The sequence below is a fragment of the Hydrogenophaga sp. ZJX-1 genome (assembly GCF_048590325.1).
Classification (GTDB): Bacteria; Pseudomonadota; Gammaproteobacteria; order Burkholderiales; family Burkholderiaceae_C; genus Hydrogenophaga.
Window position 1 is genome coordinate 339,961 of record NZ_JBMBRA010000003.1, and the last position, 54,824, is coordinate 394,784.

The 54,824-nt window shown below is 65.7% G+C and carries 55 protein-coding genes and 1 tRNA gene (1 of these 56 running past the window's edge); 28 read left to right on the top strand and 28 right to left on the bottom strand.

The window, feature by feature from the left end; genetic code table 11:
* Positions 1–83: 83 nt before the first annotated feature.
* Positions 84–617 (top strand): DUF2867 domain-containing protein, encoded by a 534-nt coding sequence (locus tag ACN5W5_RS10415; protein WP_420048462.1) that lies wholly within the window; start codon positions 84–86, stop codon positions 615–617.
* 151 nt (positions 618–768) lie between these two features.
* On the top strand, positions 769–1,971 hold the full coding sequence (locus ACN5W5_RS10420; RefSeq protein WP_420048463.1) for an ammonium transporter: 1,203 nt from the start codon (positions 769–771) through the stop codon (positions 1,969–1,971).
* A gap of 17 nt (positions 1,972–1,988) precedes the next feature.
* On the opposite strand, the gene ACN5W5_RS10425 is transcribed toward ACN5W5_RS10420, so the two are convergent.
* Positions 1,989–3,179 carry a hypothetical protein gene (locus ACN5W5_RS10425; protein ID WP_420048464.1) on the bottom strand — a complete coding sequence of 397 codons (1,191 nt, stop codon included), beginning with the start codon at positions 3,177–3,179 and terminating at the stop codon, positions 1,989–1,991.
* A 167-nt stretch (positions 3,180–3,346) separates the two neighbouring features.
* Complete coding sequence (locus tag ACN5W5_RS10430) at positions 3,347–4,537, bottom strand: hypothetical protein (RefSeq protein ID WP_420048465.1); 1,191 nt, start codon at positions 4,535–4,537, stop codon at positions 3,347–3,349.
* A gap of 211 nt (positions 4,538–4,748) precedes the next feature.
* Here ACN5W5_RS10430 and ACN5W5_RS10435 point away from each other — a divergent pair, with 211 nt between their 5' ends.
* Positions 4,749–5,111 (top strand): GFA family protein, encoded by a 363-nt coding sequence (locus tag ACN5W5_RS10435; protein ID WP_291189462.1) that lies wholly within the window; start codon positions 4,749–4,751, stop codon positions 5,109–5,111.
* A gap of 121 nt (positions 5,112–5,232) precedes the next feature.
* Entirely contained in the window at positions 5,233–6,762 is a 1,530-nt protein-coding gene (locus ACN5W5_RS10440; protein WP_420048466.1) for an MFS transporter, read from the top strand.
* 14 nt (positions 6,763–6,776) lie between these two features.
* Here ACN5W5_RS10440 and ACN5W5_RS10445 read toward each other — a convergent pair whose 3' ends face one another.
* Positions 6,777–6,980 (bottom strand): YjfB family protein, encoded by a 204-nt coding sequence (locus tag ACN5W5_RS10445; RefSeq protein WP_420048467.1) that lies wholly within the window; start codon positions 6,978–6,980, stop codon positions 6,777–6,779.
* A gap of 175 nt (positions 6,981–7,155) precedes the next feature.
* Between ACN5W5_RS10445 and ACN5W5_RS10450 the strand changes: the two genes are divergently transcribed.
* From ACN5W5_RS10450 to ACN5W5_RS10460, 3 genes are all read left to right on the top strand, one after another.
* Complete coding sequence (locus tag ACN5W5_RS10450) at positions 7,156–7,713, top strand: GNAT family N-acetyltransferase (protein ID WP_420048468.1); 558 nt, start codon at positions 7,156–7,158, stop codon at positions 7,711–7,713.
* A gap of 73 nt (positions 7,714–7,786) precedes the next feature.
* On the top strand, positions 7,787–8,743 hold the full coding sequence (locus tag ACN5W5_RS10455; protein ID WP_420048469.1) for a hypothetical protein: 957 nt from the start codon (positions 7,787–7,789) through the stop codon (positions 8,741–8,743).
* Positions 8,744–8,766: 23 nt separating this feature from the next.
* Positions 8,767–9,381, top strand: coding sequence for a hypothetical protein (locus ACN5W5_RS10460; protein WP_420048470.1), 615 nt, complete (start codon positions 8,767–8,769; stop codon positions 9,379–9,381).
* A 133-nt stretch (positions 9,382–9,514) separates the two neighbouring features.
* Here ACN5W5_RS10460 and ACN5W5_RS10465 read toward each other — a convergent pair whose 3' ends face one another.
* Positions 9,515–10,156: a hydrolase gene (locus ACN5W5_RS10465; RefSeq protein WP_420048471.1), complete on the bottom strand. Its 642-nt coding sequence runs from the start codon at positions 10,154–10,156 to the stop codon at positions 9,515–9,517.
* Positions 10,157–10,182: 26 nt separating this feature from the next.
* The gene (locus ACN5W5_RS10470; protein ID WP_420048472.1) at positions 10,183–11,706 is read right to left on the bottom strand and encodes an AMP-binding protein; all 1,524 of its coding nucleotides are present in this window, start codon (positions 11,704–11,706) and stop codon (positions 10,183–10,185) included.
* 124 nt (positions 11,707–11,830) lie between these two features.
* On the opposite strand from ACN5W5_RS10470, the gene ACN5W5_RS10475 reads away from it, so the two are divergent.
* From ACN5W5_RS10475 to ACN5W5_RS10485, 3 genes are all read left to right on the top strand, one after another.
* Positions 11,831–14,056, top strand: a complete 2,226-nt coding sequence (locus ACN5W5_RS10475) for a carotenoid biosynthesis protein (protein WP_420048473.1) — start codon at positions 11,831–11,833, stop codon at positions 14,054–14,056.
* A 41-nt stretch (positions 14,057–14,097) separates the two neighbouring features.
* A complete protein-coding gene (locus ACN5W5_RS10480) occupies positions 14,098–15,864 on the top strand; it encodes a sensor domain-containing diguanylate cyclase (protein ID WP_420048474.1) in 1,767 nt (588 codons plus the stop codon).
* Between the two features lie 99 nt (positions 15,865–15,963).
* A complete protein-coding gene (locus ACN5W5_RS10485; protein WP_420048475.1) occupies positions 15,964–17,520 on the top strand; it encodes an AAA family ATPase in 1,557 nt (518 codons plus the stop codon).
* Between the two features lie 16 nt (positions 17,521–17,536).
* Here the strand turns inward: ACN5W5_RS10485 and ACN5W5_RS10490 are convergent, their stop codons facing one another.
* On the bottom strand, positions 17,537–18,841 hold the full coding sequence (locus ACN5W5_RS10490; protein ID WP_420048476.1) for a hypothetical protein: 1,305 nt from the start codon (positions 18,839–18,841) through the stop codon (positions 17,537–17,539).
* 203 nt (positions 18,842–19,044) lie between these two features.
* Here ACN5W5_RS10490 and ACN5W5_RS10495 point away from each other — a divergent pair, with 203 nt between their 5' ends.
* Positions 19,045–20,202 (top strand): alpha-hydroxy acid oxidase, encoded by a 1,158-nt coding sequence (locus ACN5W5_RS10495; RefSeq protein ID WP_420048477.1) that lies wholly within the window; start codon positions 19,045–19,047, stop codon positions 20,200–20,202.
* 125 nt (positions 20,203–20,327) lie between these two features.
* Here the strand turns inward: ACN5W5_RS10495 and ACN5W5_RS10500 are convergent, their stop codons facing one another.
* Positions 20,328–21,332, bottom strand: a complete 1,005-nt coding sequence (locus ACN5W5_RS10500; RefSeq protein ID WP_420048478.1) for a BLUF domain-containing protein — start codon at positions 21,330–21,332, stop codon at positions 20,328–20,330.
* Between the two features lie 117 nt (positions 21,333–21,449).
* On the opposite strand from ACN5W5_RS10500, the gene ACN5W5_RS10505 reads away from it, so the two are divergent.
* Both ACN5W5_RS10505 and ACN5W5_RS10510 read left to right on the top strand, forming a co-directional pair.
* Complete coding sequence (locus tag ACN5W5_RS10505) at positions 21,450–21,968, top strand: anti-sigma factor domain-containing protein (RefSeq protein ID WP_420048479.1); 519 nt, start codon at positions 21,450–21,452, stop codon at positions 21,966–21,968.
* Positions 21,969–21,976: 8 nt separating this feature from the next.
* A complete protein-coding gene (locus tag ACN5W5_RS10510; protein WP_177133546.1) occupies positions 21,977–22,207 on the top strand; it encodes a DUF3079 domain-containing protein in 231 nt (76 codons plus the stop codon).
* Between the two features lie 204 nt (positions 22,208–22,411).
* Here the strand turns inward: ACN5W5_RS10510 and ACN5W5_RS10515 are convergent, their stop codons facing one another.
* Positions 22,412–23,134 (bottom strand): SIMPL domain-containing protein, encoded by a 723-nt coding sequence (locus ACN5W5_RS10515; RefSeq protein WP_420048480.1) that lies wholly within the window; start codon positions 23,132–23,134, stop codon positions 22,412–22,414.
* 83 nt (positions 23,135–23,217) lie between these two features.
* Here ACN5W5_RS10515 and ACN5W5_RS10520 point away from each other — a divergent pair, with 83 nt between their 5' ends.
* Both ACN5W5_RS10520 and ACN5W5_RS10525 read left to right on the top strand, forming a co-directional pair.
* Positions 23,218–24,528, top strand: coding sequence for a Y-family DNA polymerase (locus ACN5W5_RS10520; RefSeq protein ID WP_420048481.1), 1,311 nt, complete (start codon positions 23,218–23,220; stop codon positions 24,526–24,528).
* Complete coding sequence (locus ACN5W5_RS10525; protein ID WP_420048482.1) at positions 24,491–25,336, top strand: enoyl-CoA hydratase-related protein; 846 nt, start codon at positions 24,491–24,493, stop codon at positions 25,334–25,336. Before ACN5W5_RS10520 ends, ACN5W5_RS10525 begins: the two co-directional genes overlap by 38 nt.
* 27 nt (positions 25,337–25,363) lie before the next feature.
* Here the strand turns inward: ACN5W5_RS10525 and ACN5W5_RS10530 are convergent, their stop codons facing one another.
* The 4 genes from ACN5W5_RS10530 to ACN5W5_RS10545 form a co-directional block, all read right to left on the bottom strand.
* On the bottom strand, positions 25,364–25,954 hold the full coding sequence (locus ACN5W5_RS10530) for a hypothetical protein (protein WP_420048483.1): 591 nt from the start codon (positions 25,952–25,954) through the stop codon (positions 25,364–25,366).
* 167 nt (positions 25,955–26,121) lie between these two features.
* Entirely contained in the window at positions 26,122–27,339 is a 1,218-nt protein-coding gene (locus ACN5W5_RS10535) for a 6-phosphofructokinase (RefSeq protein WP_420048484.1), read from the bottom strand.
* 79 nt (positions 27,340–27,418) lie between these two features.
* The gene (locus ACN5W5_RS10540) at positions 27,419–28,288 is read right to left on the bottom strand and encodes a hypothetical protein (protein WP_420048485.1); all 870 of its coding nucleotides are present in this window, start codon (positions 28,286–28,288) and stop codon (positions 27,419–27,421) included.
* Entirely contained in the window at positions 28,285–29,250 is a 966-nt protein-coding gene (locus tag ACN5W5_RS10545) for a hypothetical protein (protein WP_420048486.1), read from the bottom strand. The genes ACN5W5_RS10540 and ACN5W5_RS10545 overlap by 4 nt, the downstream gene beginning before the upstream one ends.
* A gap of 291 nt (positions 29,251–29,541) precedes the next feature.
* On the opposite strand from ACN5W5_RS10545, the gene ACN5W5_RS10550 reads away from it, so the two are divergent.
* Positions 29,542–30,603 (top strand): histone deacetylase family protein, encoded by a 1,062-nt coding sequence (locus tag ACN5W5_RS10550; protein WP_420048487.1) that lies wholly within the window; start codon positions 29,542–29,544, stop codon positions 30,601–30,603.
* A gap of 139 nt (positions 30,604–30,742) precedes the next feature.
* Here ACN5W5_RS10550 and ACN5W5_RS10555 read toward each other — a convergent pair whose 3' ends face one another.
* Complete coding sequence (locus tag ACN5W5_RS10555) at positions 30,743–31,294, bottom strand: DUF3455 domain-containing protein (protein ID WP_420048488.1); 552 nt, start codon at positions 31,292–31,294, stop codon at positions 30,743–30,745.
* A 95-nt stretch (positions 31,295–31,389) separates the two neighbouring features.
* Positions 31,390–31,989 carry a ferritin-like domain-containing protein gene (locus ACN5W5_RS10560; protein ID WP_420048489.1) on the bottom strand — a complete coding sequence of 200 codons (600 nt, stop codon included), beginning with the start codon at positions 31,987–31,989 and terminating at the stop codon, positions 31,390–31,392.
* A 263-nt stretch (positions 31,990–32,252) separates the two neighbouring features.
* Here ACN5W5_RS10560 and ACN5W5_RS10565 point away from each other — a divergent pair, with 263 nt between their 5' ends.
* From ACN5W5_RS10565 to ACN5W5_RS10585, 5 genes are all read left to right on the top strand, one after another.
* On the top strand, positions 32,253–33,206 hold the full coding sequence (locus ACN5W5_RS10565; protein ID WP_420048490.1) for a DUF3034 family protein: 954 nt from the start codon (positions 32,253–32,255) through the stop codon (positions 33,204–33,206).
* A 34-nt stretch (positions 33,207–33,240) separates the two neighbouring features.
* Positions 33,241–33,723: a group I truncated hemoglobin gene (locus tag ACN5W5_RS10570; protein WP_420048491.1), complete on the top strand. Its 483-nt coding sequence runs from the start codon at positions 33,241–33,243 to the stop codon at positions 33,721–33,723.
* Positions 33,720–34,379: a cupredoxin domain-containing protein gene (locus tag ACN5W5_RS10575; RefSeq protein WP_420048492.1), complete on the top strand. Its 660-nt coding sequence runs from the start codon at positions 33,720–33,722 to the stop codon at positions 34,377–34,379. Before ACN5W5_RS10570 ends, ACN5W5_RS10575 begins: the two co-directional genes overlap by 4 nt.
* 68 nt (positions 34,380–34,447) lie before the next feature.
* Positions 34,448–35,020, top strand: coding sequence for a sigma-70 family RNA polymerase sigma factor (locus ACN5W5_RS10580; RefSeq protein ID WP_420048739.1), 573 nt, complete (start codon positions 34,448–34,450; stop codon positions 35,018–35,020).
* A 142-nt stretch (positions 35,021–35,162) separates the two neighbouring features.
* Positions 35,163–35,942, top strand: a complete 780-nt coding sequence (locus tag ACN5W5_RS10585) for an anti-sigma factor (protein ID WP_420048493.1) — start codon at positions 35,163–35,165, stop codon at positions 35,940–35,942.
* A gap of 13 nt (positions 35,943–35,955) precedes the next feature.
* Here ACN5W5_RS10585 and queF read toward each other — a convergent pair whose 3' ends face one another.
* From queF to ACN5W5_RS10615, 6 genes are all read right to left on the bottom strand, one after another.
* Positions 35,956–36,801 carry an NADPH-dependent 7-cyano-7-deazaguanine reductase QueF gene (queF, locus tag ACN5W5_RS10590; protein ID WP_420048494.1) on the bottom strand — a complete coding sequence of 282 codons (846 nt, stop codon included), beginning with the start codon at positions 36,799–36,801 and terminating at the stop codon, positions 35,956–35,958.
* A gap of 11 nt (positions 36,802–36,812) precedes the next feature.
* Positions 36,813–37,709 carry a 2OG-Fe(II) oxygenase gene (locus ACN5W5_RS10595; protein WP_420048495.1) on the bottom strand — a complete coding sequence of 299 codons (897 nt, stop codon included), beginning with the start codon at positions 37,707–37,709 and terminating at the stop codon, positions 36,813–36,815.
* A gap of 3 nt (positions 37,710–37,712) precedes the next feature.
* A complete protein-coding gene (yaaA, locus tag ACN5W5_RS10600; protein WP_420048496.1) occupies positions 37,713–38,489 on the bottom strand; it encodes a peroxide stress protein YaaA in 777 nt (258 codons plus the stop codon).
* 75 nt (positions 38,490–38,564) lie between these two features.
* Positions 38,565–39,155, bottom strand: coding sequence for a DUF3501 family protein (locus tag ACN5W5_RS10605; protein ID WP_420048497.1), 591 nt, complete (start codon positions 39,153–39,155; stop codon positions 38,565–38,567).
* A gap of 10 nt (positions 39,156–39,165) precedes the next feature.
* Positions 39,166–40,515 (bottom strand): (Fe-S)-binding protein, encoded by a 1,350-nt coding sequence (locus tag ACN5W5_RS10610; RefSeq protein ID WP_420048498.1) that lies wholly within the window; start codon positions 40,513–40,515, stop codon positions 39,166–39,168.
* A gap of 179 nt (positions 40,516–40,694) precedes the next feature.
* Positions 40,695–41,117 (bottom strand): rubrerythrin family protein, encoded by a 423-nt coding sequence (locus ACN5W5_RS10615; RefSeq protein WP_177133584.1) that lies wholly within the window; start codon positions 41,115–41,117, stop codon positions 40,695–40,697.
* A gap of 317 nt (positions 41,118–41,434) precedes the next feature.
* Here ACN5W5_RS10615 and ACN5W5_RS10620 point away from each other — a divergent pair, with 317 nt between their 5' ends.
* The 3 genes from ACN5W5_RS10620 to ACN5W5_RS10630 all read left to right on the top strand — a co-directional run bounded on the left by ACN5W5_RS10620 (position 41,435) and on the right by ACN5W5_RS10630 (position 46,345).
* The gene (locus ACN5W5_RS10620; protein WP_420048499.1) at positions 41,435–43,171 is read left to right on the top strand and encodes an FAD-dependent oxidoreductase; all 1,737 of its coding nucleotides are present in this window, start codon (positions 41,435–41,437) and stop codon (positions 43,169–43,171) included.
* On the top strand, positions 43,168–43,368 hold the full coding sequence (locus ACN5W5_RS10625) for a DUF2783 domain-containing protein (RefSeq protein ID WP_420048500.1): 201 nt from the start codon (positions 43,168–43,170) through the stop codon (positions 43,366–43,368). Before ACN5W5_RS10620 ends, ACN5W5_RS10625 begins: the two co-directional genes overlap by 4 nt.
* A 70-nt stretch (positions 43,369–43,438) precedes the next feature.
* Entirely contained in the window at positions 43,439–46,345 is a 2,907-nt protein-coding gene (locus ACN5W5_RS10630) for a valine--tRNA ligase (RefSeq protein ID WP_420048501.1), read from the top strand.
* Positions 46,346–46,381: 36 nt separating this feature from the next.
* On the opposite strand, the gene ACN5W5_RS10635 is transcribed toward ACN5W5_RS10630, so the two are convergent.
* The 4 genes from ACN5W5_RS10635 to cysM all read right to left on the bottom strand — a co-directional run bounded on the left by ACN5W5_RS10635 (position 46,382) and on the right by cysM (position 49,264).
* Positions 46,382–47,425 carry an NAD(P)-dependent oxidoreductase gene (locus ACN5W5_RS10635; protein ID WP_420048502.1) on the bottom strand — a complete coding sequence of 348 codons (1,044 nt, stop codon included), beginning with the start codon at positions 47,423–47,425 and terminating at the stop codon, positions 46,382–46,384.
* A gap of 51 nt (positions 47,426–47,476) precedes the next feature.
* Positions 47,477–47,704: a sulfurtransferase TusA family protein gene (locus ACN5W5_RS10640; RefSeq protein ID WP_420048503.1), complete on the bottom strand. Its 228-nt coding sequence runs from the start codon at positions 47,702–47,704 to the stop codon at positions 47,477–47,479.
* Positions 47,705–47,796: 92 nt separating this feature from the next.
* Positions 47,797–48,357, bottom strand: a complete 561-nt coding sequence (locus tag ACN5W5_RS10645) for an NUDIX domain-containing protein (protein ID WP_420048504.1) — start codon at positions 48,355–48,357, stop codon at positions 47,797–47,799.
* 4 nt (positions 48,358–48,361) lie between these two features.
* Positions 48,362–49,264 (bottom strand): cysteine synthase CysM, encoded by a 903-nt coding sequence (cysM, locus tag ACN5W5_RS10650; RefSeq protein ID WP_420048505.1) that lies wholly within the window; start codon positions 49,262–49,264, stop codon positions 48,362–48,364.
* Positions 49,265–49,303: 39 nt separating this feature from the next.
* On the opposite strand from cysM, the gene ACN5W5_RS10655 reads away from it, so the two are divergent.
* A tRNA-Leu gene (locus ACN5W5_RS10655) sits at positions 49,304–49,388 on the top strand.
* Positions 49,389–49,438: 50 nt separating this feature from the next.
* On the opposite strand, the gene ACN5W5_RS10660 is transcribed toward ACN5W5_RS10655, so the two are convergent.
* Together ACN5W5_RS10660 and ACN5W5_RS10665 are read right to left on the bottom strand one after the other, a co-directional pair.
* On the bottom strand, positions 49,439–50,419 hold the full coding sequence (locus ACN5W5_RS10660) for a cupin domain-containing protein (protein ID WP_420048506.1): 981 nt from the start codon (positions 50,417–50,419) through the stop codon (positions 49,439–49,441).
* Positions 50,419–50,952 carry an OsmC family protein gene (locus ACN5W5_RS10665; protein ID WP_420048507.1) on the bottom strand — a complete coding sequence of 178 codons (534 nt, stop codon included), beginning with the start codon at positions 50,950–50,952 and terminating at the stop codon, positions 50,419–50,421. The genes ACN5W5_RS10660 and ACN5W5_RS10665 overlap by 1 nt, the downstream gene beginning before the upstream one ends.
* Positions 50,953–51,194: 242 nt before the next feature.
* On the opposite strand from ACN5W5_RS10665, the gene ACN5W5_RS10670 reads away from it, so the two are divergent.
* Positions 51,195–52,007 carry a class I SAM-dependent methyltransferase gene (locus ACN5W5_RS10670; protein WP_420048508.1) on the top strand — a complete coding sequence of 271 codons (813 nt, stop codon included), beginning with the start codon at positions 51,195–51,197 and terminating at the stop codon, positions 52,005–52,007.
* Between the two features lie 3 nt (positions 52,008–52,010).
* Complete coding sequence (locus ACN5W5_RS10675; protein ID WP_420048509.1) at positions 52,011–52,829, top strand: class I SAM-dependent methyltransferase; 819 nt, start codon at positions 52,011–52,013, stop codon at positions 52,827–52,829.
* Between the two features lie 52 nt (positions 52,830–52,881).
* Here ACN5W5_RS10675 and ACN5W5_RS10680 read toward each other — a convergent pair whose 3' ends face one another.
* Complete coding sequence (locus ACN5W5_RS10680) at positions 52,882–53,625, bottom strand: hypothetical protein (protein WP_420048510.1); 744 nt, start codon at positions 53,623–53,625, stop codon at positions 52,882–52,884.
* A gap of 122 nt (positions 53,626–53,747) precedes the next feature.
* Here ACN5W5_RS10680 and ACN5W5_RS10685 point away from each other — a divergent pair, with 122 nt between their 5' ends.
* Positions 53,748–54,722 carry a calcium/sodium antiporter gene (locus tag ACN5W5_RS10685; protein WP_420048511.1) on the top strand — a complete coding sequence of 325 codons (975 nt, stop codon included), beginning with the start codon at positions 53,748–53,750 and terminating at the stop codon, positions 54,720–54,722.
* Here the strand turns inward: ACN5W5_RS10685 and ACN5W5_RS10690 are convergent, their stop codons facing one another.
* Positions 54,723–54,824 carry the end of an SDR family oxidoreductase gene (locus ACN5W5_RS10690; protein ID WP_420048512.1) on the bottom strand. The gene runs 819 nt beyond the window's last position, so only the last 102 of its 921 coding nucleotides appear in the window; its start codon lies beyond the right edge, outside the window; its stop codon occupies positions 54,723–54,725.

Here is a 54,824-nt window from a genome sequence, read left to right on the forward strand (position 1 = left end):
GGGCATGCCGCCGCCGGCTACAGTCGGGCCAGCGACCGTACCCGGTCCGTCGACCGGGTAGTCCACCGCGCAGGGAACACCCGATGAACACCCCGACCGAAACCAGCCCACCCGTCGGCAGCCGCATCGCCGGCCGGCTGGAGGGCGCCGACTTCTTTGACGCCTGGGCCATCGACGCCACCGACCCCTCGCTCAGCGCCCTCCGCCAGTTCCTCAAGGCTGTGCAGTCCACGCCGCGCTGGGTCGACGCCTGCATGCGCCTGCGCAACCGCGCCGTGCAGCTGGTGGGCCTGAAGAACCTGGGCGATCTGTCGGGAGTCAACCCCGCCAAGCCCGACGCCGACTACCGGCCCGGCGACCGCGTGGGCATCTTCACCCTGTTCGAGAACTCGCCCGACGAGGTGCTGCTCGGCGACCGCGACAAGCACCTGGACGTTGTGATTTCGGTGCACTGCGCCCGCCCGACCGGCGAGCCGGTGCGCGTCACCGTCACCACCGTGGTGCACACCAAGAACCGGCTGGGCCGTCTCTACATGCTGCCGGTCAAGCCCATGCACCGGCTGATTTCGCCCAGCGTGCTGCGGGCCATCGGCGCGCCGGCCCGGGCGGTGCGCTGAGCCTCGGGCCATCAGCACCCTTCCGGTGCCCGACGCACCACCATGAAGTGATTGGTTTGATTTTTGCTTGTGAATGGTGCGATTCGCCATGCAGTCCCTGTTTTGGCGCTCAGAACGCACCACAACACGCATTTCTGCACGGAGACTTCATATGGACGCACTAAAACAGGGCGCTGACGCCCTGTTCATCCTGCTCGGCGGCATCATGGTCCTGGCCATGCACGCCGGGTTCGCCTTCCTCGAACTCGGCACGGTTCGCAAGAAGAACCAGGTCAACGCCCTGGTCAAGATCCTGGTGGACTTTTCGGTCTCCACGATCGCCTACTTTGTCGTTGGCTATGGCGTGGCCTACGGCGCCTCGTTCTTTGTTGGCGCTGAAACGCTGGCCCAGAAAAACGGTTACGAGCTGGTGAAGTTTTTCTTCCTGCTCACTTTCGCCGCCGCTATTCCCGCCATCATTTCCGGCGGCATCGCCGAACGCGCCAAGTTCTGGCCGCAGCTGATCGCAACGGCCGTCATCGTCGGCTTCGTCTACCCCTTCTTTGAAGGCATCGCCTGGAACGGCCACTTCGGCGTGCAGGCGTGGATCACCGAAACCACCGGCGCCGCCTTCCACGACTTCGCGGGCTCGGTTGTCGTTCACGCCGTGGGCGGCTGGATCGCACTGCCAGCGGTCATCTTCCTCGGTGCCCGCGCCAACCGCTACCGCAAAGACGGCGGCATGTCGGCCCACCCGCCGTCCAGCATCCCCTTCCTCGCGCTGGGCGCGTGGATTCTCTGCGTGGGCTGGTTCGGCTTCAACGTGATGAGCGCACAGACGCTGGACAAGATCTCCGGCCTGGTCGCGGTCAATTCGCTCATGGCCATGGTCGGCGGCACGCTGGCCGCGCTCTTGGCCGGCAAGAACGACCCCGGCTTCGTGCACAACGGCCCACTGGCTGGCCTGGTGGCCGTGTGCGCCGGCTCCGACCTCATGCACCCGCTGGGGGCGCTGGTGGTGGGCGCCGTGGCGGGTGCGCTCTTCGTGGGCATGTTCACGCTGACACAGAACCGCTGGAAGATCGACGACGTGCTGGGCGTCTGGCCACTGCACGGCCTGTGCGGCACCTGGGGCGGCCTGGCGGCCGGCATCTTCGGCCAACAGGCACTGGGCGGTCTGGGTGGCGTCAGCTTCAGCGCGCAACTCATCGGCACCGCCCTGGGCGTGAGTTGGGCGCTGCTCGGCGGCGCGGTGGTCTACGGGGTGCTCAAAGCCACCATGGGCCTGCGCCTGAGCCAGGAAGAGGAATACGATGGCGCCGACCTGACCATCCACCGCATCAGCGCGACACCGGACCGAGAGGTGAGCTGGTAAAGCGGATCGGCCGCCGCCTACGATCCGTCGCGCCCCTCGTCATGGCCGTGGAGCACATAGTGTCCAAAGGGATACAGGCCCGCCTGCCGGACATCGGGATACCGCTCAAGATACCGGTCTGCAGAAAACTTCCGGTAATCCAACTGCAGATCGCTGAAGCTGCGTATGCACTCCAGGTACAGCTGGAACAGCAGCTCGACAAGGCTGGCGTCTTCAGGCACATTGGCGCCGCGGCCGGTCAATTCCCCGCGAATCGTCGTCAGCATCTCGGGCGTCGTGCGCCCCAGCCAATCTCTCAGACCTGTGCAGTCCATGTCTTTCTCGGAATAGGGCGGCAACTGCAGGCTCTGCCCCAGGCGGGCCTCCATCCAGGCCAAGTCCCAGACATCAACCTCCCGGGCCACCAATCTGGCGGGTATTTCAAACCGGCCCGGAAAAAGACGCCTGTGAACATCCAGCAGTTCACGCCAGGCATTGCGCAACAGGCCACTCCCGGACGAGAACATCGGATGGCTGTTCAGGGCGTAGATACACATGACAGCGTCTGTCGACAAGGTCACATTCGCTTCCAGACGGTGAGCAGGCTCCTTCTTCAACCCGATCCACGATCCAAAATCAGCGACCACATCGCCATTCAGCAGCTTCTCACGGCGGTACAGCCGATAGGAAACGCAATCCGCCCCGAAGACGTCTTCGATATGGACAAAGTTGTTCCGGTACGAAAGAGGGTGCAGATGATCCCCGGTGTATCCCCACTTGATCCATTCCTGCGTGGCGGACTTGACATAGCCAAACGGATCCCTGACATAGGCGCAGACCTGAATGTCGCTGGCGTACTGGCGAAGCAGTGCACCCAGTTCCCGTGTGGAATCCGGATCGAAACCCGTGATGGTTTCCGCCGACAGAATCAGTACCTCGGCTTCCGAAGCTCTCAGGCAGGCTTCCAGTGCGTCCCGGCATTGCGCCTGGACCCGGTCAAAGTCGCTGGCTGCAACGCCAAACTTCAACAGTTTGCCTGCTCGTTTGTGGCCTCGGTCAAATGCGGTGTTGATCAGGAATGAGTGGTTGTATGCACGCTGGCGATCCGCCTCCACGGCAGGTGGCAACGGCGCATACTCGAAAACGCCATCCCGGTAGCCTGCCAGCGAGGCCTGAATGGCGGTTGATCCCGTCTTGTGCATCCCAACATGGAGGACGATTCTTTTCATGAGCAGGGTTTCCAGGGCGCCGACACTCTAAACAGCTGTCAGCGTCGACCTCGTATAGGCCTCCACCTGAACCAAGTATAGGCATACGACGGCGATGACCTGAACATCCACCGCATCAGCGCGACACCGGACCGGGAAGTGAGCTGGTAAAGCGGATCGGCCGCCGCCTACGATCCGTCGCGCCCCTCGTCATGGCCGTGGAGCACATAGTGTCCAAAGGGATACAGGCCCGCCTGCCGGACATCGGGATACCGCTCAAGATACCGGTCTGCAGAAAACTTCCGGTAGTCCAACTGCAGATCGCTGAAGCTGCGTATGCACTCCAGGTACAGCTGGAACAGCAGCTCGACAAGGCTGGCGTCTTCAGGCACATCGGCGCCGCGGCCGGTCAATTCCCCGCGAATCGTCGTCAGCATCTCGGGCGTCGTGCGCCCCAGCCAATCCTTCAGACCCGTGCAGTCCATGTCTTTCTCGGAATAGGGCGGCAACTGCAGGCTCTGCCCCAGGTGGGCCTCCATCCAGGCCAAGTCCCAGACATCGATCTCCCGGGCCACCAATCTGGCGGGTATTTCAAACCTACCCGGAAACAACTGCCCGAAAACACCGTGCAGTTCACGCCAGGCATTGTGCAAGAGACCATTCCCGGACGAGAACATCGGGTAATTGTTCAGGGCATAGATGCACCGGACCGCATCTGTCGACAAGGTCACATTCGCCTCCAGACGGTGCTCAGGCTCCTTCTTCAACCCGATCCACGATCCAAAATCAGCGATCACATCGCCATTCAGCAGCTTCTCACGGCGGTACAGCCGATAGGAAACGCACTCCGCCCCAAAGACTTCTTCGAGATGTTCAAAGTTGTCCCGGTATGAAAGAGGGTGCAGGTGATCGCCGGCATGGCCCAATTTGATCACTTCTTGAGTGATGGCCTTGACATAGTCAAACGGATCCCTGACATAGGCGTAGACCTGAATGTCGCTGGCGTACTGGCGAAGCAGTGCACCCAGTTCCCGTGTGGAATCCGGATCGAAACCCGTGATGGCTTCCGCCGACAGAATCAGTACCTCGGCTTCACTCGCCCTCAGGCAGGCTTCCAGTGCCTCCCGGCATTGCAACCGGACCCGGTCAAAGTCGTTGGCCACCACGCCGACCCGCTGCAACATGCCCACTCTTTTGTTGTATTGGTCAAACGCGGTGTTGATCAGGAATGAGTGGTTGTTTTCATGCTGGCGCTCCGTCTTCACCACAGGCGGCAGCGGCGCGTATTCGAAAACACCGTCCCGGTAGCCGGCCAGCGAGGTCTGAATGGCGGTTGATCCCGTCTTGTGCATCCCAACGTGGAGGACGATTCTTTTCATGAGCAGGGTTTCCAGAGAGTCCGAGGTTCGGTGAGCTCCTTTGTAGGCACCCACTGCGGCTGAACCGCACCGGGCATCGCGGAAGCGTGGCTAGTCTAAACGGCCGTCAGCGTCGGCTTTGGATGGGACCTCTGGCCCCGATGTCGAAAACGGGCTATGGTGATCGTCGTGTGGTTTGAGGACCGTCCCCGAACCAACCACACCCGCCACCATGACCACCACCGCATCCACCCACACCGGCAGCTGCCACTGTGGCCGCATCGCATTTGAAGTCCAGGGCGAAATCGACAGCGCGCTCGCCTGCAACTGCTCCATCTGCTCGCGCAAGGGCTCGCTGCTCTGGTTCGTGCCGCGCGCCAGCCTGGTCCTGAAGACGCCCGAGGACGCGGCCTCGACCTACCTGTTCAACAAACACGTGATCCGCCACCGCTTCTGCCCGGTCTGCGGCATACACCCCTACGGCGAAGGCACCGACCCCAAGGGCAACGCCATGGCGGCGATCAACCTGCGCTGCATCGACGGCATCGACCTCGCGGCCATCCCTGTGCACCATTTCGACGGCAAAAGCCTCTGAGCGCCAGGGCGCCAGGGCGCCAGGGCGCCAGGGCGCCAGCCGCCCGCCGTCCCTATCATTCGCACAGGCCAGCTGCCGCCGCCCTGGCCAGACCAGGCCAGTGGCTGAGGCCGCCGATCCCATGAGCCATTCCCCACCCACCCTGCCTGACGCCTCGACCGCTCCGCCCGCCAAGGCCACCCGCCGCGAGTGGTGGGGTCTGGCCATGATCGCCCTGCCCTGCCTGGTCTATGCCATGGACCTCACGGTGCTCAACCTGGCCGTGCCCGCGCTCAGCCGGGCGCTGGTGCCCAGTGCCTCGCAGTTGTTGTGGATCATCGACATCTACGGCTTTTTCGTCGCCGGCTTCCTGATCACCATGGGCACGCTGGGCGACCGCATCGGGCGCCGCCGCCTGCTGCTGATCGGCGCGGCCTTCTTCGCCGTGGCCTCCGTGCTGGCCGCGTTCGCGCGCACGCCCACCGAGCTGATCGTGCTGCGCGCGCTGCTGGGCATTGCCGGCGCGACGCTGGCGCCGTCCACGCTCTCGCTGATCCGCAACATGTTTCACGACGAGACGCAGCGCCAGTTCGCCATCGGCGTGTGGATCACCGCGTTCTCGGTCGGCAGCGCCATCGGCCCGCTGGTGGGCGGCTGGTTGCTGGAGCACTTCTGGTGGGGCTCGGTGTTCCTGCCCGCCGTGCCGGTGATGGCCCTGCTGCTGGTGCTCGGGCCGCGCCTGCTGCCCGAGTACCGCGACGAGAACGCCGGCCGCATCGACGCGCCGAGCGTGCTGCTGTCGCTGTCCGCCGTGCTCAGCCTCATCTACGCCGTCAAGGCCATGGCCGAACACGGACCGAGCGGGGAGCGGCTGGCGCTGCTGCTCGCGGGGCTGGCCATCGGCGTGGTGTTCGTGCGGCGCCAGTCGCGGATCGACTACCCTCTGCTCGAACTGCGGCTGTTCGCCATCCCCACCTTCCGCACCGCCATCATGGCCTACGGGCTGTCGTGCCTGGCCATGTTCGGCATCTACATCTTCATCGCCCAGCACCTGCAGATGGTGCTGGCGCTCTCGCCGCTGCAGGCCGGCTGGGCCACGGTGCCGTGGGCGGGCGGCTTCGTGTTCGGCTCCATGGTGCTGGCGCCCTGGCTGGCGCGGCGCTTCGGGCCCGGGCCGGTGATGGTGTGGTGCCTCGCGGCAGCGGCGGCCGGCATGCTGCTGATGGTGTGGGCCGACGGCCCCTGGGCGCTGTGGGTGCTGGTGGCCGGCATGGTCGTGGTCAGCCTGGGCATGGCGCCGGTGTTCGCCATCGGCACCGAGCAGATCATCACCTCGGCGCCGCCCGAACGCGCGGGCGCCGCCTCGGCCATCGCCGAAACCAGCTCGGAGTTCTGCGGCGCGCTGGGCATCGCGCTGTTTGGCAGCGCGGGCACGCTGATCTACCGCCAGCAACTCACGCAGGCCGGCGGCCAGTGCCTGCCCCCGGAAGCCATGGCCACCCTGGGCGGCGCCCTCGCGGTCGCCGAACGCCTGCCCGCCGACGCGGCGCAAGCGCTGACCCTCATGGCCCGCGCCGCCTTCACCGACGCGCTGCAGTTCACCGCGCTCACAGGCAGCGCGCTCATGCTGCTGGCCAGCGTGCTGGCGGCGCGCATGTTGCGGCGACCGTAGCCGCGGCGCTGGCCTCAAACCAGCGTATTGACCTGCGTCCCCACCGCTCCGCCACTCGCCAGCGGCAGATCGCCCGCCACGGCATTCAACAGCGCCGCGGACGCCGACTCCTGCATGTCCATGGCTTTTTTCATCACGAGGATTTGCGCTTCCCGCGTGGTCTGGCCCTGGCGCGTCTGAAGCACGCGGTCCATGAGCAAAGCGGGAGAAACGTCCATGTCCATGCGGAATCCTTGAGAGGTGTTCGGTGTTTATCGGCCCCCTGCACAGACAACTTGATCCGTCCCGCCGCCCGCCCCGTTCGTGTCGCTTGCCACTCTGGTAACAAACCGTACACAATGGCCGCAGAGCCACAGGCCACTCACAAAAACGCCACCCGGGGAGGGAAGCCACATGAACGACGCCCGGCCGCGCCCGTTCCACATCCGCACCGACCGCGAACTCACGCACCCGCAGGTGATCGCCCTGCTGGAAGAGCACCTCGCCGGCATGCGCGCCGAGTCACCGCCCGAGTGTGTGTTCGCGCTGGACCTCGACGGCCTGCGCCGGCCGGAGATCACGTTCCTGACCGCCTGGCGCCGCGCGCCTTCTGGTTCACCCGGCGACGCTGAAGGCGAACTGCTCGCCATGGGCGCCATCAAGGAACTGGCGCCCACCACCGCCACGGAAGGCGGGCACGGCGAACTCAAATCCATGCGCACCAGCGCGCGCCACCTTCGGCAAGGGGCCGCCCAAGCCATCCTCACCGAGCTGCTCGCCCTCGCGCGCCAGCGCGGCTATGCGCGGGTGAGCCTGGAAACCGGCAGCACGCCGGCGTTTGAACCGGCGATGGCGATGTACCGGCGGTTCGGGTTTGTGGAATGCGGGCCGTTTGCGGATTACAGGGAAGACCCGTTCAGTCGGTTTATGACGATGACACAGGACGGAGCACAAGGAAATTATCGTCAATAGTCTTGATCGAAGAGCAAAAGCAAGACTCAGCCAAATCCATCACCAGCCGAGAGCATATCTTTAGAGGAAATTTATGAAAATTGATAGTCGATCCGTTCACTTTTTTGAACTAAATGTACACACGCTTCCCATGGACAATGAAATACCTGTAGCACCGCAGATATCGATGGAGCTATTGCTTTCGAAGCTACTACCAACCATCAAGCAAGGCGTCGAAATTAAATGTGGAAAGACACCCATAGAAGTTACGCGCATTTCGTTCGACGGAAGTAAAAATGAGATCGTATTACTGCTAAATAAACCAGACCCTGAAAGATCTGACGTTGCATATAGAAAAAGAACCACGAAAACCAGACGACTCGGAAATAAAGCTGCCGATGAGGATGTCGAAGTGTCATCTCATGTTTTGATAAAGATGACACCAAATTTAACTACTGCAAAAATGCTTCTAACAACTGGAGCCAGCATACCGCCAGCAAAAATCGTCTCACTATTTAACACAAGCTACAAAGCTGCCAAATTTCTGCCTTCAATACAAAAAATGAGAGTGCTGCCCCTTGTAACAAATCTCCTAAATGAGGATAGCAGCGCAAGAACTTATGAAGTAAACCACCGGTTTTCATTTAATGCAATGCCGAACGGCTTGCTTGTTGACATCATAAAGTCTGGAAAAATAGTGGGACTCAATCTTATTGACCTAGGAAATCAAGCTTTCGACAGCACTGTTCGATGCAATGTTGATAGAATGGCCATGCACATCGATCTACGATCTGCTACTGTCGACATCCCTTTAATACAAAGAATTGTAAAAGTTGCAAAAGGGAAACGAAAGTTTGATGCCAGCAAAATCCGAGTTGAATATTTGGACAATGGAACTTCAAGCGGTGAGGTTCGGGATAAGACTTTTGATGCATCTCAATTAGAAAAAGCGTTTACCAGATCCGAAACTATTGCCCTAGACAATCCTCATTACGACCATCAAACTGAAATATCCCAAGATATAGTTTCAAAAATGCGCGATCTAATATAGCGCACTGAAACCAAGGAGATTCGATGCTAAAACTACTGCTTCGACCTTTTTCCTACCTATCAATAAAGCATGAAGATCCAATATTCACTTGGATCAACTGGTACATACCTGGCTTCTTCGCAGTTCTTTCCGGGTTTATTTGGTGCATTCCAATTGCAGTGGTTTATTTCGGACTCCCCACACCCCATGACGCTGATGTGTGGGGCATCAATGGCCTCGTAGGAAAAATCCAAGGATTGATCCAAAATCTTCCTGGATTTTATACAGCTGCACTTGCAATCGTTGCAACTTTTGGTGGGCGCGATATGCTTAAAGCAATGCCCGGGAAACCTCCAAAAATGAAATTCCTTGTTGAGGGGGTTTTGACAAAGGAACTAGAGTTAAGCAGGCGGCTGTTCTTGAGCTCCATGTTTGCCTATCTCACTGCCCTCAGCTTTTTGCTGACATTATTTTCAGCAATAGCCGTCACTTTGGCTCCTGTAGTGAAGTCGATGACGCCTCCATTTTTTGTTTCGTTTCTTGATTTGATATTCATTGGCTTCTATGTGTTATTCTTATCGCAAATGTTAACTGTGACTGGTTGGGGTCTTTACTATCTTGGTGAAAAAATTCATTTAAGTGGAGGGCCAGACGTTTAAGTTACAAAATTATGTGAGCGGGCAGCTTGGTCTTCGAGGCCACGACTTTCATTACCCGCAATGAGAGGTCTTAGCACTAACTAGCAACGAGGTCAGGTCTTGCCCTTTGCCCCGTACTCAGCAAAGCAATCAGTCAAACCTCGGCCACACCCACCACGTAGTTCTTCCCGTAGGCCTTCGCGCATTTGGGGCAGGTGGTGTAGAAAAACCAGATCGATTTCGGCTCGACACCGCGGGCGCGAACCAGTTCAGCCATGTCCTCGTGCCAATGACGGGCTTCTTGATACGGGCCTTCAAAGACCTTGGTGACGAAATCGCCCGAGAGCGTGGTCATCTCTTCTTCGGGTACCGCCTTCGACACCGCGAACAAGTGCTCTCCGGCGAACGAGGAGGTGTCGCGCGAGAGCACGATGGTGTTCGACGCGTCCACAGCGCCCGCGTCTTCCATGTGCTTCTGCACGCGCGAGAACACCCTGCCCATGTCAACGGGCATGTGCATCAGGCTGTGCGTCTTGGCGCGCACGAACGGTTTGTCGCGAAAGTGAAATTCCTGCGCATCCCAGCCGTCGGGATTGAACTTGAAGCAGCAGCCGGTGGTGTTGACCGACATGTCGTAGTGAGGGATTGCGTTGGTCTGCACAGTGGATCCTCCTGTTTGAAAAGCCGGATGTCTTTCAATCAAGGCCAGCGTATCTATCGGTGGCACCGGCGCGGCATGTGGCGCACGCACCGCCCTCCTTATAGACCGCAAGACGCCAGCACGATTGAGCTTCATCAAGGGACCCGCGCGCGCTTGCCAATCTACAGCCGCTCGCGCAGCACCGTTTTCAACACCTTGCCGTAGTTGTTCTTGGGCAGCGCGTCCACGATCTCATAGCGCTTGGGCCGTTTGAACCGCGCAATCTGGTCGAGGCAGAAGGCGTCGAGCGCTTTTGAATCCAGCGCCGCCCCTGCCAGCGGCACCACAAAGGCCACCACGATCTCGCCCCACTCGGGGTCGGGGGCGCCGACCACGGCCACTTCGGCCACGCCGGGGGCGGTGAGCAGCACCTCCTCCACCTCGCGCGGGTAGATGTTGCTGCCGCCGCTGATGATGAGGTCCTTGCTGCGGTCCTTGAGGGTCAGGAAGCCGTCGGCGTCGAGCGCGCCCATGTCGCCGGTCCAGAGCCAGCCGTCGCGAATGGCGGTGGCGGTGGCTTCGGGGTTGCGCCAGTAGCCGGCCATGACGCTGTCGCCCTGGATCAGCACCTCGCCCACCTCGCCCGGCGGCAGCGGCTCGCCGTCTGGCCCGGCGACGCGGATGCGCACGGGGGTCTGCGCCACGCCCACGGAGGCGAGGCGTTCGGCGTGGCGCGGGTGGCCGGCGTCGGCCAGGTGGGCGCGGCTGAGCGCGCTGCCGACCATGGGACTTTCGCCCTGGCCGTAGATCTGCACGAAGCGCGGGCCCATCACCCGCAGGGCGCGCTGGATGTCGGCCGCGTACATGGGCGCGCCGCCGTAGACGATGGTCTTGAAACTCTGGCCGCACTGTTCGGGCGACAGGCCGGCCGTTTCTGCCTCGTCCACGATGCGTTTGACGATGGTCGGCGCGGCGAACAGCGAGAGCGGGCCGAGCTGCCGGCCGAGCGCGAACAGCTCGGCGGCGTCGAAGCCGCCCGAGGCGGGCACCACGTGGCGGGCGCCGGCCATGAGGTGCGGGATGGCGTAGATGCCGGCGCCGTGCGACATGGGCGCGGCGTAGGCGATGGCGTCGCCTTGATCGACCGGGTCCACGTCGTTGAAGTAGGTGAGCCCCATGGTCATGAGGTTGCGGTGCGTGATCATCACGCCCTTGGGGCGGCCGGTGGTGCCGCTGGTGTAGAACAGCCAGGCGGTGTCGGTGGGGGCGCGTTCTTCGATGGCGGGCAGGCCGGCGCCGGCTTCCAGCCAGGCGGTGCAGGCCGCGGATTCGGCGTCCATCACGCCGTCCAGCCCCGAGAGCGCGGCCGGGTCGGGCGCCACGTCCGACGTGACGAACGCCCAGCGCGCGGCCGAGTTCTCCACGATCCACTGCACTTCTTTCAGGTGCAGCTTGGCGTTGACCGGCACCACCACCAGCCCGGCCCACCAGGCGCCGAACATCAGCTCCAGGTAGCGCGGATGGTTGCGCATGAAGAGCACGACGCGGTCGCCGGGCGCCAGGCCGGCAGCCAGAAGGTGAGCACCCACTCTTGCCGAACGCAGAGCCCACTCGCGGTAGGTGGCCGCGCAATGGGTGCCGCTGAAGATGGCGGGGCGTTGCGGGTGTTCCAGGGCCTTGCGCTGCAGCAGGTGGGCGAGGTTCATGGTTTGTCTCCAGTGGTGACTTGTTGCCGCCACGATAACGCGGAGCGGGCTATCTAGAATGCAGGCCTGCAGGGGGCTGTGACCGATGTTCTGGGAGGTTCCTGTGGCCCATCTGCGTTCGCGCTTGTTCCAAATCCTGTTGCCCGGCCTGCTGTCTGCGGGCCTCATTTTCACCACCGCGCTGAACTACCCGCTGCTCACACTCGGCCTGGTGGTCGTCTCGGTGGCCATGTTCTGGGCCGCGCTGTGGTCCGCCGCCGTGCTGCTGGGCGGCCGCGGTGCCCGGGTGCTGGCCGTGCTGGCGCTGGGGCTGGGCTGGTTCGCCGAGCAGATGGGTTCGTCCCGTGGCTGGTTCTTCGGCCGCTACACCTACACCGACGTGCTGGGCCCCCGGCTGGGCGATGTGCCGCTGGCGATTCCGCTGATGTGGCTGGCCCTGTGCCTGGTGGGTTATGTGCTGGCCAGCCTCATGCTGTGGCGCACGCCGGTCCACGCGGCGCCCACGCTCAAGAGCGGCGCGCTCACCGCCTGGCTGGCCGCGATGATCGTGACCACCTTCGATCTGGGGGCCGACCCGTACTTCGTGTACGTGCTCAAGGCCTGGATCATGGAGAAGCCCGACGGCGGCTGGTTTGGTGAAACGCTGCAGGGTTTCGCGGGCTGGATGCTGGTGTCTTTTGTGATCGTCGCTGCGTTCCAGGCGCTCGCCGCACCCCGCCGTGTGCCGGCCATCGGGCGCCAGACCCGGCTCGCGGCCTGGGTGCCGATCGGGCTGTACGCCAGCGGCCTGGTGTTCCAGGTGCTGTTCGGCCATCCGATCGAAATCCGCGCCATCGCCTTTTTTGCCATGGGCATGCCCACCCTGATCGCGTGGGTGGCCTGGCGGCACTGGGTTGCGGCCCACACCGAGGCACACCAGGCTCAGCCCGTCCACAGCGTGCCGCTGGAGCCGATGGGGCTGCAGGCCGACCCGCTGGCGGACCAGACCGTGGCGGCGCTCATCGGGCCGTGGTCCGACGCCGACGGCGCCACCGGCCCGGCCACGGACCGGCTTGCCGCGGCCACCCGGCTCATGGCGGGCTGGACCAGCAACGGCGCCCTGGCCGACTGGGGGCAGGGCGATGCCGCAGCGGCGGCCGATCCGGCGGTGGTGGCCGCGTTGCGCGCCTATGTGGACGAAGGGCGCGCGTTGCCCGACTGGGCCGACGCGGCCAAGGTCGAGCGCGCCGAGGCCATCTTCATGGAGCAGGGCCCGCTGTCGTGCACGCTGCTGTTCTGCGCCAGCCTGCCCGAGTGTTATGTGCTGCCCAACCTGGCCGAGGTGCTGCACATCGCGGGTCAGCTGGAGCAGCACACCGAGCACCGCATCCGCCAGACCGCGGCCATGGTGTTCCCGGTGATGATGAAGGGCGGGCTGATGGACGCCAGCGGCGCCGGCGTGGCCCAGGTGCTCAAGGTGCGGCTGATCCACGCCACCATCCGCCACCTGATCCTGCGCGGTGAGCCGCAGGCGGTGCGCGGCCCGGTGGCGCCGCTGCTGCAGACCGGCGCACCCACCGGCATGCACGCGGCCCTGATGTCGCACGGCTGGGACGTGGACCGCCAGGGACTGCCCTGCAACCAGATCGAGCTGGCCTACACGTTGCTGACCTTCAGCTACAGCTTCCTCAAGGGCATGCGCACGCTGGGCCTGGGCCTGCCGCGCGCGGACGAAGAGGCCTACCTGCACGCCTGGAACGTGATGGGCCACGTGCTGGGTGTGCGGCGCGAGCTCATGGCCGACACCATGGAAGAAGCTGCCGCACTGTTCGAGCGCATCCAGGCGCAGGCGCGTGGGCAGACGGTGAACCCGGACGCGCGGCCGGCCCTGGGCCGTGCGCTCATGCACACCATGGAGCGCACGATCCGCCTGCCGGTGGTCCGGGGCATCCCGGTGCCGCTGACGCGCTGGCTGATCGGACCCGACACCGCGCGCGAGATCGGCGTGGACGAGCGCGTGTCCTGGCCCACCCGGCTGCTGTTCGGGGCGGGCCGGTTGCTGGTGCGCCTGATCGACACCGTGGTGCGGCTGTTCTCGCCGGACTTCTCGCTGTCCCGGATGCTCACCCGCATCGTGGGCTACCACCTGCTGACCCGCTTCCTGCTGGACCAGACCCGTCCGCTGGGTCTGCCCGACCAGTTGCTCAACCCGCTGACCGACACGGTGGCGGCCTGGAGCGATGACCCCGGCGCCCCGGGCTGGCTCAACCGCCTGGAAGACCGCTGGACAACCACCGGGCACTGGCTGCCTGCGCAGGGTGAGGGCGCGGCACGGCGGCCTGCTCCCGAGGCCAACGCCGTCGTTTCATGAAGAATTTCCTTCGCGAGTTACAAGTATTTACGATGCCACCCATGGATCGACTCCCCATCCCCTCCCACCCGGCGCATCGCTGCGTGGCTGTCGTGCGCCAGGTGCTGGCGGTGGTGGTTCTGCTGCTGGGCCTGGGGCTGGCCCTGTGGTCCGGCCATGCACGGGCCACCGAGGGCGAAGGCGACGTCACCCTGCAGACCCATTTCTGGGTGGACGAGTCGGGCACCAAGGGCATCGCCGATGTGGTGGCGCTGCCGCCCGACAGCTTTCAGCCCATGGCGACATTCCGCGCCTTCAAGCTCGACGGCACCGCCCTGTGGATGCGCCTGGATCCGCCCCGCCTGGACGCCCGTCAGCGCTGGTACCTGATGCTGAGCGCGGCGGCCTTCACCGACGAGGCATCCCTGTACAGCCGTGACCCCAACGGCGCCTGGCGCGAACAGCGCTCCGGCGACCACCTGCCAGTGGCGCAGTGGGACCACCCAGGCCAGACCCCCGTGTTCGCCCTCGATCCCCAGGGCGCCGGCCCGGTCTGGCTGCGGGTGGTGAACGCCCCCGCGCCCACCAGCCCGCGCCTGCAACTGCTGACCGAAAACAGCCTGCAGGACATGCGGTACTGGACCTTCCTCATGATCGGTGGCTACCTCGGCTTTGGCCTGCTGGTGTTCTTCCTGGGCTGGGTGCACGCACGCCTCTACGCCGACCGCGTGTTCATTGCCTACTGCTGCTACGTGGCCTGCATGCTGGGATTCCAGGCCGCGTTCACCGGTGTCGGCGGCCTGTTTTTCTGGCGCCACTCGGCGTGGTGGAACGACGTGGCGCCGGCCGTGTTCATGCTCTGGCTGACGGCGTCGGGCATCTGGTTCGTGCGCGAGGTCTGCGCGGTGTCGCGCTACCACCGCGGGGTGGACCGCTTCGTGCTGGGCTGGTCGGTGTTTGGCCTGCTGTACGCCGTGGTCTACGTGGCTTGGATGAGCCCCACGGCCTTCCTGGTGCTCAATGTCTACGGCCTGCTGTCGGTCCTGCTGAGTTTTTCCCTGTGCATCTGGACCTGGCGCCTGGGCGAGACCTACGCCGGCTGGATGGCGCTGGGCTTCCTGCCGGTGCACCTGGGCTACCCCTTTCCCGCGCTGCGCAGCGCAGGCATCCTGCCCGACAGCTGGGCCACGCAGTACGCGGTGCTGATCGGCTCGGCCATCGAGATCCCGCTGCTGCTGTACATCCTGCACCGCCGCGCCAAGGATTTCAACGAAAACCGGGCCCGCCTGCGCGCCATCGACAGCACCGAACCCCTGACCGGCCTGACCATCGTGCCCGTGCTCCACCTGCGCCTGCGCGACGCCCTGCGCCGCGCCCGGCGCTATGGCCACCCGTGCGGCCTGGTGCTGGTGGAGCTGACCAACCATGGCGAGATCGTCGCCCGCGAGGGCCGCGAGGCCGGCGACCGCGCGCTGGTGGTGGCCGCCTCGCGCCTGTCGGCGGTGGTGCGCGAGGTGGACACCGTGTCCCGCATCGCCGACACGCGCTTCGCGGTGCTGGTCGAAGGGCCGTTGCGGCCCGAAGAGCTCAAGCTGCTGGCCCAGCACATCGTGGCCAAGGGGCTGGAGCGGGTGCCTGCGCTGCCGGCCGGGCTGCCGCTGCGCTTTCGCCTGGTGTCGGCCACCTTGTCCGACACCGCCGACACGACCGACGAGCCGGTTGACGAGATCCTGCTGCTGGAGCGCCTGAACACGTCACTGGACCGGATGGCGGCGGACCCGCGCCGGGTCGTGCGGCATCTGTCGTCGAGCGTGCCGGCCCGGACATAGGCGCGCCGGGTCGGCGATGGTGCGCCACGGTGCGGGGCATCTGACGCGCATCGGCCACCCGGCGCTGCGGCCTGCCGTACAGTGGCGGACATGCCCCCCTTGCCCACGTTCATTCAAGCCCTGCTGGACCCGGCCCTCTATCCGCACCCCGTGGAGCGCGTGGAGCTGATGGAAACGCACGGCGCCTGGGTGCTGCTGGCGGGGGAGTTCGCCTACAAGATCAAGAAGCCGGTGCGTTTTCCCTTCATGGATTTCAGCACCCTGGCCCTGCGCCGCCAGGCCAGCGAGACCGAGATCCGGGTGAACCGGCGCTTCCAGAACCTGGACCAGCCCGCGACGCAGCTCTATCTGGGCGTGTTGCCCATCGTGGGAACGCCCGAGCAGCCGCGCTGGGGCGCGCCCGGCCCGACCGACGCGGGGCAGGCGATCGAGTTCGCGGTGCAGATGCGCCGCTTCGACGAGGCGGCGCGGCTGGACCATCTGTGCGAGCGCGGCGCGCTGACGCCCGAACACATGAGCGGGCTGGCGCGGCGCATGGCGGCGTTTCAGGCCCGGGCCACGGTGGCCGGCAACGGCGACCCCTGGGGCCACCCGACCGCGGCCATGCGCTGGCCGCGCGACAACTTCAGCACCCTGCGCACGGCCATGACCGACCCCGCCGACGCCACCCTGGTGCGCGAACTGAGCGACTGGACCGAGCAGCGCTTCAACGCCATCGAACCGCTGCTCTCCCGGCGCCGGCAGAAGGGCCGCGTGCGCGAGGGGCATGGCGACCTGCACCTGGCCAACCTCGTGCTGATTGAAGACGAGGTGCTGCCCTTCGACGCCATCGAGTTCAACGACGCGCTGCGCTGGATCGACGTGGCCAACGACATGGCCTTTGTCTGGATGGACCTGCTGGCCCACGGCCGCCCCGGCCTGGCCAACGTGCTGCTGAGCGCCTGGCTCGATGCGAGCGGCGATGTGTCTTCGCACACCGTGTGGACCTTCTTCGCCAGCTACCGCGCCGGGGTGCGCGCCAAGGTGGCGGCGATACGCCTGGAGCAGCTGGGTGGCTCAGGCGCCTCGCCCGAAGCCGATGCGTGTCTGGCCGAAGCCCGGCGCTACCTGGCGCTGGCGCGCGACATCGCCCACCCACCCGCACCGCAACTGCTCATCACCCACGGCCTGTCGGGCAGCGGCAAGACCTGGGCCTCCAGCCGCTGGCTCGCCGCCGAGACCAGCGGACGCGCGATCCGCCTGCGTTCCGACGTGGAGCGCAAGCGCCTGCACGGCATGAGCGCGCTGGCGGCCAGCGGTTCGGGCCTGAACGCCGGACTCTACAGCCCGCAGGCCCACGTCGACACCTATGCCTCGCTGCTGTCGCGCGCACGCATGCTGCTCGCCGACGGCTGGACGGTGCTGGTGGATGCGGCCTTTCTGCGCGCGGCCGAGCGCGCCGATTTCGCGGCGCTGGCGCAGGGCGCGGGCGTGCCGTTTCACATCCTCGCCTGCGAGGCGCCGGTGGACGTGCTGCGCGCGCGCATCACCGAGCGGCAGGCGCGCGGCGCCGATGCATCGGAAGCCACCGTGGCGGTGCTGGAACAGCAGCTGGGCTGGCTGGAACCGCTGTCGGGCGCCGAGCGGGCGCAGGCCCTGCCCACCACCACCAGTTGAAGCGCAGCCCGCCGGTTCAGCGGCCGAAGATGCCGCGCAGGATGCTGCCGGCCGCGCCGGGCAGACCCGAGGGTTTTTCTTCCGGCGCCTCGGCGGGAGCGCTGTTGCTCTCGCTGCCGCCGGCCATGCCCCCCATGTCCATGCCCAGCATGGCCATGGTCTGGCTCTTGGTGCGCACGCGCACCGTCCACTCCGGCTGCCAGGACTTGGGCGCATTGGCCGGGCGTGCCGGGTGGCTCAGGTAGCTCTCGGGGCCGTAGGCGATCATGCGCAACATGGCACCGCCCGCCTCGCCTCCCGGGCTCGCAAAGATGCCCTGCGGCACGGCGCACTCGGTGGTGCCCGGCGACAGCAGCACCTTGTCTTTCACCCACTTGGCGCTGGTGCTTTCGGGGAGGTAGTCGAACAGGCCGAGCCCGGCGTCGCCGTTGTCGGCGCTGGACCAGAGCACCATGTCCTGCCCCACCGCGCCCATGGCGTGCAGGTGGTAGGCGTGGGCGCGCGGCACGGTCAGCCAGCTCAGCTGGATGCTCTCCGTGAGCTGCCCCTGGCTCTGCAGGCGGATGACGGACATGAGGTCCTGCCGCTCGGCCAGCTGGAAGCGCATGGACTCGGGCACCCCCTCGCCGTGCACCTGGTGTTCACCCACCAGCGAGGTGTCTGCCTTCGGGTTCACGGTGTTCTTCTCGTTGGGGTAGAGCGCGTGCTGCGCGCCCACCTTGGCGGCACGCTCGGGCGCGTGCCGCCCGGCCAGCACCGGCGCCCACTGCGCCGGGTTGCTGGCGAGGTTGATCACCTTGGGCTGGCCGGGGCGCACCTTGTCGCCGCAACCCCAGTACACCAGCAGGCGGCCCTTGACCTCGGGCACCTCGCCGGGAGCGCTGTCACCCGGCTCCTTGAAACTCGGGCTGGGGGGCACCAGCGGCAGTTGCTCGCCCATGCCCATGGTCGGCGGGATCGCGAGCGCCGCCTCGGTGCCGGGTTTGCGCGGGTTGTAGAGCGCGAGGTCGATCACGCGGTTGGGCGGGAAGGCGCCCGTCAGGCCTGGTCCGCTGCCCTGCTGGATGAAACGGCCGCTGGCGTGGCCGTAGGTCTGCGAGCCGCCACCGCCACGACCGCCGCCGAAGAGTCCGCCGATCATGCCGCCAACACCGCCCTGCAACATCTCGGGCATACCGGTCATGGTGGAGGTGGACAGGTCAACCCACAGCTGCGTCGGCGCCGTCTGCGCCTGCGCCACCACAGGCGCCAGCGCCAGTGTGGCGGCTGCCGCCAGGGGTTGAAGGACTTGAACGGCGTGCTTCGAAAAACGGTGTTTCATGGCGTTCCTCCGGTGCGTGGGCTCCCACTCAAATCATGATACGCCGGGCACCTGACGCCTCCAAGGCGGTTCAGCACGGCGACATCCTCCGGTTGGGGCATCAGAAATTTCAAACCCCACTGTCCCGGTTTCACAAGCCTTTTCCGGTCGGCCTCGCTAACATCGCGGGCAGTTCACCCATCGCCACCCCGGAGACAAACCCCATGACCGTGATCACCACCATCGAAGACCTGCGCGTGCTGGCCAAAAAACGCGTGCCGCGCATGTTCTACGACTACGCCGATTCCGGCTCGTGGACCGAGAGCACCTACCGCGCCAACAGCGACGATTTCCAGAAGATCAAGCTGCGCCAGCGCGTGGCGGTGAACATGGAGAACCGCACGACGGCCACCACGATGGTGGGCCAGGCCGTGAAGATGCCGGTGTGCATCGCGCCCGTGGGGCTGACGGGCATGCAGAGCGCCGACGGCGAGATCAAGGCGGCCAAGGCCTGCGAACGGTTCGGCATCCCGTTCACGCTGTCGACCATGAGCATCTGCTCGATCGAAGACGTGGCCGAGCACACCACCGCGCCGTTCTGGTTCCAGCTCTACATGATGCGCGACCGCGAGGCCATGGCCCGCATGATCGAGCGCTGCAAGGTGGCCAAGTGCAGCGCGCTGGTGCTCACGCTCGACCTGCAGGTGATCGGCCAGCGCCACAAGGATTTGAAGAACAAGATGCGCGCGTCGGTGATCCCGTCGCTGGGCAATGTGCTCAACATCGCGACCAAGCCGCGCTGGGTGCTGGGCATGATGGGCACGCGCCGCCACACCTTCCGCAACCTGGTGGGCCACGTCAAAGGCGTGAGCGACATGAGCTCGCTGGCGGCCTGGACCAACGAGCAGTTCGACCCGACGCTGAACTGGGCCGACGTGGCCTGGGTGAAGCAGCAGTGGGGCGGCAAGCTGATCCTGAAGGGCATCATGGACGTGGAAGACGCCAAGCTGGCCGTCGCCAGCGGGGCCGATGCCATCGTGGTCAGCAACCACGGCGGCCGCCAGCTGGACGGTGCGCCGAGCAGCATCGAAGCACTGCCCGCCATCGTGGCCGCGGTGGGTGACCAGATCGAGGTGTGGATGGACGGTGGCATCCGCAGCGGGCAAGACGTCCTGAAGGCCTGGGCCCTGGGTGCACGCGGCACCATGATCGGCCGCGCCATGGTCTACGGCCTGGGTGCCATGGGTGAAGAAGGCGTGTTGAAAGCGCTGGAGATCATCCACAAGGAACTCGACATCACCATGGCCTTCTGCGGCCACACCAACATCCAGAACGTGGACCAGAGCATCCTGCTGCCAGGAACGTTTCCCAAGGCCGCTTGAGGGTTTTGCCGAAACGAGGTGCCTAACCCAGAACGCGGTGGAACCGGCTCCGCCGGGCCAGGAGCAAAGCCCCTTGAGGGGCGGAGCGGTTACGCGCAGCGAACAAGCGATGGGGGTGGGCCCATTCACTCCAGCGCGTTCAGCGCTGGCAGCAAGGCCCCCCAGTAGTCCCCCAGCTCGGGCTGGCCCGTGCGGGTGCGGGCCGTGCACCAGGCCAGCCCCTGGCGCTCGACCTGCTCCATCAGATCGGTGGTCAGTTCCGCTGGCGTTCCCAGCCCCACGATGGTCGGCAAATGGTGCACCTGGCGGCAGGCCGCGAGCACCCGGTCAACGATGCGCTGGTTGGCGGTCGCATCCTGGTCGAGCAATACCACCACGGCCGTGTAGTCGGGCAGGAATGCGTGTGTCATGCCCATCGCCAGCCCTTTGCGGGCATTCGCGATCAGCCGCAGACCCTGCTGCCCGTGTGCAGGCAGGTCGAGGTAGTCGCTCTCCACGTCGTGGGCATCGTCGGCAGCGCCAGCGAAGCGGCGCCGCACCAGGGGCTGCTGATGCACGCTCGCCAGCCAGGTGATCAGGTCGAACGCCCGGGCGCCTCGCGCCGACAGCAGCATGATCCGGGGGTACTGGCCCAAGGGCGTCGGCATGGCGGTCACGGCCGGCGAGCAGAGCGCCAGCCACACGCTGGCCGGGTCCACCACCTGGCCCGACTCGAACCGGTCCAGCTGCTCGAACACACGCATGCCAAAGGCATCGGGCCGTTCGGGTGTCTGCACGATGGCGCCGATCCAGGGACGGAACAACCGGGGCCGACCCACGCTGCGGTGAATCACCTTGATCCCCTGATGCCGTGAATCCTGCGCCACGCGTTGCAGCAGCGCCTGGATCGCGCCTTCCGGTCCTTCCATCCATTCGACGAACCAGCCGCTCATGTACAGCAGCGCCACACGAATGCCCTGAGGCCCGTTGTTTACCAACGCATGGTCGCGAATGCGGCGCATCTCGTCCAGCACCGCCTCCTGCACCAGACACACACTCGCATAAACCAGGCGGCCAACGGGCAGCGTGGGCACATCTGACCCGCTGCCGGGCCAGTCGGTGGTGGTTTGGTCGGATTCGTTGATGGACATCGCAGCGAAGTCGTCTGACGGGGGGTGCGTGGGAGAATGCGCCGTGCCTGAAGCTCCCGAAAAGGGGCCGATGGTAATCCCGCTTCACTTGAATGGGAAAAGAAAACCGCTCCAGCCATGACATCCATCAACTTCACCGAAATTTCCGACCGCCGCGTCAGCCCCTGGTGGCGCGCACTGGCCATTTTCTTGCTGCTCGTGCTGCTGATCGGCTGGGCTGCCCACAGCAGCATGCTGACGCAGCTGCAGGCGCAGATCCAGCACGCACAGGCCCGGCTGGTCGAGGTGCCGCAGATCCGCCAGGTGGCCTTGTTGCTGGACAACCAGCAAAAGCCCGCCATGCTCGCCACCTACAACCCCAAGGAGGGTGCCCTGCTGCTGCAGCGGCTCAACGATGTGAAAGAAGGCCGTGAAGACAGCATGCAGGTCTGGGCCATCGTGGGCGATGCCGCACCGCGTTCGCTCGGTGTCATCGAAAGCAAATACAAGACGCTGCAGATGCCGGTGAAAGAGGCTGATCTTCAAGGTGTGACCGAGCTGGCCGTGAGCGCCGAGAACAAAGGCGGCGTGCCCGCCGGCACCGGCCCCAGCCTGCCCTGGCTGTTCAAGGGCTGGCTGGTGGTGAAGTCGATCTGATCCGCCCCTTGGCCAAACGCTTCCCCGTCAACCCGCCCCACCCGGAGCGCAACTGCTGGGGTTGCGACCGCTTCTGCGCCGCCGATGCCCTGCTGTGCGGCAACGGCTCGGAACGCACCCAGCACCCGATCGAAACCTTCGGCCCGGGCTGGGAAAACTGGTCCGGCATTCCCGGAGACATGGACGGCGACGCGGTGAAGGCAGAGATGCCTGCCACCGATGCAGGCCCCACCGGCTGAGCCTATTCAACCCGGCGTAACCTGCCTGCGACCGATCACCTCAGATTTCCAGGCTCCGGAGCACCACCCCGACACATGAAGCGGTGCAGCCCAAGGCATCTCCGGCGCGACATGCCCGAACCGAGAACCCGGCGGAACCGGCTTTGCCGGGCCGCATCGGGTTGCCCCCTTTGAGGGGGTCGCGCGAAGCGCGGCGGGGGTGACTCACTCCAGCTCGTATTCGAACGTGCTCACCACGCGCAGCCGCTTGCTGCGCGAGCTGCCGTCATCGAAGTCGTTGCCGTCGGTGCCGGTGATGCGGATCGCGCCCTGGTTGGCGTTCTTCAGCGGGCCGAGGCTGGCGCCGGCTTCGGCGGCGAACTTGTCGGCCTGCTCGCGGGCGTTGCGCGTGGCTTCCGCGAGCAGAGGGGCCTTGATGTCGTTGAAGCCGCGCAGCTGGTAGCGCGGGCCGCTGGCGCCTTCGCCGTCGCCCCCGAGCTGGATGCCGCCCTGGATCAGCGGGTCCACCGCCAGCGCGGCGCTGGCCACATCCGCCACCCGGCTCGTCTTCACCAGCACCTGGCCGCTGCCGTTGAAACGGAACGGCACATTGCCCTGCGCGTAGTCGCGCGCCATCAGGTCCTGCACCTGCAGCGGCCGGGCTTCGAGTTCGGCGTCGGTGAATCCGCGCTCCTTCAAAAAGGCCAGCACCTTTTCGCGGTCGGCGGCCAGCGCCTGCTGCACGGTGCCGAACTCGTTGCCGGCGCGTCGAAAGCTCAGCGTCCAGATGGCGAAGTCGCTCTCCACATCCTTCTCGGCCAGGCCTTTGACGGTGACCGAGCGGTCCGACATGCGGAAGCGCTCCAGGCCCTGGCTCACCGAAAACCCGGCGACGGCGATGCCCGCGCCCACGAGCAGGGCGGCGATCAGGCGGGACAGTGTGTTCATGTTGGTGCTCCCGGAATACGGCAGCGCGACGGCGCTGCCCTGGCCGGCCATCTTAGCCCGCAGCGCTGCACCGCCACAGCGCTATGCTTGGCGCCGTGACCGCTCCCGCCCACCCGACCGCCCCCCTGCCCCGGCGCATCGCGCACCTGGACATGGACGCGTTTTTTGCGTCGGTGGAGCTGCTGCGCTACCCGCAGCTCAAAGGCCTGCCGGTGGTGATCGGCGGCGGGCGGCGGCGCGAGGACGACGTGCTGGCCCGCCTGCGCGAGGCCTACCCGGAACGCGACTGGTCCGATGGCGACCTGAGCCGCATTCCGCTCGAATTTTTCCCCCGCCTCTCCGGCTACACCGGGCGCGGCGTCATCACCACCGCCACCTACCCGGCGCGCCAGTTCGGCGTGGGCTCGGCCATGGGGCTGATGAAGGCGGCCAAGCTGTGCCCGCAGGCGATCCTGCTGCCGGTGGACTTCGACGAGGTGCGCCGCATCTCGCGCCTGTTCAAGAGCACCATCCTGGAGATCGCGCCGGTGATGGAGGACCGCGGCGTCGACGAGGTCTACATCGACTTCACCCACGTGCCCGGCGGCCAGCGCGAGGGCGGGCGCGTGCTGGCGCGGCTGATCCAGAAAAGCATCTTCCAGGCGACCGGCATCACCTGCTCCATCGGCGTGGCACCCAACAAGCTCATCGCCAAGATGGCGAGCGAATTCAACAAGCCCAACGGCATCAGCGTCGTCTGGCCCGAGGATCTGCAGGCGAAGATCTGGCCGCTGCCCTGCCGCAAGGTCAACGGCGTCGGCCCCAAAGCCGATGAAAAGCTGCAGGGCCACGGCATCCACACCATCGGCGACCTCGCGGCGCGCGAGCCCGGCTGGCTGATCGAACACTTCGGCAAAAGCTACGGCGCCTGGCTGCACGAAGTGAGCTGGGGCCGCGACGACCGCCCGGTGGTGACCGAGAGCGAGCCGGTGAGCATGAGCCGCGAAACCACCTTCGAGCGTGACCTGCACGCGGTGCGCGACCGCGCCGAGCTGGGCGCGGTGTTCACGCGGCTGTGCGAGCAGGTGGCCGACGACCTGCAGCGCAAGGGCTACGCGGGCAAGACCATTGGCATCAAGCTGCGCTACGACAACTTCCAGAGCGTGACACGCGACGTGACCATCGATCAATTCACCGCCGACGCCGCCACCATCCGCCGCCAGGCGGGCCTGTGCCTGAAGCGCGTGGACCTGAGCCGCCGCATCCGCCTGCTGGGTGTGCGTGTGGGCAAGCTGGTCAAGCCCGGGACAGAGGGCGAACAAGCCTCGGGCTACAGTGAAAGCCATTCCACCCGAACCGCCAGAGACAAGGCCTCCGATGAACACACCGACCTGCTTTTCCCTGAGCTCGACTGACGACCACGTGGCCCATCTGGTGCTCAACCGCCCCGAGGCCATGAACACCATGCACCCCACCTTCTGGCGCGAGCTGGACGAGGTGCTGACGCAACTCCACACCGAAGGCACAGCACGCGCGCTCGTCATCAGCAGCACCGGCAAACACTTCAGCGCCGGCATGGCGCTGGAAACCTTCAGCGGCGCCATCGCCATGGACGACCAGAGTCCCGAAGGCCGCGCCGCCATCTTTGACCTGCTGAGCGACATGCAGGCCACGTTCACCAAGATCGAGGCCCTGCGCATACCGGTGATCTGCGCCATCCAGGGTGGCTGCATCGGCGGCGCGGTGGACATGGTCACGGCCGCCTGCATCCGCTACGCCACGGCCGACGCCTTCTTCTGCATCCAGGAAATCAACATCGGCATGGTGGCCGACGTGGGCACGCTGCAGCGCCTGCCCAAGCTGATCCCGTTCGCCGTGGTGAAAGAGATGGCCTACACCGGCCGCCGCCTGCCGGCGCAGCGCGCATTGGCTTACGGATTGGTGAACGAGGTGTTCGATACGCCCGAAGCCATGCTCGCCGCCGCGCTGCAATGCGCGAAAGAAATCGCCAGCAAGCCACCGATCGCGATCTGGGGCACCAAGCAGGCCGTGAACTACGCGCGCGACCACTCGGTGGAAGACAGCCTGCGCCAGATGGGCTGGCTGCAGGGCGCGATCTGGAGCAACGCGCACGTGCGCGAGTCCATCACCGCCATGAAGGAAAAACGCGCCGGCAGCTTCACGCCGCTCTCGGCGCTGCAGTCGTTCAAGGCGCTGGGCTGAGGCCCGCGACGGCTGGCCCGCGCGCTTTCAGGCCGCCAGCGACACCCGGATTTCGGCGAAATTGCCCGCCGTTTCAATCACGTCGATGGACTTGCCCAGCTGGCGCTCGATCTGGGTTTGCGAGAACACACCGCGCACCCGCGGCCCTTGACCGTTCTCGCCCTTCTGCACCACCAGCATGTGGCGACGGCCCACGTGTTTGAGCGTGGCCACCACCTTGCCGACGGTGGCGTGCGCAAGGTCGTCGAGATCGATCGCGTCCAGCTGGCCCAAGGGCGACATCACATCGGCCACCGTCAGGTCTTCGTAGCGGATGCCGCGCTGGTTGATCACCTGCATCGGGCGTTCACCCTCCAGATCCGTCGAGGTGATGAGCCCGTCCATCCAGGGGATCTCGCTGACCACGAACAACAGGCGCACCCCTTGGTGGATCATGGTCTGGCGCGCCTCGTTCAGACCCATGTCGGGCGCGATGGTGGCGGCGCGCACATGGGTGAGATCGGTCATGACCGCTCGCCCGGGAGAACTCAGCGTCACGGGCACGCCCATGTGGGGCTGCGCCTGGGCGATGCAGGTGCCCTGGGGGAAACGGAAGGTGGGGAGGATGGCAGATTTCACGGTTCGCTCGCTTTCTGACAACAGGGTCACAGAGGGCAGGACGTGCGCCACGCACCAGCCGCGCTGGCGGTGCTTCGGCTGGACAACAGACTATCAGCCCCCGCCGCCGTTCACAAGAGACCAAGCCCCAATCGGCGCGACAGCCAGCGTCCGCCAGATCCCGGCCGTCAGCCCTGGTTCAGCACCTTGGCCACCGGGTTGTAACGCAGGCGGTAGGCGTCGGGCATGTCCGAGCCGAGCAGCGGGCGCAGGTAGAGGCGGAAGGCGTCGGTCACATCCGTGCCGCTGGCGGTGATGAACTCGTCTTCCATGGTGCGCGTCTTGCCGGCCACCGCTTCCAGCGGCAGCAGCTCGTAGTCGGCCGAGTAGAAGCCGGTTCGCTTGATCGCCACCGAGCCGTCCACCTGGCCCCACATGGCGAACTGCACCGCCTTCTCGCCCACCTCGCGCGCCTCGCGCTGGTCCACGTCGGACACGCAGCCGATGAAGCTGCGCTGCAGGTAGCCGAAGGTGTCGCCACGCACGCGCTTGATGCCGAGCCTGGCCTTGATCTCCTCGCACAGCAGATCGGCCAGCGCACCGGTGCCCGAGAGCTGCACGTTGCCGTGTGCGTCCTTCTCAATGTCCTTGGCCAGCTGGGTGATGATGGGCTGGCCCGACGCATCGTGAATGCCCTCGCTCACCGCGATCACACATCGCCCGTGGCGCTCGTACATGGCCTTCACGTCGGCCAGGAACTTCGGGATCTCGAACACGCGTTCGGGCACGTAGATCAGGTGCGGGCCGTCGTCCGGAAACTTCTTGCCCAGCGCCGACGCGGCCGTCAGGAAGCCCGCGTGCCGCCCCATCACCACGCCCACGTAGACGCCGGGCAACGAGGCATTGTCGAGGTTGGCGCCGGCAAAGGCCTGCGCCACGAAGCGCGCCGCCGAGGGAAAGCCGGGCGTGTGGTCGTTGCCTACCAGGTCGTTGTCGATCGTCTTCGGGATGTGGATGGAGCGTAGCGGGTAGTTGGCCTTGCGCGCCTCTTCGCTCACGATGCGCACGGTGTCCGACGAGTCGTTGCCACCGATGTAGAAGAAGTGCTCGATCTCGTGGGCCTTGAGCACCTTGAAGATCTCCTGGCAGTACTTCAGGTCGGGCTTGTCGCGCGTGGAGCCCAGCGCCGAGGCCGGCGTGCGCGCCACGGCTTCGAGGTTGTGACTGGTCTCCTGCGTGAGATCCACGAAGTTTTCATCGACGATGCCGCGCACGCCGTGGCGCGCGCCGTAGACCAGCTTCACGTTCTGGAAGCGCCGCGCCTCCAGCGCCACGCCCACGAGCGACTGGTTGATGACCGCGGTCGGGCCGCCGCCCTGGGCGACGAGGATTTTTCCGGATGACATGGATGCTCCTTGAGAGGCCAGCTAGCGAAAAGGCCATCGACACCCGAATCGGTTGGCTCCGGCATCGACGGCAACCGGATTATTGCTCCACAGGCACGTCGATCAAATACGGATGTTTGTTCACCGAAAAATACACATCGTTGTACTTTTTCGAAAGACTGCAAAAGAGGCGCTGTGTCTCAATCAATTCCTCGGGGAAGGACTCGCGAGAATCGGCCTCGTCCACCTGCGGCATCATGTGCGCAACAATGGTTCTCTGAAAATCGGTCAGACAGGAGTCAATGATCGATTTTTCATTCATCGGATAAGGCACAGCCCGAATTTCGGGATGCAGCGACAAATAGGTGCTGAAAAGTCTTTCAATGATGAACGGCAAAAATGGAGCTGTGACCAGATAATCGGTTTCCTGCAGGACTGAACGCGCCACATCCGAATCCGGATGAGCCTCCAGAAAACAGGCGATCGGATTCAAAACACCGCCGACATACGAGGTCCAGAACGCCGGGGTTGCGACCCAGAAATTTGAATAGAGAAGGGTCCGATGGTTTTGACGAGGTGTCAATGAAAGGTTCCAGCCAATGCCCGCAGCGTCGAGCAAAGCCTGCGCCCTTTTCACCAACCCCGGGTGGGTGGCCTCACCTTGCATCCAGACATTGTAGGAATAATAGGGCAACATGGGAAACGGATTGATCATGCAAACATCCGCATCGCTGTGTTGTTTTACAAACTCAATAAATGCAGAGCCTGACACCCTGGTTTTGTGTTTGAACTTGGGTGAAAAAATACCCGTCATCTTGGATTTCAGGTGATCACCTCGGCGAAAAAAATCCACCAGTATCCGAAACTCCCGCCAAGTCACGCTGGAGTTGTCCAGAATGGGCAAGGGCAAAAACGCACTCTCTGTCAGACGCTGCCCGGCAAGCCACAATGGTTCGTGGATGGTGATCATGTTTGGGCCTCCAGCGACTCAAGCCTCCGGAAATCTGTCCTGGCCGTGTTCTCCCGCGCAAACCAGGGGAGATGGGGACGGGGATCACCATGGTCAAAATCGACCTGGTGACGGCCCATGTAGGACAGCCATCCCGCGGACACGTGAAGCGTCGCATTCTCAAAATAGTCCATGGCGTCACGGTCGTAAACGCCAGCCTCGTCCCACGCATCCACCTGATCCCCGGCGAGTTCGATCAGGTCGCGTTCAAAGGGAAACAAACAGCTGGCCAGTATTTGCGCCCTGCTCCGGGGATAGTAGGCCACTTCATCGGCAAATTGCGCCTGCAAATACAAGTTGGTGGCGCGCTCCAGCAGAAATGGCAATGCACCGGCACGATGAATGGATTTTCCGTGGTAGGCAAGCGGCCGATACAGAAAATCGTGCAAGGCACTCCCCAATTCGGATGCGGTCAGGCGGGTCACCGGAAATACCAGCTCCTGCATGAATTTTCGCCAGAATTTGGGAGTTCCAAACCAGTAACTGCTCATTCCATAGTTCTTGTTGTGCTGGCGTCCGGGACTCAGAAAGTCGAGCGGCACCCGCGCAAGGTCCAGAACCTTCTGTGAATTCAGCAGGAACTCGTTACCGCCATGAATGATGCGGGCGCGCACATGGCTATTGAAATTCGCATAGCTCCATTGTGGCCACGGATTGACATAATAGACCTCGTATCCGGGTGTACTTTCAATCCACCTCTTCAACTCCGGACCCCTCAGCAGGGTCTTGGCATGGAAGCGACTCGACACCGCACCAAACACCTCTGCCGTGTTGTACATCTCATTGACAAACAGATGTTCGAATATCTGAAATTCACGCAGTTCGGGCCTGGGGTTTGATCGATAATCAAATGCCTCAAACCCGGGTTGCACTGAAATGAGTTGACTGGGAAATATACAATTCTGGAGCAACCTGATGTTCATGAAAAAGTTCTTTGAAGAAACGTTCAGATTGGGAATTCATGGCAGAAAAGAACCCATGAAGACGTCAGGCTCCGCTGGCAGCCGGCTGGGACTCATCCCTGCTTTCGACCCCATCCTTCCACTCACGCGCGGACACACCCAGTCCTGGCGGGCTTCATCGCCCGGTCCGTGGCGTTCACGCTGACGTATGTTTCATTTGGACACAATATCAGCGTTTCACCGCCCTGGGAATTCGCGGCCACGCTTGTGCGACAGCGTCGCGTGCGGGGACCGCATGCGAAACTGCCGGAGATGAAAACCTTGCACAACGCCCACCACGCTCTGCACCAAGGGCGCGAAGAGATGTTCCGGGGCCGCATGGTGCCCTGCCACGAGGTGCCCGCGCGGCTGGACTTTGTCTTGACCGAGCTGCAGCGCCGGCCGCTGGGCGCGCTGGAGGCGCCCGCGCTGGACGACGCCGAACTGGACGCCGCGATTGCCCGCGTGCACAGCGCGCGCTACACCGCTTTCCTGGCCGGCGCCTGGGACGAGTGGGTCGCCATGGACCCGGCGAACGCGTTGCGCGACGCCCTGCCCTCGGTCTGGCCACTCGGCAACCGCCACGCCTTCCGCACCGACGTGTTGCCGCAGAATTTCGCGGCGCGCCTGGGCCTGTTTTCGTTCGACTCGGGTTCGCCGCTGATGGCGGGCACCTGGGCGGCGGCGCGCGGTGGCGCGGCCTGCGCGCTGGCGGCGGTGCGCGAGGTGCTGGGCGGCGCGCGCAGCGCGTTCGCACTCACCCGCCCGCCCGGCCACCACGCGGGGCCGGACTTCTTCGGCGGTTACTGCTTCTTGAACAACGCGGCCATCGCGGCGCAGGCCCTGCGCGACGGCGGCAAGCAGCGCGTGGCGGTGCTGGACGTGGACTACCATCACGGCAACGGCACGCAGACCATCTTCTACGAACGCGCGGACGTGCTCACGGTGTCGATCCACGGCGACCCGGCCACCGAGTACCCCTTCTTCCTCGGCCATGCGGACGAGCGCGGTGCCGGCGCGGGCGAAGGCTTCAACCTCAACCTGCCGCTGCCGCGCGGCACGAACTTCACCACCTGGCGCGCGGCGCTCGGCCAGGCGCTGGACGCGATGGCCGCATTCAACGCCGACGCGCTGGTGGTGCCCATGGGGCTGGACACCTTTGAGGGCGACCCGATCTCTGGCTTCACCTTGCGGAGCAACGACTACTTTGCCGTGGGCGAGGCGCTGGCGGGCGCAGGCCTTCCCACGGTGTTCACGTTTGAAGGCGGTTATGCGGTGGACGCTGTGGGCACCAACGCGGTGAACCTGCTGGAAGGTTTCGAGCGCGCCGCCTGAAGGAACCTGAGTTCCCCATGCCGTCGGAGCAACACCTCTGCGCAAGAAGCAGCGTCAACCCAGAGGCATCGCCGGGCTGGCTCCGCCAGACGGCCAGTGCCCCCCCCTGGAGGGGTGACGCGAAGTGGCGCGGGGGGTGTTACACGGGCCGCCAGAAGATGTAGTCGGCCTGGTAGTTCACGATCTGCTTGCTGCCCATCGTGGCCGCGTCGCAGGCCATGGCCGGCGCCACGCCACCCTGCGTCTTCACGCGCTGGATGTAGGTCACGCCGCTCATCGCGCCCGTGCCCATGGCCGGGTTCGCCTGCACAAACTGCAGCGGGATGTTGCCCGCACCACCGGGCGCCACCGCCAGCTGCTTGCCCGTGATTTTTGAACCGTCCATGGCTTCCCAGGTGGCGGGCGGGCCGTAGTACTTGCCGACCTGCTGGCCCTTGCGGCTCATGAGTTTGGCGTCGGGGCCAGCGAACACCCAAGCGAATTTGCCGGCCATGTCTTTGTCGGCGCGGCACTCGTAGGTGATCTGGCCCACGCCCACGGTTTCCATGGCGACCTTGTGCCCGGCGGGCACCTGCACAGCGGCAGGCAGGCTGGCCTGCGAATACACCATGGGCGCGGGCGCGCTCATGTTGGAGGCGCAGGCAGTGAGGGCGAGGGCTGCGGTGGCGGCCAGGGTGGTTTTGACGAACATGGAAAAACTCCTCGTTGCGGTTGAAAAGAAGAACGGATGGGGCAGCAAAGAAGCCGGGCCGGCCCAAATGACCCTGGCCCGGACAGACACGCGAATCAGGCGCCGAACGACAGCGCGCCTGGCGGCAGCGAGCGGCCCAGCGCGCTGTTCAGCACGGTGAAGTGCATGGTCTCGTCGGCGGCCAGGCGGGCGGCCACCTTGGCGAGTTCGCGGTCGCCCAGCGCGGGGATCACGCTCAGGTAGGCATTGGTCGCGCCCAGCTCCAGGCGGGCGGCGAGGTCGAGCACATCGCCCTGGCTCTTCAGCGAAGCCGCGTTGAGCGCCTTGGCGTATTCCTCCAGCTTCATCTCGGCCACCGGCTTGCCGCCGAGCTTCTGGATGGTGGCGATGAGCGCGTCGCGGTGGGTCTTGTGGTGACCCTGGAACTGCACCGCCACATCCAGCACCGGCTTTTGCAGCAGACCACTGCCGGCGCCGAGCTGGTAGGCGTTGATGGCTTCGTGTTCCAGGCCCAGCGCCACATTGAGGATGGAGACGTCTTTGGACATGTCGCCCTTCATGCCGGCGGCCATGACGTCTTTGCCGGCGAGCAGGGCCACGGCGACGGCAGAGAGAGCGCCGCCGGTGCCCATGAAGGAGCGGCGTGACGGGGTGGCGACGATCAGCGAGGTGGATGCGGTGGTGATGCGTGACATGGTGGTGTTTCCTTGAGTTGGGGTGGGTTCGGTTGTCGTGGGGCCGGTGGTGCTGATCGGGTGGGACCAGCGCTGCCGACACCCCGGATACGCAAACGCCCCAACGGGTGGATTCAGAAATCCCACAAATTTTTGAGGTGATTCAAATCGCTGAATCCACGCGGCGCCGGGTTGCGTAGTGGGTGGGCCAGCTGCGCAGACGCTGCGCTGGCAACGGCGCCCCACAGCAACCACCTCACCCCAATCACGCCATGAACCACCCCATGAATCACCTCTTCGAGACCCGCCGCCGGCAGGCCCCATCGACCACCCTGCTGGCCCTGGCCGCTGCGGCAGCCCTGCTCGCCGCCGCGCCGGCCCAGGCCGACACCGGCAAGCTGCTGCTCACCGGCGGCGTGAGCACGGTGGAAGGCGCGGCCGGCGGCGGCATCAGCCCCTGGGCCGTGATCGGCAGCCAGGCCACCGAGGGTGAAAAAGGCGTGTCGGCCTACCTGAGCCGCGCCGAAACCCGGGACCATGGCCTGACCGCGGCGGGCGTCGCGGTGGGCTTCAACGACCGGTTGGAACTGTCTTTCGGCCATCAGGATTTCGACACCGGCATCACCGGCACGTTGCTCGGTCTGCCGGGCCTGCACCTGAAGCAGGACATCCTGGGCGCCAAGCTGCGCGTGGCTGGCGACGCCGTGCTCGACAGCGACTCGCTGATGCCGCAGATCGCCGTGGGCGTCCAGGCCAAACGCCTGCGCTCCAGCGGGCTCGATGGCACGCTCGACGCACTGGGCGCGAAACGCGACGGTGTGGACTTCTACGTGAGCGCGACCAAGCTCTTCCTCGCCCAGGGCGTATTGGTCAACGGCACCCTGCGCGCCACCCAGGCCAACCAGAACGGCCTGCTCGGTTTCGGTGCCCGGCTGGGCGGCGCGGACAACGGCTATCAGCTCATGCCCGAACTGTCGGTCGCCTACCTGCTGAGCAAGAACGTGGCCGTGGGTTTTGAATACCGCGCCATGCCCAACAAGCTGCAGCGTGCGGGCGCCGCCGCGGGCCTGGGCGACGGCCTGCGTGCCGACGACTGGAAGGACATTTTCATCGCCTGGGCGCCGAGCAAGAACGTCTCGCTCACCGCCGCCTACGTGGACCTGGGCCGCATCGTGCCCGCCACCACCGGCAACAAGAAGCAGACCGGCGTGTACCTCTCGGCGCAGATCGCCTTTTGAGCCCCCTCCACCCCATCACACCCTGAAGACCGACATGAAACACCTCATCACTGCCACCGCCCTCACCCTGCTCGCCATGGGCAGCGGCCACGCCCTGGCCCAGAGCCTGACCGCGCCCCTGAAAGCCACGCCCGCCTCCGCCTACCCGGTGGCGCCTTCGCCCGGGCTGTACCAGGCCTTCGGCGAACAGGCCGGCATCCGCGCCCTGATGGACGACTTCGTGGTCCGCCTGAAGGCCGATGCCCGCATCGGCGAGCAGTTCAAGGAAACGAAGCTCGACAACCTGGCCAAGCAGCTGACCGACCAGGTCTGCCAGCTTGCAGGCGGCCCCTGCGTCTACAAGGGTCCCGACATGAAAGAGGCCCACGCCGAGATGGACGTGACGCGCAGCCACTTCAATGCGCTGGTGGAAGTGCTGCAGCTGAGCATGGACGCGCGTGGCATCCCGTTCAACCGCCAGAACCAGTTGCTTGCGCTGCTCGCGCCGATGCACCGCGACGTGGTGAACACGCGATGAAAGCCCGGGCCCTGTCAGGCGCTGTGGCTGCCGCGTTCGCGCTGCTCGCGGGTGCGGCGCAGGCGGCCACGGTGCAGATCACCCTGCTCGCGCGCGATGGCCGGCCGCTGGCCGACGCCGTGGTGCTGCTCGAACCCGTCAATGGCGTCAAACCGCCGGCGCCCGCGCCGGTGCAGGCGACGATCAACCAGCAGAAGATGCGATTCGACCCGGCGCTGACCTTGGTGCCGGTGGGTTCGCGCGTGCGCTTCACCAACCTCGACGGCTGGGAACACCATGTGCGCGGCCTGCCCGCCGGCCTCGCCGGGCTCAGCGCCGGTCCGGACGCGGGCTTTGAACTGCGGCTGGGCGGCAAGGTCGACGCACAGCCACCCGAAAGCGCCGAAGTGACGCTCGGCCAGGCCGGCCCGCTGCAGCTGGGTTGCCACATCCATGGCTCCATGCGCGGCTTCCTGTTTGTGACCGACTCGCCCTGGGCCGTCAGGACCGACGCAGCGGGCGTGGCCACGCTGCAGGGCGTGCCCGAAGGGGCGGCGCGCCTGCGCGTGTGGCACACCGACCAGCTGGTCGAAGCCGCGCCCACCGCGCTGAACGTGACGCCGCTGACCGCCCTGAGCGTGCCCACCCAGGTGCAGCCCCGCCGGCGGCGGCCATGATGATCGGCCTGGCCTCGTTCAAGACCCTGTGGGCCACGGCGGGTCGGGCACTCCCGCACAATGCGCGCATGCGAGACCAACCCGACGACGAACTCATGGCCCTGATCGACCGCGTGGCCCGGCGCGACGAGCCCGCCCTGAAAGCGCTGTACGACCAGACCTCGGGCAAGCTCTACGGCCTGGCGCTGCGGGTGGTGCGCAACCACGAGTGGGCCGAAGATGCGCTGCAAGAGACCTTTCTGCAGATCTGGCGCACCGCACCCGACTACCGCGCGTCGTTGAGCCCGCCCATGGCCTGGCTGGGCCTGATCGTGCGCAGCCGCTCGCTGGACCTGCTGCGCCGCCGCAAGGCCGAGCGCGAACACCTGACCGATGAAATCGACGAGGCGATGGCCGACACGCTCGAAGGCACCTCCCCCAATCCCATGGACACCAGTCTCGCCAGCCAGCAGGCCTGGGCGCTGCACCAATGCCTGGGGCGGCTGGAGAACAAACAACGCGAGGTGGTGAGCCTGGCCTACCTGCGCGACCTGAGCCACGGCGAACTGGCGCAACAGCTCAGGCTGCCGCTGGGCACGGTGAAAACCTGGATACGCCGCGGGCTGGACCAGTTGCGCAGCTGCATGGCAGGATTTGCATGACCCCCCGCGCCGCTTCGCGTCACCCCCCTCGAGGGGGGCGGCACTGGCCGTCCGGCAAAGCCGGCCCGGCGGTGCCTCTGGGTTGGACCGCTTCGTGCAGTGCGGGTAGTGCTCCGGCACCGTAAATAATTAGAGCCTGTCCATGAACTTGCCCCAACACCCTGAACTGCTGGACCGTCTGGCCAGCGCCTACGCGCTCGGCACGCTGCGCGGCGGCGCGCGCCGCCGCTTTGAAACCCTGGCGCGCGAACAGGCGCCGGTGCGCGCGGCCGCGCTCATCTGGCAAAGCCGCGTGGCCAGCATGAACGAGCTGCAGACCCCCGCCGAACCCTCGCCTGCCGTGTGGACGCGCATTCACAACATGGTGCACGCCGACGTCGAGCAGGCCGCGATGACCGCAGCGCGAAGCACTGCCGCACAACCCGCCCCGGGCGGCTGGCTGCGCAGCCTGGCCCTGTGGCGAAGCACCACCGTGGCCGGCGCGCTGGCCACGGTGGTGGCCGTGGTCACGGCGGTGGGGCTGCGCGATGAGATGGGCGCGCAGATCGACGGGTTGCAGGCGAAGCTTTCCGCTCAGCCACAGATCGAATACGTGGCCGTGCTCAACGACGAACAGGCCAGCGCCTCGATGCTGGTGACCTTCGACCCGAAGAACAAGAAGCTCACGCTGCAGCGCGTGGGCGGCTACCAGGAAGCAGCCGACAAGTCGCTGCAACTCTGGGCCCTGCCACCCGGCGCGGCACCGCGTTCACTGGGCGTGCTGAGTCAGGAGAAGCTGCTGCAACTTGCGGCCGACCAGCGCGACGTGCGCGAAGTGCCGGCGCTCGCCATCAGCCTGGAGCCCAAGGGCGGCGTGCCGAGCGAAACCGGCCCGACCGGACCGGTGTTGTTCAAGGGCGCGCTCATTCAGAAGATGCTCTGAGAGGGCGACCCGCTCACTGCCGCGCGGTGCGCACGTTCGCTGGCGGCAGCTGCGGGTGGCTGCTGCGCCAGGGGTTGATGTCGAGCCCGCCGCGGCGTGTGTAGCGCGCATAGACCATGAGCTTGGTGGGTTTGCAGCGCGCCATGATGTCCATGTAGATGCGCTCGACACACTGCTCGTGGAACTCGTTGTGGTTGCGGAAACTCACGATGTAGCGAAGCAGGCCGGCCTGGTCGATCTGCGGGCCGCTGTAGGTGATCTGCACGCTGCCCCAGTCGGGCTGCCCGGTCACCAGACAGTTGCTCTTGAGCAGGTCGCTGGTGAGGGTCTCGGTCACCGGCTGTTCGTTGAAAGCGGCGCCCAGCAACTCCGGTGCGGGCTGGTACAGACTGCACTCGACGTCGAGGCGGTCGATCGACAGGCCGGTGAGTTCGCGCACCGGCTCGCAGTCGAACAGCTCGGGCAGGAGCAGGCGCACCCCTGCGGTCGCCTGCACCGGTCCGCCGTGCCAGATGGCCGCACTGATGTCATTGCGCATGCGTTCGCGCACGGCGTCGGCGCTCTCGAAACGCGTGTTGTTGAAACTGTTGAGGTAAAGCTTGAACGACTTGCTCTCGACGATGTGGGTGCTCTCGCAAGGCACGGTGATGTGCGCCAGCGCCACCTGCGGCTTGCCGCGCGCATTCAGCCAGCTCAGCTCGAACGCGGTCCACATGTCAGCGCCCAGAAACGGGATGCTGCCTGTGATGCCGATCTCGCGGCGTTTCGCTTCGCGCGGCAAAGGGAACAGCAACGACGCATCGTACTGATCGATGTAGGCCGAGGCCTTGCCGAGCAGGGAGTGTTCTGGGAGGTTCATGAAAGATCGGTTCAGATGAATTCGCGTTCGCGCAGCCACTTGGTCGCGACCCATTTTTCACCCTGCGCCACGGGCGCGCCGCCATGCAGCGTGCGGGTGGTTGGGCTGGGCTTGTCGTAGCTGAAGAACACGGCGTTGCCACGTTGTGGCGCCACCTCCAGCCCCACGTCCGGGAAGATGGTGCCACCGCCTTCGGCCGGCTCGTTGAGGTACATCACCAGCGTGGCGAGGCGCTGCCCACCGCGCTGCAGGATGGTGGGCGTGCCCGGCTCGGCCGGGTCGAAGTAGTCGTAGTGCGGTTTGTATTCGGCCCCCACGGGGTAGTTGAGCACCTGCATGCCCTCGCCGTTTTCCACCGGCCAGTTCACCAGGCGGGCGATGCGCGCCTCAATGCGGCGCACCAGCTCACTTTCACCGCGGGTGAAAAACATGCCGTTGCTGGTGCGGTCGGGGTTGAGTTCTTCACCCCCGGTCTGGGTCTGCACTGTGAGGGAGCGCGCCAGGCGCGGGCGGGCCAGATCGATGAGCGCTTCGCACTCCTCGTCGCTCAACAGCCCGCCCAGCACCACCACCCGCGGCAGCGACAGCGTCGCGAGCACGCGGACCTGACGGTCGCCGGCGTCCAGGCACGGCAGCGAGGGCGACAGGCTGATCTCGGGCAGGGGTGCGGCGGCGGCCTGGGAACGCGCGGGCACCGCTGGCGCCACACCGGCGCCTCGGCCATCCCCGCGTTGACGCCGGTGTTCGCGCAAGCTGTCTTCCAGCGCAGCGGCCGCCAGCTCCTGCCGCCAGCCCACCTTCACCATGGCATCCAGCACCGATTCGGGCGAAAAGCCGGCGGCGGTCTGCTCCACGATCCAGCGGCGCAGTTCGGGGGTGATGGTTTGCACCATGGTTCCGCCCGTCATGGGTCAGGGCTTCTGTTCGCGGCGGAACACCAGACGGTCGGTGTCGGACGCGGCGGGGACAAAACGGTAACCGTCCAGATCAAAGCCTTTGAGCTGCTCGGGCGTCGTGACGCGGTGTTTCACCGCGTAGCGCACCATCAGGCCGCGCGCGCGCTTGGCAAAAAAACTGATGATCTGATAGCCGTCGCCCTTGCGCTCTTCGAACACGCAGCTGACCACGCGCGGCTGCAGCACACGGCGGTCCACCACCTTGAAATACTCTTCGCTGGCGAGGTTGATCACCACCGGGCTCTTGTCGGCACGGGCCCTCTGGTTGAGGTAGTCGGCGATCTGGCTGCCCCAGAACTGGTAGAGGTTCTTGCCCTTCGGCGTGACAACGCGCGTGCCCATCTCCAGCCGGTAGGGCTGCATCCAGTCGAGCGGACGCAGCACGCCGTAGAGGCCGCTCAGGATGCACAGGTGCTGCTGCAGCCAGTCGAGTTCGGCCTCGCCCAGGCTCTTCGCGTCGAGACCGCCGTAGACATCGCCATCAAAGGCCAGCACCGCCTGCTTGGAATTCTTCGCGGTGAATTTCGGCACCCAGGCCTGGTAACGCGCGAAATTCAGGCCCGAGAGCTGGTCCGACAAGCCCATGAGATCGGCGATCTGCTGCGGCGACTTGTCGCGCATCACGTCGATGAGTTCGGCCGCCTGTTTCACGAACAGTGGTTGGGTGTGCGTGGCCACGTGGGCAGGCGTTTCGAAATCGAGCGCCTTGGCGGGGGAGATGAGGAACAGCATGTTGGCTTTGACGCAGCGGGAGAAAACAAAAAAAGGGCTTCCCTCTGGAAGCCCGATTATGACCAAAGCGACCGGTTATTTCAGGTCACCGGCCAGGCTGGCCAGCGCTTCCATGGGGATCTGGGTGTGGGCGGGGTAATTGGTGTGGTCGCAGCCGAGCTTGACCGCTGCGCCGGCCTGGATGGCGGCGCGCATGGCGGGGGTGAACTCAAAGCGCACAAAATGCACGGCCGAGGTCTTTTCATCGTTCTCGCGGTCCAGGTCCTCGTCGGCAATCGCGTAGACACGGGCATGGCCCTCGACCTCGACGAACATGCGGTCTTCCACACCGATGAGGCGGGCCAGTTCACGCTTGCGCTCGTTGGCGTCGGTGTACTCGATCATCATCGTGGCCTTCCAGTTGCCACCGTCCGGCACCAGCGGCGCGTAGGCCTCGATCTCCTGCTGGATGCCCTCCTCTTCAAAGATCTTCTCGATGCGCAGCATTTCCTGGATCTGGTAGCGGATGGTCATCTCGCTCTCGAACTGCAGGTTGACGTGCTCACCGAGCTGCACGCTGCGCAGCTTGCGGTGGGCGATGACCTCGGGCTTGTGCGCCTTGCGCCACTTGCTGTAGGCCTCCAGGCTCATGAGGCTGTCGGGGGTGATGTGTCCGGTGAGTTGCATGGTGTGTTCCTTACTTGAGCCCATAAGCGCGAGCCACGAGACTCAGCGGGTGCTGCAGCTCGGGCGCACCCAGGCCATTGACTTCAAAGCCCTGTGCGATGTGGTGGCCGCCGAGCGGGCAGTCGGAACTGATGAAGTCGGGCTTCGCGCCGTCCTGCATGGTGGCCATGGCCTTGAACACCGGCTTGCCGATTTTCATGGCCTGCTGGTGGTAGGCCTTCTTCACGCCGAAGGTGCCGGCGTGGCCCGAGCAGCGCTCGATCGTGTTGAGCGTGGTGCCGGGAATCATCTTGAGCATTTCTTCGGTCTTGCGGCCGATGTTCTGCACCCGTCCGTGACAGGGGATCTGGTAGCTCACCTTGCCCAGCGGCTGCGGGAATTCGGTCTTCAAGAGGCCGTCGCGCTTGCGCGCCATGAGGTACTCGAACGGGTCCCACAGGTGTTCCTTCACGAGCTGCACATCGGCGTCATCCGGGAACATGAGCGGAATTTCCTGCTTGAACATCAGCGCGCAGCTCGGCACCGCGGCCAGGATGGCAAAGCCGTCTTTCGCGTACTTCGCCAGCACCGGAACGTTGGCTTCCTTGCTGGCTTGCACCGAGTCCAGATCGCCCAGCTCCAGCTTGGGCATGCCGCAGCACCTCTCCTTTTCCACGATCACGTACGGAACATCGTTGTGGTTGAGGATCTTCAGCAGATCCAGCCCGATGCCGGGCTCGTTGTAGTTGATGTAGCAGGTGGAGAAGATGGCCACCTTGCCCGGCGTCTTCGCCCCATCGACCACGTTCGACGACGTGGCCTGCGGCGTACCGGAGCGGAACTTTTTGGTGGCGAGCTCCGGCAGCCAGGCGTCTTTGTCCACCCCGGCCACGCTTTCCATGACGCTGCGCATGGCCTTGGTCTTGTTCACGGCATTGGCCACCTGCACCACGACGGGAATGCCAGCGAACTGGCCGTGCACGTCGGTGGAGGCGAGGAAGCGCTCGGCCAGCTTGACCTCACCCTTCTTGAACTTGATGGCCTTGGCGCGCAGCATGGTGTGCGGGAAGTCCAGGTTCCATTCGTGCGGTGGCGTGTACGGGCACTTGGTCATGTAGCAGAGGTCGCACATGTAGCACTGGTCAACCACCTTCCAGTAGTCCGGCTTGGCGACGCCGTCGACCTCCATGGTCGAACTTTCGTCGACCAGATCGAACAGGGTGGGAAACGCCCCGCACAGGCTCACACAGCGGCGGCAACCGTGGCAGATGTCGAAGATGCGCTCCAGTTCGACAAAGCATTTTTCCTCGTCGTAGAAGTCGGGACCCTTCCAGTCGAGCGCGTGCCGCGTCGGTGCCTGCAGGTTGCCTTCGGTCGCCATGTTGTGCTCCTCTGTCACGCTCTGTGGCGCGGTTGATCGGGGTTTTTGAAAGCGCAAAGGAATACGCTTTCAAAAACGCCCTCCGAAGCGAAGGGCAGTCACGCCAGAGGATGCCGCGGGTCCGGGTCTCCCGGCCCGCAGGCATCGCCCCCTTGAGGGGGTCGCGGCGGGGGTGGGCCTTAATCCACCAGTTCGTTCAGCGCCTTGGTATACCGGTTGGCGTGCGAGCGCTCGGCCTTGGCCAGGGTCTCGAACCAGTCGGCGATTTCGTCGAAACCTTCTTCGCGCGCGGTCTTGGCCATGCCCGGATACATGTCGGTGTACTCGTGGGTTTCGCCGGCGACGGCCGATTCCAGGTTCTTGCGCGTGGGGCCGATAGGCAGTCCGGTGGCGGGGTCGCCCGACTGCTCCAGGAACTCCAGATGGCCGTGGGCGTGACCGGTCTCACCTTCGGCGGTCGAACGGAACAGCGCTGCCACGTCGTTCTGGCCTTCCACGTCGGCCTTGTTCGCGAAGTACAGGTAACGGCGGTTGGCCTGCGATTCGCCAGCGAAGGCGTCTTTCAGGCATTGCTCGGTTTTCGAGCCTTTCAATGCGGCCATGGGGTATCTCCTTGTCGTGGTTGAAGAAACGCCCAACAAGGTGCCCACGCCGGACCACCCCATTGAGACAAATGGCACCTTACGCCCGTTGGCAGACCCCGTCTAATTGTTCTGGCCTATGTGACACATTGTTTATCGCTATCTACTTGATAGATCGAATAATGATCCTCAACCTCATCGACAGCACAGCCAGAAACCCGCAAACTGGCGTGGTTAGGCTTGGTGCCGGAATTTGATGGATTGCGTCAATTTCACTGTCCTGAACAACGACCGCCCGGGCATGGTGACCCGAGAGCAGTACTGAAGAGGAGCAAGGCATGCATGGCAGCGCGAGCACGTACCAGGAAACCGCGCCCCACCACGGATACGAATTCAGCAGTGGCGCAGGCTACGATCTGCCCGAATACCCGTTTGAAGCGCCCCCGGAACTGCAGGGCGGCCCCCTGGTGCGACATCCGGTGGTGATCGTCGGCGGTGGCATCGCCGGGCTGACGCTGGCCTGCTCGCTGGCGCGCTACGGTGTGGCGGCGGTGCTGATCGACGAAGACAACACCGTGGGCGTCAAAGGCGCCTCTTCGCGCGGCATCTGCTACACGCAGAAATCGCTGGAGATCTTTGAGCGCCTGGGCATCTACGAGCGGGTGGTGGCCAAAGGCGTGCAGTGGAGTGTGGGGCGAACCTTCGCGGGCGAGGACGAAGTCTTCAGCTTCGATCTGAAGCAGCAAGGCAATTTCCACCTCTCGCGCCAGCCACCCTTCCTGAACATCCAGCAGTTCTACATCGAAGGCTATCTTGTCGAGCGCATCCGCACCCTCGGCCATGTGGAACTGCGCTGGCAAAACCGCCTGGTGGCCTTCGAGCAAAACGACGCCTGCGCCACGCTCACCGTGGAGACCCCCGCGGGCCGCTACCGCATCGAGGCCGAACACGTGATCGATGCCACCGGTGCGCACAGCCCGCTGAGACGATGGCTGCAGGTGCCGTTTGACACCCGTCGGGGCGATGACCGCTGGTGCATCGCCGACGTGCGCTTTTCCAGGCATCCACCGGTGGAGCGCCACACCTGGATCGAGGCGCCGTTCAACGAGAACCGTGCGGTCTGGCAGCACCTGATGGCCGACGAGGTCTGGCGCATCGACTACCAGATGGCGCCCGACAGCGACCCCGAAGCCGTGAGCCGCGAATCGGCCGTGCGCGAACGGCTGGCGCGTCATTTCGGTGCCGACGTGGAAATCGAAATTGTCTGGGTCGGCCCCTACACCTACCGCAGCGAGTGCGTGCGCGCCATGCGCCATGGACGCGTGTTCCTGATCGGCGACGCGGCCAAGGTCATGAGCCCGTTTGGCGCGCGCGGGGGCAACTCCGCCATAGCGGATGCCGACAACCTGGCCTGGAAGCTCGCGGCCGTGCTCAAGGGCCAGGCAGACGCTTCCCTGCTGGCGAGCTACAACGAAGAACGCCTCGAGGCCGCGCAGCAGAACGTGTGCGTGACCAACCGCACCGCGCGGTTTCTGCGGCCAGCCGACGGCGTCGAGCGGTTGTTCCGCCAGGCCACCATCGGGCTGGCCAGGCAGTACCCGTTTGCACGCAGCCTGATCAACACCGGCCGCATGGCGGTGGCCAACCCCTACAGCCGCTCCAGCGCCTGCACCTACCGGGCCGGCAGCGGCGCGGGGCTGTCGGTGCAGAACGTGCGTTTTGCCTGGGCCGATGGCACCCGAGGTTGTGTCAACGACCTGCTCAACTGGGCAGCAGGCAGCCTGCTGGTGCTGGTGTTTGGTGATCTGTCGGCAGCGGCTCTGCAACGTTTGCGGCGCCTGTGCCTGGACGCGCCGGTGCACAGCGTCCAGGTGCTCGGCCTGGACACCCCGGCGCAGGCGCTGGAGCATGTGCGCGACCTCCAGGGCCACCTGCAAGGTGCCTGCCATGTGTTTGGCCACGCCTGGGCGCTGCTGCGCCCGGATGGTTATCTGGCCGCCACCGGCGAGTCGGTCGACGCACAGCTGGTATCGGCCATCGAACGTTGCCTCGGACTGCGTGGAGAATCCCCATGAAACTCGCGATCCACTTCCAGGACGCCGACGCGTTCTACGAGCAGCTGCTCAACGCCCATGAAGGTCTGAGCCGCGAAGACAGCGAGCTGCTCAATGCCCGGCTGATCCTGCTGCTGGCCAACCAGGTGGGCGACGCTCGGGTGCTGAGCGAGTGCATCGAGGCGGCCCGCGAGATACCCACCCCCGCGGCGGAATAAAATCAGCCGCTTCCCCCGCTCTTCCTGACGGCGCCCTGCGGGGCGCCGTTGCATTTTTTGCGCCCACCCCATGTCTGACACCCTGCAACAACCCGGCCTGCTCTCCCTGTCCAAATCGTTCGAGCCCGCCGCGCTCGAAGCCCATTGGGGCCCCGAATGGGAACAGCGTGGCTACGGTGTGGCGGGTTTCCGCGGCACCGGTGCACCGAAGGAAGGCGCGCCGTCCTTCGCCATCCAGCTGCCGCCGCCCAACGTGACCGGCACGCTGCACATGGGCCACGCCTTCAACCAGACCATCATGGACAGCCTCACGCGTTACCACCGCATGAGCGGCGCCAACACGGTCTGGGTGCCGGGCACCGACCACGCCGGCATCGCCACGCAGATCGTTGTGGAGCGCCAGTTGCAGGCCCAGGGCATCAGCCGCCACGACATGGGACCCACGCCTGCCGAGGCGCGCAAGAACTTCGTCGCCAAGGTCTGGGAATGGAAGGAAGAAAGCGGCAACACCATCACCACGCAGATGCGCCGCATGGGCGACTCGGTGGACTGGAGCCGCGAGTACTTCACCATGGACGAGAAGCTGAGCAAGGTCGTCACCGATACCTTCGTGAAGCTCTACCAGCAGGGCCTGATCTACCGCGGCAAGCGCCTGGTGAACTGGGACCCTGTGCTGATGTCGGCGGTGTCCGATCTGGAGGTGGAAAGCGAAGAGGAAGACGGCTCACTCTGGAACATCGCCTACCCGCTGGTCAACGGCAGCGGCCACCTCACGGTGGCCACGACGCGCCCCGAAACCCTGCTGGGTGACGTCGCGGTGATGGTGCACCCCGAGGACGAGCGCTACAGCGCGCTGATCGGCCAGTACGTCAAGCTGCCGCTGTGCGATCGCGAGATTCCGGTGATTGCCGACGCCTATGTGGACCGCGAGTTCGGCACCGGTGTGGTGAAGGTCACGCCCGCGCACGACGCCAACGATTACGCCGTCGGCCAGCGCCACCAGTTGCCCATCATCGGCGTGCTGCACCTGAACGCCACCATCAACGACAACGCGCCCGAGAAGTACCGCGGCCTGGACCGCTTCGTTGCCCGCAAGGCCGTGGTGGCCGACCTGGAAGCCGCCGGCCTGCTGGTCGAGATCAAGAAACACAAGCTGATGGTGCCGCGCTGCGCGCGCACCGGCCAGGTGATCGAGCCCATGCTGACGGACCAGTGGTTCGTCGCCATGACCAGCAAGGGCAACGAGCACAACACCAGCGGCACCTCCATCGCCGACAAGGCCATTGCCGCCGTGCAGTCGGGCGAGGTGAAGTTCGTGCCCGAGAACTGGGTCAACACCTACAACCAGTGGATGAACAACATCCAGGACTGGTGCATCAGCCGCCAGCTCTGGTGGGGCCACCAGATCCCGGCCTGGTACGACGAGCAGGGCCAGGTCTACGTGGCGCGCAATCTGGAAGAAGCGCAGGCCCAGGCCGGCGCCGGCAAGACGCTGACACGCGACGAAGACGTGCTGGACACCTGGTACTCCTCTGCGCTGGTGCCGTTCTCCACCATGGGCTGGCCCGAGCAGGGCAACAGCGCCACCGACGACTACAACCTCTACCTGCCCAGCACCGTGCTGGTGACGGGCTACGACATCATCTTCTTCTGGGTGGCCCGGATGATCATGATGACAACCCACTTCACCGGCCGCGTGCCGTTCAGGCACGTCTACATCCACGGCCTGGTGCGCGACGCGCAGGGCCAGAAGATGAGCAAGTCCGAGGGCAACGTGCTGGACCCGGTGGACCTGATCGACGGCATCTCGCTGGCACCCCTGCTGGACAAGCGCACCACCGGGCTGCGCAAACCCGAGACGGCGCCCAAGGTGCGCAAGCAGACCGAGAAAGAATTCCCCGACGGCATTCCGGCCTACGGCGCCGACGCGCTGCGCTTCACCTTCGCCGCGCTGGCCTCGCTGGGTCGCAGCATCAACTTCGACAGCAAGCGCTGTGAGGGCTACCGCAACTTCTGCAACAAGCTCTGGAACGCCACGCGCTTCACGCTGATGAATTGCGAAGGCCAGGACTGCGGCCTGCTGGAGCACACCAAGGCCGATTGCGACGTGGGCGGCAAGGCACACGGCTACATGAGCTTCAGCCCCGCCGACCGCTGGATCGTCTCCAGGCTGCAGCGGGTCGAAGCCGAAGTGGCGCAGGGCTTCGCCGAATACCGGCTGGACAACGTGGCCAACACGATCTACCAGTTCGTCTGGGACGAGTTCTGTGACTGGTACCTGGAAATCGCCAAGGTGCAGATCAACACCGGCAACGAAGCGCAGCAACGCGCCACCCGCCGCACCCTGATCCGCACGCTGGAGACCATCCTGCGTCTGGCCCACCCGGTGATTCCCTTCATCACCGAAGAACTCTGGCAGAAGGTCGCGCCCGTGGCCGGCCGTGCCGGTGAATCGGTGAGCGTGGCGGCTTACCCGGTGAGCCAGCCCGAGCGCATCGATCAAGCCGCCGAAGCGGCTGTGGCCAAGCTCAAGGGCCTGGTGGACACCTGCCGCACGCTGCGCGGCGAGATGAACGTGTCACCCGCCACCCGCTTGCCACTGTACGTGCTGGGCGACACCGCCTTCATGCAGGCCAACGCCGCCGTGCTGCAGGGCCTGGCCAAGCTGAGTGAGGTGAAGGTGTTCACCGACGAGGCCGCCTGGGCCGCCGCCGCGCAGGCCGCTCCCGTGGCTGTGGCGGGTGAATCCCGTCTGTGCCTGTTCATGGAGATCGACGTGGCCGCCGAAAAAGTGCGCCTGTCCAAGGAAGCCACACGCCTGGAGGGCGAAATCACCAAGGCGACGGCCAAGCTGGGCAACGAGGCCTTCGTGGCCAAGGCGCCGCCGGCCGTGATCGATCAGGAAAAAAAGCGGGTGGCCGATTTCACCGCCACCCTCGACAAGGTGCGCGAGCAGCTGGCCCGACTGGGCCTTTGATCCCGTGACCCGCCGCCGCGCGGGTCCGGCCCGCGTTCAGCGGCGGTGGTGCACCGCCAGCGATGCCCACTGCGACGGCGAAACCGCCTGGGGGTCTTCCTGGTCGGGGAGGTGCAGGCTGTCGAGCTCGGAAAAATCGCTCGGTCTGGACTCGGCTTTCGCCGTGGCGGGCGACAGCGTCTCATGGATGCGGTGGGAAACGTACCAGCTGGCGCGCAGCTTGGCTTCACGCGTGTGCGAACCCAGGCGCGGTGTCAGGTGCAGGTTGGGCACGTTGTAGAGCGGTGTGCCCTCGACAGCAAAGGCCGGATTGGCACCATCGAGCAGACAGGCGTCGATGCGGCCATCGGTGAGCGCCAGGGCCAGCGCCTCCGGATCGAACAACGAGCTGCGGCTCACGCCGACCCACAGCTGGCCGGGCTTGCAATGGTTGAGCAGGCGCTCGTTGATCCAGCCCCGGAAGCGCGAGGCATAGACCACCTGGAGCGACACCGCGTCCGAGCGTTCCAGCAATTCGTTGAGCGGGACCGGCTCCACACCGAGCTTGGCCCAGATGGGGGCGGCGTGGTGCACCGCCGGGTCGTAGCCCAGCAGGCGCACACCCAGCCCCTTGAGCATGGGTGCGAGCGTATGGGCCACCGGCGCCAGCCCGAGCAGGCCCACGGTGCTGCCCGCCAGCTCCCGACCCATGCGCACCTGAGCGATCTGGCGGCCGAGCAAGGCGCTGATCATGCCCCGGCGGTACAGCATCAGCAGGCCATACAGCAGGTATTCGGCGTTGGAGCGCACCGTGGCGCTGCGCGCCTGCACCACGCGCACCTGGCGCCGGGCGCAAGCGTCCAGATCGGTGTTGTCGCTGGAGATCTGCATCCGGGCAACCAGCTGCAGCTTGGGGGCAAAGTCCAGGAACTCCTGCGACACCACCACGTGGGGCGGCAGGACAATGGCGCGCGTCTTGTAGACAGTGTTGCGCAGCGCGACGGCATCGTCGGCCAGCTCCGGACGGAAGGCCACTTCGTAACGCTCGCGCAACCAGCCCAGAGCTTCGGGGACCAGCGGGTCGATCAGCAGGACTTCCATGGTTTCAACGCATCCGGCTGCTGCGGTTCGGGGCAACAACCGTTCACGTCCTCAACGGCGTTTGAGCAGGGTGAAATACTCACTGCCCACGGTCTGCTGTTCCACCAGCTCGTTGCCAGTCTGCTTGGCAAAGGCCTGGAAATCACGCACCGACCCGGCATCGGTAGAGACCACGCGAAGGATCTGTCCGCTGCTCATGTCGGCCAGGGCTTTCTTGGCTTTCAGGATGGGCAAGGGGCAGTTCAAGCCGCGGGCATCGAGTTCTTTGTCGGCGTTCATGGGGGGATTCCTGTGGTTGAACGATTCTATGTCAAGCGGGTTTTTGGCAGATTGGCAGCCCACATGCCAAGATCCCCCGCCGGCAACGGCTGTCAGTGCGACTCAGACGGGTTGCCCTGGTTCGGATCTGAAGGCAGCGTTTCCATAAACACCGGCTCGATGCCCCTGCCGCGCAACCAGTCGGCCAGGGCCATCCCGGTGCCCGCGCGCCAGCACTTCAGCTGCGAGGGTTCCAGCAGCTTGTATTCGACCAGCTCGGGCGAAAGCCTGATCTCCCCGCGGGCCAGCGCGTGGTAGGTGATGATGATCTGGTTCATGCGCTGGAAGTCGTGCACACCCACCAGTTGCAGGGCGGTCACTTCGAGCGCGGTTTCTTCGGCAATCTCCCGGCGGATGCCGTCTTCGGGTGTCTCACCCGCCTCCATGAAGCCGGTGATCAGCCCGAACATGCGGTTCGACCAGGCAGCGTTGCGCGCCAGCAGAACCCGTTCGCCGACCTGCACGATGGCGGCGAGCACGGGGGTGGGGTTGTTCCAGTGCGTGAAGTCGCAAGCCGGGCAACGCAGCCGCTCCTTGAAGCCGCCGTCCTCTTCGCTGCCGATCAGCGCCAGCGGCGTGGCGCAGCAGGGGCAGAAACGGTATCCGGCACTCACGGGCTCAGGCGGGGAACACGCCCGTCGAGAGGTAACGATCACCCCGGTCACAGACGACGAAAACGATGGTGGCGTTTTCCACCTGCCGGGCCACCTGCTGGGCCACCCAGCAGGCGCCCGCCGCCGAGATACCTCCGAAAATGCCCTCTTCACTCGCCAGGCGACGGCACATGTCTTCGGCATCGCCCTGGCTCACATACACCAGCTCGTCCACCCGGCTGGGGTCGTAGATTTTTGGCAGGTATTCGGTGGGCCATTTGCGGATGCCCGGGATGCGCGAACCTTCGCTGGGCTGGGCACCCACAATGCGCACCGCCGGGTTCTTTTCTTTCAGGAACTGCGACACGCCGGTGATCGTGCCGGTGGTGCCCATGGCGCTCACGAAATGGGTGATGCGTCCGCCGGTCTGCTCCCAGAGCTCGGGGCCTGTGGTCTCGTAGTGGATGCGCGGGTTGTCGGCATTGGCGAACTGATCCAGCATGCGACCCTTGCCATCGGCCTGCATCTTCTCAGCCAGATCGCGGGCGTATTCCATGCCGCCGCTCTTGGGGGTGAGGATGAGCTCGGCGCCAAAGGCCTTCATGGTCTGCGCGCGCTCGATCGACAGGTCCTCCGGCATGATCAGCACCATGCGGTAGCCCTTGATGGCCGCGGCCATGGCCAGCGCGATGCCGGTGTTGCCGGAAGTGGCTTCGATGAGCGTGTCACCAGGCTGGATCTCACCACGCTCCTCGGCGCGCCGGATCATGGACACGGCGGGCCGGTCCTTGACGGAGCCCGCCGGATTGTTGCCTTCCAGCTTGCCCAGAATGACGTTGCCCCGTGCCCGGTTGTCCGCCGCCCCGATGCGCTGCAGCGCCACCAGCGGTGTCTTGCCGATCGCATCTTCAATGGTTGGGTATTTCATGGGCCTCACTGTGCCATAATTTCCGTCTCCCAGATTCCAGCCCGGGTGGTGAAATTGGTAGACGCAGGGGACTCAAAATCCCCCGCCGCAAGGCGTGCCGGTTCGATTCCGGCCCCGGGCACCACACACAAGGCCGCACAGTTTTCGCTGTGCGGCCTTTTGTTTTTCCCGGGGTCAGTGGGGCAGCATCTGACGCTGGCCATGCTGGCGGCGCCAGGTGGCGGGCGGCTGTCCGAATTCGCGCCGGAAGGCGCGGCTGAACGCGGTGTCGGTCTGGTAGCCGACCTCTTCGGCGATGCGAGCCAGAGGCGCGTTGCTGCGGCACAGCAGGTGGCTGGCCAGCAGCATGCGCCATTGCGCGAGGTAGTGCATGGGTGAACTGCCCACCAGTTGCTGGAAACGCTCGGCCAGCACCGAGCGCGAGGTGTTGGCCGAGCGCGCGAGGGACTCCAGGGTCCAGGCCTGCGCGGGGGCGGTGTGGATGGCCTTGAGCGCGGCACCGACGACGCGGTCGTTCACACCCGCCAGCCAGCCGGTGTGGCCTTCCGGGGTCGCCCGTTCGTTCATGTAGATGCGCAGCACCTCGATGAACAGCACCTCGGCCAGCTTGGCCAGCACGCCGGCACCCCCTGGTCGAGGCGAGCGCGCTTCGGCCAGGGCATAGCGCAGCGAGGCTTCGAGCCAGGTGCCGGCATTGGAACCGCGCACGTTGACGCGCAACAGCGGGGGCAGGCCACTCAGCAGCATGCGCGCGAGGCGGGCATCGCAGGCCAGGTAGCCACAGACCAGCCGGCAACCCGCCCCGCCGCCACCATAGGCCAGCAGGCGCGGGCGCCGCGACAGCACCTCGTCGAGCCGCGCGCCCGATGCCGGCGCCAGGCCGGGTTCGGAGGTCATGCGGTGGGCGTGGCCCTGCGGAAACACCACGGCGTCGCCCGCGATCAGGTGCACCGGTGGCTGGCCGTCGAGTTCCACCCAGCAATCACCCTCGGTGATCAGGTGGAAGATCACCACCCGCTCGGCATGGGGCTCCAGCAAGGGGGCGGCGGCGTCGGCGTGGGGCGACTGGTAGCACCAGGGGGCGGTGAAGCGCCCGTGGATGAAGATCGCGCCGACCAGGCGCACCACGCGCAAGGTTTCCGACAGGGCATCCATCAGTGGGGCGGCACGTCGATCTGCAGTTCGATGGGCAAGGCGGTTTCAATGGCGTCGCCCACCGGGGAGTGGCGGCAGCTCGCCTCGACCAGCTCACGCAGCCGGTCGGCCGCCACACCATGGGCGGACAGGCGCACCCGCAAGCGCATGTCCAGCGGGCCGGCGGGCACCGGGCGGCCGTCGGACTCGCTCATGCCCAGCAGGCCGCGGGCATCGCTGCGGCTGCCCGCCTCGACCTCCAGCAGATCGAGCACGATGCCTTCGGCCGCCGCCGCCATGGCGATGCGCGTGGCGGTGCACGACGCCAGACCGGCGCGCATCAGCCAGCCAGGGGTCACCTGGTCGCCGCTGCCACCCAGCTCCAGCGGCATGTCGGTGCTCACCTCATGGCCGTCGGTGTGTTGGGTCACCACCCGCATGCCGCCGGTCCATCGCGAGAGGGCCGGCGCGTCCTCGCTCAGGCCCGCCTCCGGGCGGCGCTGGAAAACCGATTGCACCCGTTTCAGGGCGGTTGCGATGCCATCGACGCTCATGGAAGCTCCAGTGTGGTGTCTGTGTGGCTGCATTGTGGAAGTTGTGGGTTGGGTTGAACAGTGGGGCGCGCCGCATCCGGGTGTCTGCGGACGATGGGGCAAGGCGACGGGACGTTCGGTCAGGGAGCGCCCCGGCCCGGGCGACCTGCCGGACGATGGGACAGGCGGGACCGACGTCCAGACAGGACGTGGCGCGACCGCCGGTCCACAGTGTCTCCACCCCCACCCACCGGAGACACCCCATGAACGCACCCGTTGATTTCACCGCCCTCAAGACCCGGCAACAAGGCGCCTGGGCCAGCGGTGACTACGCCGTGATCGGCACCACCTTGCAGATCGTCGGCGAGCAACTGGCCGAGGCCTGCGACCTGCGTTGCGACGAGCGGGTGCTCGACGTGGCCGCCGGCAACGGCAACGCCACCCTGGCCGCGGCGCGCCAGGGTTGCCTCGTCACCTCCACCGACTACGTGAGCAGCCTGCTGGAACGCGGCGCCGAGCGGGCCCGTGCCGAGCGCCTCAACGTGCAGTTCCAGGTCGCCGATGTCGAGGCCTTGCCTTTCGCGGACGGCAGCTTTGACGCGGTGCTGTCGACCTTCGGTGTCATGTTCGCACCCGACCAGCGTCGCGCGGCGGCCGAGATGGCCCGCGTCTGCCGCCCGGGCGGGCGCATCGGGCTCGCCAACTGGACACCCGACAGCCTGGTGGGCCGCATGTTCAAGGTGCTGGGGCGCCACTTGCCGCCGCCCCCCGGCGTGTCGCCGCCGTCCTTGTGGGGCGTGGAGCAACACGTGGCGGACCTGTTCGGGGATCGGACGGCGGGACTCCAGGTGACGTCGCGCGATTTCTGCTTCCGGTACCGCTCCGCCGCCCATTTCGTCGAGGTGTTTCGCGATTGGTACGGGCCGGTGCACAAGGCCTTCGCCGCGCTGCCGGCCGAGCAGGCACAGACGCTAGAGCGGGAGTTGATCGAGCTGCTGGAGAGCCTGAACAGGGCCGGCACCACCTCGCTGGTCGTGCCCAGCGAGTACCTTGAAATCGTCGTCGCCGTGCGCTGAGCCATGGAACCGAGGCTGCAACGGCGTGTCCAGCGCTACGGCTGGGACCTCGCGGCCCCGGGCTACGAAGGGCTGTGGGGGGCGCAGCTGGCGGGTGTGCAGGCGGCACTGCTGGCCGGCGCCGCCTTGCGGCCGGGTGAGCGGGTGCTGGACCTGGCCTGCGGCACCGGCCTGGTGACCCTGGGCGCCGCACGGGCGGTGGCGCCGTCAGGGCAGGCGCTGGGCACCGACCTGTCGGGCGATATGGTCGCCCTCGCCGCGCTGCAGGCCCAACGGCAGGGCGTGAGCAACGCCAGCTTCACCCGCATGGACGCGGAGCACCTGGCGGTGGCCGACGGCAGCGTGGACGTGGTGCTGTGCTCGCTGGGGCTCATGTACGTGCCCGAGCCCGAGCGCGTGGTGAGCGAGGCCCGGCGCGTGCTGCGCCCGGGTGGCCGCCTGGTGGTGTCGGTGTGGGGCGAGCGCGGGCGCTGCGGCTGGGCGGGGCTGTTCGGCATCGTCGATGCCGAGGTGTCCAGCGAGGTCTGCCCGCTGTTTTTCCGCCTTGGACAGGCGGGGGCGCTGGCGCGGCTGTGTGCCGAAGCCGGACTCGCGCCCGTCGACGAGCACCGGCTGCGCAGCACGCTGGCCTATGAAGACGGCGAGCAGGCCTGCGACGCCGCACTGGTCGGCGGCCCGGTGGCGCTGGCCTGGTCGCGTTTTGATGAGGCCACCCGGGCGCGGGTGCGTGGCCGCTACCTGGCGTCAATCGAAGCCTGGCGCGCAGGGGCGGGTTACGCGGTGCCGGCCGAGTTTGTGGTGCTGGCTGCGCGGTTGGCCTGAAACGCCCAGGGCGCGCAGGGTAGACGCCATGAAGGTTGGTCGGTTCGAGGCGCTATATCCGGTCTTTTTTGGCTGGGTGACCTTTGGGTTGCGCTGTGCCCGGGCGGTTGTCAGCCGTGCCCGCGCGCGCGAGTTCCTCCTTCAGCACCTGCTGGTAGATGCGCGGCAGCTGGCGGCTCATGCTGTTGGTCTCGATGCCGTACCCCAGGCTGGTCCAGGTGCTGGAAAGTCGGCGCAACACGGGCTGCACCCGGCCCTGCCGCAACTGGGCCGACAGGTTGCCCCAGCGCCCCTCGGACAGCCAGGCGTGCACCACCAGGTCCTGGTACTCGGGCGCGAAACTCAGTCCGGTGGCATCCAGTGGATCGTCGGTGCGTTGCGGGTGGTAGCGGGCGGCCAGTTCGAGCCAGGTGCTGTAGAGCAGCTGGTAACGCCCGGCGGCCGTGGAGCAGTTGCCCCGGTTGGGCCCTTGTCCGATGGATTCGCAGCGGTTCGGGTGCACGTCCAGCGTCCACACATAGTCGTGCCCATACATCACGTGGTAGGGCCGCAGCACGTTGGACTCACTCGCCGAGATGGTGCGCATCAGCGCCCTCAGATAGGGGTCACCGCCGGACATGACCAGGGGCTGTGTGCCCGGGATCAGCAGCAGGGGCCGCCACCACCAGAGCAGCAGCAGCATGAGCACCACGGCGCCCGCCGTGAGGGCCAGGCGCGAGCGCAGGGGCGAGTCCCAGAACCCCGATGGCGGGACGTCAGCAGGGGCGTCTGACCGATCCGGTGGCAATGAACTCATGGTGCAAACACAACGTGGCGGCGCTGGATGAACCCGCGGGACGTCATGTCCGACAGGAAGGGGGATCGAGAGTCAGCTGACACAATCCAAGGCATTGTCCAACAACGCCGACCCGACTTGCCATGCTGCTGCCATCGCTTGCCATCCTTGCCGGACTGTTGCTGCTCGTGTGGAGCGCCGACCGCTTCGTGGCCGGGGCTTCGGCCACCGCCCAGCACTTTGCCGTGCCCCCGCTGCTGGTCGGCATGCTGATCGTCGGCTTCGGCACCTCGGCACCCGAGATGGTGGTGTCGGTGCTGGCGGCTTCGCAGGGCAACCCCGGGCTAGCGCTGGGCAACGCCTGGGGCTCCAACATCGTCAACATGGCGCTGATCCTGGGTATCACGGCGCTGATCGCACCGATTCTGGTGCGCTCGGTCATCCTGCGCAAGGAGTTGCCGATCCTGATGGCGGTGACCGCGTTGTCGGCACTGCTTGTGTGGGACGGTGTGCTGTCGCGACTCGATGCCGCGGTGTTGCTGCTGGTGTTTGGCACACTGGTGACCTGGTCCATCGTCGAGGCCCGCGCCGGCGGTGGGGACACGCTCGCTGCGGAGACCGCCACCGAGCTGCAGGCCCATGCGGTCCCGCTGCGGCGCTCGCTGCTGTGGCTGGGTGTGGGTTTGCTGCTGCTCGTGGGCAGTTCGCGTTTGCTGGTCTGGGGTGCGGTGTCGATCGCACAATCGCTGGGCGTGAGCGACCTGATCATCGGCCTGACGGTGATGGCGATAGGCACCTCGCTGCCCGAGCTGGCGTCGTGCGTGGCGGCGGCGCGCAAGGGCGAGCACGACATTGCGCTGGGCAACGTGCTGGGGTCGAGCCTCTTCAACACGCTGGCCGTGGTGGGACTGGCGGGCGTGATCGCGCCGATGGACATCGGCACCGATGTGCTCACGCGCGACCTGCCGATGATGGCCGGCCTGACCGTGCTGCTCTTCGCCATGGGCTGGGGTTTCCGCGGCCCGGGGCGCATCAACCGGCTGGAGGCGCTGGTCCTGCTGGCCCTGTATGTGGGGTACACGGGCTGGCTGCTGGCCTCCATGACGCCCGGCGCCTGATCAGGCCCGAAGGCCTTCGGCCACCGTGGGGTAGCGCAGGCGAAGCCCGAGTTCGGTTTTCATGCGCTGGTTGTGCAGGCGGCGCGATTCACTCATGAAGCT

Bases quoted from the DNA above. Each gene is read 5' to 3' on its own strand.
- ACN5W5_RS10665 (WP_420048507.1), bottom strand. From the start codon at position 50,952: ATGAGCGTCGATGGCATCGCAACCGCCCTGAAACGGGTGCAATCGGTT.
- ACN5W5_RS10540 (WP_420048485.1), bottom strand. From the start codon at position 28,288: ATGATCACCATCCACGAACCATTGTGGCTTGCCGGGCAGCGTCTGACA.
- ACN5W5_RS10625 (WP_420048500.1), top strand. From the start codon at position 43,168: ATGAAACTCGCGATCCACTTCCAGGACGCCGACGCGTTCTACGAGCAG.
- ACN5W5_RS10595 (WP_420048495.1), bottom strand. From the start codon at position 37,709: ATGACGGGCGGAACCATGGTGCAAACCATCACCCCCGAACTGCGCCGC.
- ACN5W5_RS10565 (WP_420048490.1), top strand. From the start codon at position 32,253: ATGAATCACCTCTTCGAGACCCGCCGCCGGCAGGCCCCATCGACCACC.
- queF (WP_420048494.1), bottom strand. From the start codon at position 36,801: ATGAACCTCCCAGAACACTCCCTGCTCGGCAAGGCCTCGGCCTACATC.
- ACN5W5_RS10495 (WP_420048477.1), top strand. From the start codon at position 19,045: ATGACCGTGATCACCACCATCGAAGACCTGCGCGTGCTGGCCAAAAAA.
- ACN5W5_RS10550 (WP_420048487.1), top strand. From the start codon at position 29,542: ATGAAAACCTTGCACAACGCCCACCACGCTCTGCACCAAGGGCGCGAA.
- ACN5W5_RS10430 (WP_420048465.1), bottom strand. From the start codon at position 4,537: ATGAAAAGAATCGTCCTCCACGTTGGGATGCACAAGACGGGATCAACC.
- ACN5W5_RS10435 (WP_291189462.1), top strand. From the start codon at position 4,749: ATGACCACCACCGCATCCACCCACACCGGCAGCTGCCACTGTGGCCGC.
- ACN5W5_RS10610 (WP_420048498.1), bottom strand. From the start codon at position 40,515: ATGGCGACCGAAGGCAACCTGCAGGCACCGACGCGGCACGCGCTCGAC.
- ACN5W5_RS10445 (WP_420048467.1), bottom strand. From the start codon at position 6,980: ATGGACGTTTCTCCCGCTTTGCTCATGGACCGCGTGCTTCAGACGCGC.
- ACN5W5_RS10455 (WP_420048469.1), top strand. From the start codon at position 7,787: ATGAAAATTGATAGTCGATCCGTTCACTTTTTTGAACTAAATGTACAC.
- ACN5W5_RS10620 (WP_420048499.1), top strand. From the start codon at position 41,435: ATGCATGGCAGCGCGAGCACGTACCAGGAAACCGCGCCCCACCACGGA.
- ACN5W5_RS10440 (WP_420048466.1), top strand. From the start codon at position 5,233: ATGAGCCATTCCCCACCCACCCTGCCTGACGCCTCGACCGCTCCGCCC.
- ACN5W5_RS10420 (WP_420048463.1), top strand. From the start codon at position 769: ATGGACGCACTAAAACAGGGCGCTGACGCCCTGTTCATCCTGCTCGGC.
- ACN5W5_RS10425 (WP_420048464.1), bottom strand. From the start codon at position 3,179: ATGAAAAGAATCGTCCTCCATGTTGGGATGCACAAGACGGGATCAACC.
- ACN5W5_RS10635 (WP_420048502.1), bottom strand. From the start codon at position 47,425: ATGGAAGTCCTGCTGATCGACCCGCTGGTCCCCGAAGCTCTGGGCTGG.
- ACN5W5_RS10560 (WP_420048489.1), bottom strand. From the start codon at position 31,989: ATGTCACGCATCACCACCGCATCCACCTCGCTGATCGTCGCCACCCCG.
- ACN5W5_RS10670 (WP_420048508.1), top strand. From the start codon at position 51,195: ATGAACGCACCCGTTGATTTCACCGCCCTCAAGACCCGGCAACAAGGC.
- ACN5W5_RS10580 (WP_420048739.1), top strand. From the start codon at position 34,448: ATGCGAGACCAACCCGACGACGAACTCATGGCCCTGATCGACCGCGTG.
- ACN5W5_RS10450 (WP_420048468.1), top strand. From the start codon at position 7,156: ATGAACGACGCCCGGCCGCGCCCGTTCCACATCCGCACCGACCGCGAA.
- ACN5W5_RS10585 (WP_420048493.1), top strand. From the start codon at position 35,163: ATGAACTTGCCCCAACACCCTGAACTGCTGGACCGTCTGGCCAGCGCC.
- ACN5W5_RS10555 (WP_420048488.1), bottom strand. From the start codon at position 31,294: ATGTTCGTCAAAACCACCCTGGCCGCCACCGCAGCCCTCGCCCTCACT.
- ACN5W5_RS10525 (WP_420048482.1), top strand. From the start codon at position 24,491: ATGAACACACCGACCTGCTTTTCCCTGAGCTCGACTGACGACCACGTG.
- ACN5W5_RS10605 (WP_420048497.1), bottom strand. From the start codon at position 39,155: ATGCAACTCACCGGACACATCACCCCCGACAGCCTCATGAGCCTGGAG.
- ACN5W5_RS10535 (WP_420048484.1), bottom strand. From the start codon at position 27,339: ATGTCATCCGGAAAAATCCTCGTCGCCCAGGGCGGCGGCCCGACCGCG.
- ACN5W5_RS10460 (WP_420048470.1), top strand. From the start codon at position 8,767: ATGCTAAAACTACTGCTTCGACCTTTTTCCTACCTATCAATAAAGCAT.
- ACN5W5_RS10675 (WP_420048509.1), top strand. From the start codon at position 52,011: ATGGAACCGAGGCTGCAACGGCGTGTCCAGCGCTACGGCTGGGACCTC.
- cysM (WP_420048505.1), bottom strand. From the start codon at position 49,264: ATGAAATACCCAACCATTGAAGATGCGATCGGCAAGACACCGCTGGTG.
- ACN5W5_RS10490 (WP_420048476.1), bottom strand. From the start codon at position 18,841: ATGAAACACCGTTTTTCGAAGCACGCCGTTCAAGTCCTTCAACCCCTG.
- ACN5W5_RS10515 (WP_420048480.1), bottom strand. From the start codon at position 23,134: ATGAACACACTGTCCCGCCTGATCGCCGCCCTGCTCGTGGGCGCGGGC.
- ACN5W5_RS10500 (WP_420048478.1), bottom strand. From the start codon at position 21,332: ATGTCCATCAACGAATCCGACCAAACCACCACCGACTGGCCCGGCAGC.
- ACN5W5_RS10660 (WP_420048506.1), bottom strand. From the start codon at position 50,419: ATGGATGCCCTGTCGGAAACCTTGCGCGTGGTGCGCCTGGTCGGCGCG.
- ACN5W5_RS10570 (WP_420048491.1), top strand. From the start codon at position 33,241: ATGAAACACCTCATCACTGCCACCGCCCTCACCCTGCTCGCCATGGGC.
- ACN5W5_RS10415 (WP_420048462.1), top strand. From the start codon at position 84: ATGAACACCCCGACCGAAACCAGCCCACCCGTCGGCAGCCGCATCGCC.
- ACN5W5_RS10470 (WP_420048472.1), bottom strand. From the start codon at position 11,706: ATGAACCTCGCCCACCTGCTGCAGCGCAAGGCCCTGGAACACCCGCAA.
- ACN5W5_RS10575 (WP_420048492.1), top strand. From the start codon at position 33,720: ATGAAAGCCCGGGCCCTGTCAGGCGCTGTGGCTGCCGCGTTCGCGCTG.
- ACN5W5_RS10615 (WP_177133584.1), bottom strand. From the start codon at position 41,117: ATGGCCGCATTGAAAGGCTCGAAAACCGAGCAATGCCTGAAAGACGCC.
- ACN5W5_RS10520 (WP_420048481.1), top strand. From the start codon at position 23,218: ATGCTTGGCGCCGTGACCGCTCCCGCCCACCCGACCGCCCCCCTGCCC.
- ACN5W5_RS10465 (WP_420048471.1), bottom strand. From the start codon at position 10,156: ATGAAGCTCAATCGTGCTGGCGTCTTGCGGTCTATAAGGAGGGCGGTG.
- ACN5W5_RS10680 (WP_420048510.1), bottom strand. From the start codon at position 53,625: ATGAGTTCATTGCCACCGGATCGGTCAGACGCCCCTGCTGACGTCCCG.
- yaaA (WP_420048496.1), bottom strand. From the start codon at position 38,489: ATGCTGTTCCTCATCTCCCCCGCCAAGGCGCTCGATTTCGAAACGCCT.
- ACN5W5_RS10505 (WP_420048479.1), top strand. From the start codon at position 21,450: ATGACATCCATCAACTTCACCGAAATTTCCGACCGCCGCGTCAGCCCC.
- ACN5W5_RS10630 (WP_420048501.1), top strand. From the start codon at position 43,439: ATGTCTGACACCCTGCAACAACCCGGCCTGCTCTCCCTGTCCAAATCG.
- ACN5W5_RS10640 (WP_420048503.1), bottom strand. From the start codon at position 47,704: ATGAACGCCGACAAAGAACTCGATGCCCGCGGCTTGAACTGCCCCTTG.
- ACN5W5_RS10545 (WP_420048486.1), bottom strand. From the start codon at position 29,250: ATGAACATCAGGTTGCTCCAGAATTGTATATTTCCCAGTCAACTCATT.
- ACN5W5_RS10480 (WP_420048474.1), top strand. From the start codon at position 14,098: ATGGATCGACTCCCCATCCCCTCCCACCCGGCGCATCGCTGCGTGGCT.
- ACN5W5_RS10685 (WP_420048511.1), top strand. From the start codon at position 53,748: ATGCTGCTGCCATCGCTTGCCATCCTTGCCGGACTGTTGCTGCTCGTG.